Consider the following 57,671-nt stretch of genomic DNA (forward strand, 5'->3'; position numbering starts at 1 on the left):
CCGGCCGGGTCCCGGTGGGAGACGAACGAGGAGAGCAGGGCGCAAAGGGCGCATCTTTACGTGCCTTTATAAAAACTTTTATATATATATAAATTTACATCGTACTTACACAGTAAGATGAATATTTTTATATATATATTTTTTTTAGCGGAGGTCTTGTTTTTGCGCCCTTTGCGCCCTGGCTCCCTTTAGGGAGGCGGCGTTGATCCGGGCTTATCCTTTTGATCCTCAGTGTTCTCGGGTTTCTCAGGGTCGCTGTTCCCCTTCTCCTGCCCAGGGCGCAAGAAATTGGCTTTTACCTGTTCCGACGTGATCTCCGTGATCTCGAAAAGGCGTTTTTTCCGGCGATTCCGTGAGCGAAAAACCTGCTTTTTCGGCATCTTGCTCCAACGTAAGTACACGAAAACGCGTCGGCGCGATACGTAAAAACGCTCTTGTTTTCGCCTTAATTCCGATCTGCGCGAGATACAGTGGCGCGTCGAGGCGCTCCGGCTCGCGGGAGCAGGAAACGCACTGTACCCGAAAAGCCCAATGACCTCCTGATGGGTTAAAACCGATGTCCCGGAGGCGGGCCCATCGGACCTATCCTCCGTCCGCCTCTGCCCGGCGCTTTCACGTCGTTGGTACTGGCTCCTCCCTTGAAGAGGCTGAACCGGTAGATGAGGTGCACCATGAAGTAGCTACCTAGCGTGTTGTATTCCGAGTCCTGTATATAGCTGGCGGTAACAGAACGGGAGATATTGCTCCGTTGTTGCAGGATATCGTAGATCTTGAAACGGAGCGTCCCTTGGTTATTCTTCAAGAAAGACTTAGAGGCTGAGGCGTTCCATAGGATCTCGTTCTGCTTGAACCCTTCCCCGTAGCCGGAGTTGGCAGACCAGTTCACGTCACTCTCTATCTTGAAATTGAAGGGCAGATAGATCGTCGTGTAACCGCTGGCTCCGTAATTGAAGGTGTTCTGGTTATTCTCCTTTTGCAGGGAGTTGCTGGTGGCGTTGTAACGAATATTCCCGCTCACGCCCAGATCCAGGTAGGAGGAGCGAAAGTCGATACCACCACGTTCGGACAGTATGAGATTCCGGTTCGTGTTCTTCTCCTCGTCGATATATCCATTGCTGTTAGCGAACGAGACCATTGTCATGGAGTTGATGGAGAATTTCCTGTTTCTCAAAGGGGTGTTCAACATCATACGGACGTTGCCGCTATAGTTGCCATTTACGTTTTTGTAAGTGGTGGTCTTTACACCTGTCTCTCGGTTGTAGGATGTATAACTTACGATATCGTTGATGATATAACTGCCGTTCGCCATGATCATAAGGGCCCGTTGTTTCTCCGGCATGAACTGTTGGAAACGGATGAATAGGTTGTTCGTATAACGGGGGCTCAAATCCGGGTTGCCGATCGTGATGTTTGTCGGGTTCGAGATATCCGCTACCGGTTGTAATTGAGTCATGCTCGGTTGGCTGGTACGGCCATTGTACATGATACGAAGATTCGTGCGCTTATCGAACATATAGTTGAATTGAGCCATCGGGGAGAGGTTGACTACCTTACGGGTTATCTTGGATAGAGTAGTGTCTCCCACGAAATTCTCGCTGCTGGAATAGGATGGATCCAAGTTCAAGCCGATCGTGTAGTTGAACTTTGCCCGTTGAGACTTGAAGCTCAAGCTGGCCCGCTGGCTGATAAAGTTATTGCGGTAGCTTTGGCTGTAGGCGGAATCCAATATGTTGTATATGCCATCGGCGTCTTGGTTGTAGACATTCTTCAAGGCTTCTTGCTTCCGCTGGCTGATACTATAAGTGGCTTGGATGAAATTGCCGTGCCCGATCGGCTCTACCCACGATACGTAGGCCCGGTAATTGAAGCCTTTGTTGTCGTAACGTGAGCGTTGGTCGATATTGTTGTTTTTCAAAGCCTCGGCCTGGTTGAAATAGACGATGTCGGAACGGTTCATGCCGTTGCTGTACGAATCGCTATTGCCTCCGGAGAGGGTGGCGCTGAACACACGTCCTTTGTCATTCAGCTTACGGCTGAAATCGACGCTGGCATTTAGGTTGTACCCGTTACTCTCCGAGTAGTTGCTGGATTTGTTGGTATTGACCGTGTCCCGTTCGTTATCTAAGGTGGTAGCGTCACTGAAATTGTCGTTCATGCTGTGACTGAAGCTGAAACTCGGGCGGAAGATAAGTCGAGTCATCGTATCCGGTTCCCATTCCAGGCGAAAGTCCGCGCCAAAGTTATCGCTCTTCGTACGGCTCATCGCCTCGCTATTATCGTAGGAGGAACTAGCTCCGGGAAGGATATTCTGCCGGTCACTCTTGCTGCGGGCGTCATTGTCGGAATGGGAATAGCGAGTATTCCCCCCGAAAGTGATGGCCGGATTGAATTCCTTGCTGAAGTTTAATCCGGCGTTCCCGGAAGAGGTGATACCGCTACCTGCCCCGAAACCTCCTCGCCGGCCTCCTCCGCCCCCCATACCGGAGAACATCGTTGAGGCTAGATCGGAGAAACCCATATTATTCGTGTTGTTCGCTCCGCCCATGAACGTGATCTGGTCGTTATTCACGAAACGATTGACCATGGCGTTGCCTTCATATCGGTCTTTACTTCCGTATCCGCCATATGCGTTGCCAAACCAACCTTGCTTCATGCCGGGTTTCACGGTCAGGTTGATGACGGTCTCTTCTTCTCCATCGTCGAAGCCGGTCATTTGAGCCATGTCGCTTTTCTTGTCAAGTACCTGTAATTTATCGATCATCTTGGCCGGAAGGTTCTTGGAGGCCACTTTCGGATCATCAGAGAAGAACTCCTTCCCGTCCACCATTACCTTTTTCACCTCTTTCCCATTGACGGTGATCTTACCTTCGCTATCCACCTCCACACCGGGCATCTTTTTCAATAAATCCTCCAAAACGGATCCTTCTGTTACTTTATAAGAATCCGCGTTGTATTCCACGGTGTCGTTGCGAACGGTGACCTCGGGTGCTTTACCTACAACCAAGGCTTCATCCAACTCGATCGCTCCGTCGCTTAATTCAAGCTTACCTACGTTTACCGGATTTTTCTTCCCCGTGATTTGCAAGGGCTGGTACAAAGGATCGTACCCGATGAATGTGACGTATAGTAAATAACTTCCTTTCTTTACGTTTCTCAAGGTAAAACTACCATTACGGGCGCTCACCACACCTCGTACCATGACACTGTCTTTTACGCTCAGCAAACGTATCGTCGCTTGCTCGATAGGGGTATCGCTACTTTGTTCAACGACAGATCCGGTAACATTAACACCGCCTTGCTGCGCGAAAACCAGTGGCGAGAAAAGGATCATCAACAACATCAAAAGGCATCTTTTCAATTTCATGACTATATGGATTACATGGTTTAAATTACGCAAAAGTAGACAAGGGTCATTCAAAATAGTTTAATATAACTTTTATAGATTTAATATTATTAACAATCGTGCAGGTCTTTTGGAGACTGAATGGTTACCGAAGTTTATTCTAAAATCCAGTGATAAAAGGGCGTGTTATCAATGATAAAAATAAGGCGCTCCAAAAAGACTTCTTTTGAAACGCCTTACCTCGATTTATAATCTAGCCTTGTCCTATTACAGTGTCGTAAGTTTTAAGTTACGCCAAAGAACCTTGATGCCTCCACCGTCGTGAATCTGAAGGGCGATGCGGCCTTTGCCGGCTCCGATCTTCTCGTCATTCAAGTTTACCATTTCCTGTCCGTTCAGCCAAGTCTGTACGTTGTCGCCTTGTACCCTGATACGCATCGTGTTCCAATCGCCTTCTTTCAAGATATTCTCTTTCTCGTCCGGAATCTGGACCAACCAGCCGCGTCCGTACGACTCATAGATACCACCTGTATCGTGACCCTTCGGAGCTACTTCTACCTGCCAGCCGTTTACTTTCACGCCTTCCTCTACGAAAGAGCGGATGAATACACCGGAGTTTCCGTCAGCCTCTTGCTTAAACTCCACGGTCAGGTCAAAGTCATCGTAATAATCACGAGTAGCGAGATAACCGTATTGTTTGTCGGGACCGCTTTCGCAAGCCAATAAACCGTCTTTTACGTACCATTTCTCCGTACCGTATGGTTCCCATCCCGTCAAATCCACGCCGTTGAACAGGTTCACTTCCTTACCGGCCTTACGGGGAAGTTCCTTGATCTTCAAGTTGCGGAAAGATGCGGGATAACCATGGTCTTGCAAACAAATCACACCTTTTCTCGCCAATCCGTATTCCGGTGCGTTGGCCCATTTGCCGCTGTTTTTCTTAGCGTGCCAATCGTCTGTCCATGCCTCGAACTCAACGATCTTTTGCCCGTTCAACCAATGTTCCACGTGTCCGTTATCGAATACGATCTTGGAGTTGTTCCATTCGCCTTGTGGATTCACCTTCATCTTGGATTTATCCGGCAAATGCATCGCATAATCCACTCCTAATTTCTGCCATTCTTCCAATGGTTCCGGGAAGTTCGGCTCGTCGATCAATTGGTACTCCGGCCCTGTTACGTAAGGAACAGCGTATTGGGGACGCTCTACCACGTGGTACAACATACCGCTATTGCCACCCTTGGACAATTTCCAGTCCCAAGAAAGCTCGAAGTTCTCATACGCTTTGTCGGTTACGATGTAGCCACTAGCGTCGCTGCCATCTCCTTTGGCTTGAATACAACCATCCACTACATGCCAAGGCTGTGTCAATGTAGTCCCGTTGTAATCTTTCCAACCGTCCAATGTCTTTCCATCAAAAAGCAGCACCCATCCGTCAGAGATTTCCTCGGGAGTAAGTGTGTTTTGTTCTTGACTGGCACAAGAGGAAAACAAGGCCAGCGATACCGCACAAGAGGCTAACAAACTTGCAACAGTCGTTTTTTTCATTACAGATTCCATGTAAATAAAGAATTTAGGTTGATAAATTGTAACTAAGCGGCAAATTTACGTAAATATCTTTGATATATCTCTCTGCTGGAGGAAAAACGCCTCTCGCATCACCACAAGGGTACGCTCGAAGTCCACGTCTGCATCTGCTTCGTTGCCTACAAACGCTACAAGGAGCTTGAGCGCATACTACGCCTGCTCGGCATAAACCTTAGTGTTGACAAGGTGCTCGACATCGCTAAAACCATCTCAACGGTAACTGCACCAAAAAATTACGGTCAAAATATGTTATACGACATATTTGCGAGATAAGTTCAAAGAAAATTTGTGTAATTGAAAAATAAAGTGGATCTCCGGGACATCGAGAATTTGGCTATGGTGAGTAACCTTGACGATTTGAACATTTACGTGAAGATTCTGCAAACCAAAGTCTTTTGACTATGATTAGTGAGATCTTGCAAGAGGGGTGGATCAAAATACGGATCTGCCCTCTTTTTATAATTGACCTTAAATCCGCGGTATAATACGAGTAGGGTTCCTACCCGCCCACAAAGTATTATTAACATTCTAAACGAATTATTTTTACCTTTTTTGTGTAAATATTAAACCAAAACACACGTTATTTGTCGCCATATTAAGCGAAAGATATTGATATGAGGAAGTCGACAATTTGGTTGCTTGCGGTAGTCATGGCTTTTGCCTTCGCCGGGCTATTATACCTACAGGTAAACTATGTGAGCATTATACTTAAGACACGCAGCGAACAATTCAACGAGACTGTCAAAAGGAGCCTGCGCCAAGTATCTAAGAACCTGGAATTGGATGAGACCCGCAAATACCTCGAGGATGATATCAACCGGGATGAGACAAATTTCATGTATCAAAATGCCCCGGATGCCCAAAGCCTGGGACAAGTGATCAACCATGAGAAATACCAATTACAGATCAAGGATTCAGATGGAACCGTTCAGCAAATAGAGATGCAAAGCTTCAGCGCCCATAAGTTCGAGCCGCTCTCTGCCTTGTCAAAACGGCAGTCTGCCAACAGCATCGTAAACACATCCAAAGATTTACAAAAGACACTGAAAAGACGTTACCAGTACCAAGGCGGGCTGATCGAAGAGTTGATTTACAACATCTTATACACCGCGAATCTAAAGCCGATCGAGGAACGTGTAGATTTTAAAAAGCTAAACAATTACTTAAAAACAGAATTTATTAACAACGGCTTGAACTTGCCGTTCGTGTTTTCTGTTATTAACAAAGACGGAAACGTAGTATACCAGAGTGGAGAGATCCAAAAGCAACCGATCGCCTCTGACGTGATCACCCAAGTGCTTTTCCCGAACGATCCTCCATCGAAACTAAACTACCTGAGAGTTTATTTTCCGACGAAAGGCGATTATATCAAAAGCTCTATCACTTTCATCGTTCCATCGGTTATATTCTCATTGATCCTGTTGATAACCTTCGTCTTCACGATTTACATCGTATTCCGTCAAAAGAAGTTATCCGAGATGAAAAACGACTTCATCAACAACATGACGCATGAGCTGAAGACACCGGTATCCACGATCTCGCTCGCCGCCCAGATGTTGAAGGATTCGGATATAACGAAAAGTCCGGACGTATTCAAGCATATATCCGGCGTAATCAACGACGAGACGAAGCGATTGGGCTTCTTGGTCGAGAAAGTGCTGCAGATGTCTTTGTTCGAACGACAGAAAGCGGCGCTTAAATTGAAAGAGATTGACGCGAATGATTTGGTAGCGAACGTGGCTAACACCTTCGTTTTAAAGGTCGAGAAGTACGGTGGTACAATGGATATAGACCTGCAAGCTACGGAATCGGATATATATGTGGATGAAATGCATATCACCAATGTATTGTTCAACTTGATGGATAACGCGGTTAAATACCGCCGTCCGGAAGTTCCGCTTACATTGATGGCACGCACTTGGAACGAGAACGGGAAGCTGCTGATCTCCGTGGAAGATAATGGTATCGGAATCAAGAAAGAATATTTGAAAAAGGTATTCGACCGTTTCTTCCGCGTACCGACAGGCAACGTACATGACGTGAAAGGGTTCGGTCTCGGACTCGCTTACGTACGCAAGATCATTGAGGACCACAAAGGTACGATCCGCGCTGAAAGTGGTACCGGAAACATCGGGACAAAATTTATTATTACTTTACCTCTTATAAAAAGTTAGTTATGGAAGAAAAACTAAAGATCTTCTTTTGTGAAGACGATGAGAATTTAGGAATGCTTTTAAGAGAATACTTACAAGCTAAAGGGTATGTAACGGACCTATTCTCTGACGGAGAAGCCGGGTACAAGGGTTTTACCAAGGGTAAATACGATCTTTGTGTGTTGGATGTCATGATGCCCAAGAAAGATGGTTTCACCTTGGCACAAGAAATTCGCTCTATCAATCCTGATATCCCTATTATCTTCCTTACAGCCAAGACTATGAAGGAAGACATCTTGGAAGGATTCAAGATCGGCGCGGATGACTACTTGGCAAAACCGTTTAGCATGGAAGAGCTATTGCTTCGTATCGAGGCTATCCTTCGCCGTGTGAAAGGTAAGAAGATGAAAGATATTCCTTTCTACAAGCTAGGGAACTTCTTGTTCGACACCCAGAAACAAACGTTGGCGATCGGCGACAAGGTCACGAAACTTACCACGAAGGAATGCGAATTATTAAGTTTGTTGTGCTCCCACGCAAATGAGATCCTCGAGCGTAACTACGCCTTGAAGACAATCTGGGTAGACGATAACTATTTCAACGCACGCAGCATGGACGTTTATATCACGAAACTACGCAAATTATTGAAAGACGATCCTGGTATCGAAATCATCAACATCCACGGCAAGGGCTATAAATTGATCACTCCTTCCGGAGAGGATCAAGCGCGAGAGGAAGGCATACAAGTGCTTTAATTCACCTGGGCACTAGGGGCAGAGAAGGCTGGCTTTACGTTTAGCCAGCCTTTTTTATATCTTCCGCCTTTTCCAGCCTAAGAAGATCCCGCAAACGATCAACGTGACCAGTAACCCCAACAGTCGAGAAATACCAGAGGAAAAACCAAATCCTTCCGGAGCCACGAAAATATAGGTAGAACATACCGCCGTCATGAATAAGGCGGGGATCAAGGTTATCACATATAATTTCTTTGCCTGTACCAAATATACGGTCAATGCCCATAGGGTAAATACGGCCAATGTCTGATTACTCCACGCGAAATAACGCCAGATCATATCGAATCCGTCCTTATCTTTTTGACTATATAATAAGATTCCCATCGCTATGATAAACATAGGAATACAGATCATCAAGCGCTTGGCTACCGTTTTCTGCCCCATATGCAAAAAGTCGGCGACGATCAGACGAGCCGAGCGGAAAGCCGTATCTCCAGAAGTAATTGGAGCCGCTATCACACCCAATATCGCCAACACACCTCCGACAGTACCCAACCATTCTTTCGTGATACTGTCTACCACCACAGCGGCATTGTTCTCCTCCATCCCGTTATTGTGGAAGAAATACGTGGCAGCGGCAGCCCAGATCAAGGCTACGATACCTTCGGTAATCATCGCTCCGTAAAATACAGGACGGGCGTATTTCTCACTTTTCATGCAACGGGCCATCAATGGGCTTTGGGTAGCATGAAAGCCGGAGATGGCGCCACAAGCGATACTGACAAACATGATCGGGAAAACAGGCAAGCCTTCCGGATGCATATTACCAAGTCCATCCGTAATCTCAGGTAATGGTGGCCGGTTAATAAATAACATAACCAAAATACCTACGGCCATAAATAATAAGGCGATGGCGAATAATGGATAGATCTTCCCGATAATCTTATCAACGGGTAATAGGGTAGCCAGTATATAATAAATGAACACGACAACAATCCAAAACGTAGCATCTAGATATTCTGGAGTCAATTTGGCCAGCAACCCTGCAGGCCCCGCGACAAAAACAGCGCCCACCAAGATCATCAAGATAACCGTAAAGCCCCGCATAAATTGCTTGAAGTTGTAACCCAGATACCGCCCGATCAATTCCGGAAGACTTTCTCCATCATACCGCAACGAAAGCATTCCCGATAGGCAATCATGGGTAGCTCCCGCAAATATACTTCCCAATACGATCCACAGGAAAGAAGCTACCCCAAATTTAGCCCCCATGATCGCGCCGAAAATAGGTCCCAGACCCGCTATATTCAAAAACTGGATCATGAAAATCTTCCAAGTAGGTAAGGGCATGTAATCGACACCATCTTGTTTCGTGAAAGCGGGAGTAACCCGGGCGGGATCTACGCCAAACACCCGCTCGACAAATTTGCCATACGTAAAATATCCAACAATAAGGGCTATCAGACAACATGAAAAAGTAATCATGGTTTTCTAAAGAATTAAGTTGTCAACAAAAAAGGTATATACGAGAAAACCGTATCAAGGGCATTCTGACGAGTGATTGTCAGAATGCCTTTAGCACGGTCTTCATTTGAATCAATTAATTAAGTAAACGTTTAACCGTCTCAGAAATCATCCGTCCTTCAGCTCTTCCTGCCAAAGCTTTTGAGGCCACACCCATCACCTTGCCCATATCTTTCGGTCCGGCAGCACCGACTTGAGCCATAATGGCTCTCAATTCTTTCTCCAATTCCTCGGCGGATATTTGTTGAGGTAGATATTTCTCAATCACCTTTACCTGCTCCAACTCGGCATCCGCTAGGTCTTGACGACCCTGTCGCACATAAATCGTAGCGGAATCTTTCCCTTGTTTCACCAACTTCCGCATGATCTTCAAGGCATCCGCATCCGTCAAGGTATCATTGGCTCCCGGAGCGGTTTTTGCTTCCAAGAAAAATTTCTTTACATTTCTCAATGTCTCCAAGGCTACCTTATCTTTCGCCTTCATCGCATTTTTAATGTCTTCGCTGACTTGTTCAAATAAATCCATATCCTTATTATATTATTAACTAACGGAAACTGATCACATGCTTGCCTCCTCGCTGAGAATCTTGGCGAGGTTGGTTAGCCGGTTGCTTCGCCGTTGTCGGAGCCGATACTTGAATGTCCTCCCCCGCCACCTTGGAACGGGCACGGGCTACGATCTTCGGATCCCGGTTATAAGTTGGGTTATCCTCTATCAAAGCGATCAAGGCATCATCGTCCAACTCCTCCGGAGTCAAAACAACCGCTTTCGAACGAGAGGCAAAACAGCCTACCTTTTGCGCGGAAGGACCATAATATTTACCGATCAAATCACGCTCCTTACGCTCTTTCTCGATTCGCTCTTCTTCTAAACGCAATTCTTCTTCCGTCATCTGAGCGGCCTCATTCCTGCGTTTATCAGCGATCAATGGAATATCATCCATTGTAAATCCGGTAGCGAGAATCGTCATTTTTACTTTATTACCCAATGTATTATCCACGGCAGTACCCCAGATAACCTCTATATCACGATTGAACCCGGACATAAAGTTATGCACGTCGTTCATCTCCTCCATTCGCAACTCGGCCTCCTCGCTGAAATATACGTTGAACAGGATCTTCTTAGCGTTCTTTACGTCGTTGTTGCTTAATAACGGAGAATTCAGAGCGTCTTCCACCGCTTGGCGAACACGTCCTTCTCCTTCACCATAGCCATTACTCATCAAAGCGACACCTCCATCTTTCATCGTGGTATTGACATCGGCGAAGTCGAGGTTGATAATACCCGGAAGCGTAATGATCTCCGCAATACTCTTGGCTGCGATCGTCAAGGTATCATCGGCCTTGCCGAAAGCGTTCATCACGGAAAGATCTGAATAAATTTCACGCAAACGCTCATTATTGATCACCAATAAGGCATCCACGTTCTTCGCGATCTCCTCCACACCATTCAAGGCCTGTATAATCTTACGCTCACCCTCGAACAAGAAAGGAATGGTTACGATACCTACCGTCAATATTCCCATATCCTTTGCGATACGAGCGATAACCGGAGCGGCACCCGTACCGGTACCACCTCCCATACCGGCCGTAATGAATACCATCTTCGTACCGTCGTTTAACATACCTCGAAGATCGTCCAGACTCTCCTCGGCTGCCATCATCGCACGCTCCGGCTTATTTCCCGCGCCCAATCCCTGCGTGATCTCACGCCCCAACAATAACTTGATAGGAACATCCGAACGGTTCAGGGCTTGATTATCCGTATTACATAACACGAACGTAACGTCGTGTATGCCCTCCTTATACATGTGAGTAACAGCGTTTCCGCCACCGCCTCCAACACCAATCACCTTAATGATTTTGGGAGTATCCGTAGGATAATTAAAATTTAATATTGTATCGTCCATTGTCTTCCGGTTTTATTACATTCGTAAATCACGTTATTTACTCTCGTTATCATCGTCATCGAAGAGGGTTTTACCAAAAGTATCGATTCCTTTTGTCAAGCGCCCGAGCAAGCCGGAGCCTTTTTTCTTTTCTTTCTTCGGCTTCTCCTTGACGGATTCCGGATCCAGAGCTGATTCCACTGTCGGTTCAAGCTCAACCAACGGCTCAATCTTAGGCTCCGGTTTAGGAGGTATATATAACGCGCAATTCTTGGTTCCTTTCGCCAAGAGGCCGATGGCCACCGCATATTCAGGATTGCTGGCGATCACTAAATCACCACTAGCGACAACTCCCTTGCGAACCGATGAATAGCGAACCTCCATCTTCAAACGCTCGCTCATCACCATCGGTAAATTCTTCAAAGCGGCGCCTCCACCCGTAATCACGATACCAGCACCGAGAGCGCTCATCAAGCCTGTAGCCTCCAGACGAGCATATACATTTTCTAAAATCTCATCCATACGAGCCTCTATCACGCCGTTCAACTCGGCTAGCTTGATCTCGCGCAAGCCCATTCCATCCGCCAAACTCACTTGGATGGCCATATCATTATCCCGGTCAGCTTTCGCGCTGCCATAAGTGACCTTCAAGCGTTCCGCCTCAGACTCTACGACCCTGAGATTGGTTATATCTTTTGTTATCAAATTACCTCCAAAGGGAACAACAGAAAGACTGGCCAACTTACCCCCCTTATAGACAGATATCGTCGTCACGCCGGCACCAAAGCCGATCAAGGCGCAGCCCAAGTCCTTCTCATTGTCGCTCAAGACAACATCCCCCAACGCAAGGGGTGACACGAGAATGCCGGCGATCCCGATCTTTGCTTGTTCCGAGATGCTATTAATAATATTTAACTTCAAGGAAGGACGTCCAACAATCAACTTGTAACGAGCCTCGATACGGCTACAAGGCACGCCCACCGGGTTGGACTCTGGTTTATCATCTAAAAAACAGGAAGGAGAAACCACGTCAAGAACGGTCAACATATCCGGACGATAATCCTTACACTCTTGATAGAGAGAGTCTATGACCTCCTCCGTAACCACACCTTCCATTCCCAACACCTTGCAAACCGTATGCTCGATAGAACGGAGTGACTGACCTCCCAGTCCCACATATACCTGCCCGATCTTGGAACCACCCAGTTTATTCTCCAACTTGAGGATCAAGCGTTTTATCTTACTCGCCGTCTCTTTCACGTTATATACACATCCTCTTCGTATGCAGGTACCGGAGTTCTCAACTTCGTAGGCGATGATTGAAAGAGCGCCCGTCGCATTCTTAGTCCCCACCATTCCTACCATATGGGAGGTACCTAGGTCAATAGCTGCTATAAAGTCTGTGTATGCCATATCATCTATTTTTTAGTACAAACAATCTGATTCTTATATTTTAAATTAATCATACTATACTTCTCCCAACCCACTTTAGGAATCGCCTGCTCATAGAAAAGCTTTAAATTCGCAAGCTTTTCCTCGAATTCATCCAAAGTACCCAGCATGATCCGATGGTTGCCCACTCTTGGAATAAGTTCTATATCATTATCCGGATATACATAGATTTGTTCAATCTGGTCATTCCAAAACTCATTCTCTTGCAAAAATAATGCAAATTTGTATAAGTCGGTCACCGCAAGCTCTTTTTCCACATATCCACTCACAATTGGCACATGCGCGGAGTACCGACGACTAATCGGCATGGTGGTTCCCAGATTATCCACGTAATAACTACCTCTTACGCCCATAATCCGAAGGATAGGCATCTTTTGCATGACCTCTAGCTTGATGATTCCCGAAGGAGTCTTATACGCCTCTACTTGCGCAATCATCTCATTCTTAAGCAATTCCGTCTCTATCCGATCCGTATTTACGTCGATCATCGATCGCTTGATCGGATCTAGCCCGCCTTTCTTCAGTATAGACACAAGGTCACTCTCGCTTACGAAATGTTTATCCAGACTGTCTTTCACCACGACTTGCAGGTCTTGGCAAATAAAGTCCTGACGTACTTCCCGAAAGAAAAGCGAGGCGAACACGATGTAACAGAACAACAACGTGGCTACTACTATGGAAATTATTCGGATCACGGTTTCCTTATTTGTTCACATAAAATCTCTTTTACAGGCTCCACCAAACGATCGATATTGCCGGCACCTACCATTAATACTACCTCATATTTTCCGGCGGCAACCACGTCCAAAAGTTCTTCCTTCTTACACAGCGTCTTGGAAGGGATGGTCACTTTATCAAAAATGATTCGAGAGGTCACCCCCGGAATCGGTTCCTCGCGAGCTGGATAGATATCCAGCAAGATCAATTCGTCCAATAAAGAGAGACTCGCTGCGAAATCGTCAGCGAAATCCCGGGTACGGGTATATAGATGCGGCTGGAAAATACCTGTCACCTTACGACCCGCATACAACTCCTTCACCGACAAAATGCTCTGTCGCAATTCGGCCGGATGATGAGCATAATCATCGATCAATACCACTTGATCCGTCTTCAAGTGAAAATCAAAACGGCGGCGAGCTCCGGCAAATGTGGCCATACCTTTTTTCAGATCCTCCGGTTTCACTCCATTCAACCAAGCGATCGCCATAGCCGCTACTCCGTTCTCGATATTTACCTTTACAGGAACACCTAGTTCCACATCAGGAATACGGATTTCCGGACCAACGAAGTCAAAGGTAATATTTCCGTCGCAAATACAAATATTTTCAGCGTAAAAATCCGCTATTCCCGTAACGGAATAGGTATATTTCTTGACACCCTCCTGTAAACGGGGCGTCACGTTGATTCCTTTCTTGATCAATAGACAACCATCGAGACGAATTAGAGAGGTAAATTTCTCGAAACTCTCCCGATAAGCCTCTGCCGTGCCGTAAATATCCAGATGATCTGGATCAGCGGAAGTAATCACCGCCATATAAGGAGTAAGCCAATGGAAAGAACGATCGAACTCATCCGCCTCGATCACGGTAAAGTCGCTCGTATCAGACAACATCAAATTACTCTCGTAGTCCTTTAGGATTCCACCGAGGAAAGCATTGCAATCCACCGACGATTGTTTCAGCAAATGAGCCAGCATAGAAGAGGTCGTTGTCTTGCCGTGCGTTCCCGCCACGCATAAACCCCGGCTATTTTTCGTGATCTCTCCCAATACACGAGCCCGCTTCATCACCTCAAAACCTTGCGTGCGGAAGTAGGTCAACTCCGTATGCGACTCTGGGACTGCCGGCGTATAAATCACCAGCGTATTGTCGGGCGACTTGAACGCCTCCCCGATCAATGCAATATTATCCTCATAGTGAATATCAGCTCCCTCCTTTTTTAACTCCTCGGTTAAATCGGAAGGGGTCTTATCGTACCCGCCCACTCGCTTTTCCTTAGAGAGGAAATAACGGATCAAGGCACTCATCCCAATACCCCCGGCACCTACGAAGTACACCGCTGTCACTTTATTTATATCCATATTCTTTATTTCCTATCTATAATCTTAACAATCTCATCCACGATACGATCCGCACTACAGCGTTGCGCCAAAGTCTCGATATTACGGCTCAGCGTACGCAAACGTTCACCGTCATGAACAATCTTCAAGGCGGTAGGCACCAAATCCTTCTCCGCATCTTTATCGGCGATCATAACGGCGGCATCCTTATTGACCAAGGCCAAGGCATTCTTGGTCTGATGATCTTCCGCCACATTCGGCGAAGGCACCAAGACCACCGGTTTTCCCAATAAACAAAGTTCCGAGATAGAACCAGCTCCCGCACGGGATATCACCAAATCGGCCGCTGAATAAGCATAATCCATACGAGTAATAAAATCTGAGCACCAAACCGGCATTCCCCGGTACGCCTTCAAATGCTTGGAAGCGTCGTTATAATAATACCGACCGGTTTGCCAAATAACCTGTACATCTGAAGCGAAGAACTTATCTAGATCCCCTTGGATGCTCCGGTTAATCGTCCGTGCGCCAAGGCTACCACCTACCACAAGGATCGTCTTTTTCTCCGGAGAAAGCCCGAAGAACGCCAGCGCCTCCTCTTTCTTGTTCAGCGCCTCCTCCAAATCCTGTCGTACCGGATTTCCCGTAATCACGATCTTATCCGCCGGAAAGAACTTCTCCATGCCCTCGTAAGCGACACAAATCTTGCTTGCTTTCTTCGCCAATAACTTATTGGTCACACCGGCATACGAGTTTTGCTCCTGTATCAACGCGGGAACGCCTTGCGAAGCCGCCATCCATAAAGTCGGTCCGCTGGCATAACCGCCCACGCCAACCGCAATATCCGGCTTGAACTCACGGATCGTCTTCCTCGCCAAGCGCAAGCTTTTCGCTAAACGAGCCATGACCTTCACGTTATTCATCAGGTGGGCACGGTCAAACCCACTCACCGGTAAACCTACGATTTTATAACCGGCTGCCGGAACCTTATCCATTTCCATGCGATCTTCCGCTCCCACAAATAAGATTTCCACATCCGGAAAACGTTTTTTGAAAGTATTAGCGATAGATATGGCCGGGAAGATATGGCCTCCCGTACCACCACCACTTATTATGATCCGGTACTTCCTCATACTTTTGACTCTACAGTTATCGTTTCGACAGCCGATAACGGATCATCTTCTTTCTCTCCATCGACTGCCTGATTTATTGTCTCTCCGGATAATCCATCGGAAAGATTCTCCGTATCCTCCTCTTTCTCATCCTCATTCCCGATATTGGCGCCAAAACGACTTACGCTCAATATGATCCCAAAATAGATACAAGAAATAAGCGTAGACGTACCACCCCGGCTCACCAACGGCATCGGTTGCCCGGTAACGGGCACTAAATTCACGGCCACCGCCATATTCGCCAAGGCTTGGACTACCACCAGCAACCCGCATCCCAACACTAGAAATTTCGGGAATGATTTATCACATTTCCGGGCGATCATCCCGACCCGGACTAGCAGCATTATATAAAGTAACAATACAAAAATTCCTCCAACGAAACCCAGTTCCTCTATGATAATCGCATAGATAAAATCAGAATACGCCTGTGGCAGGAAGTCGCGCTGTTGTCCATGTCCGGGCATCTGTCCAAATACGCCTCCCCGGGCAATAGCTATCTTCGCATGGGTTACCTGATAATTATCATCGGTTATCTTATACGTACCGCTCTCATCCAAGTTATCCTTATGTCCGTCGAAGAAACGCTCCAAACGTCCTTGCCAAGTAACGAATCGATCTGGCAAATACCGGGTAATAGCAGCCGGCGTAAACTTAAGCAACGCCAAGAACAATACCAACAACAGTATCAAGATACCTGCCAACTTCGCCAACTTACCAAACGGCAACTGACCGATAAACATCATCAGGAAACAAACCCCGAACAGCATAAACGCCGTAGAAAAGTTCTCCGGCAGAATCAAGACACAGGTCAGTCCTACTCCAATCAGTATATACTTAAAAATCTGGTTCTCCGTTAACTTTCCACGCTTGCTGAGCAAGAAAGCGACAAACACGACACAAGCCAGCTTCCCGAACTCCGAAGGTTGGAACTGTATCCCCATGATTTCCAGCCATCGATGTGCGTCATTAGCGTCCACGCCGATAAAGGGTGTCACGATCAACATCAACACTGAGATCGGCAATAATATAATAAACGCGGAGAAGAAGCGACACGGTATGTTATGCAACAGCAATACCATGACGAAACCTCCCAATAAAAATGTGGCGTGCCGTACGATAGGCGCCCAGTGATTCGCGTTCTTATAAGCGATCGTACTGGTCGCACTGAACACCTCTACCACCGATATAAGGCACAGGAACATAAAGATGATCCATATCACCCGGTCGCCCCTAAACAGTTTACTCGCCAGATCCATTTTACCTCTTATTACAGATTACGTACGCAAGCCTTGAACTGATCGCCCCGATCTTCATAGTTCTTGAACAGGTCGAAGCTGGCACAACAAGGAGAGAGCAATACCGTATCTCCCTTATGAGCCATCTTATAGGCCTTCGCCACAGCCTCCTCCATCGATCGGGCATCTTCAATATTCGCCACTTTCCCATCAAAGAAGGCATGTAATTTAGTATTATCCACACCCAAGAAAATCAATGAATGCACCTTTTTACTCACTAATTCCTCGATCTCCGAGTAATCATTTCCTTTATCCGTACCCCCTAAGATCAAAACGACCGGGGTCGTCATGCTCTGCAAGGCATACCAACAAGAGTTTACGTTCGTAGCTTTCGAGTCATTGATATAATCAACGCCACGCACGCGAAGCACCTTCTCCAAACGGTGCTCGACACCCGTGAAATCACTGAGTGAGGCACGTATTTTCTCATCATGAATGTCCACGATCTTGGACGCTATCCCCGAAGCCAAAGAGTTATACAGGTTATGCGTACCCGTCAATGCCAATAAGTCTTGTTCCATCGTAAATGTACCGTTTGCTGTTTCAATAACTACTTGATTATTTTCCGTATATCCCTTCACACCGTTCTCATGCGTCCCGGCGAATGGGTAAAGAGTAGCCTCAGGATGCCGTTTGGCGATCTCACGGGCTATAATCGGGTCATCGTTCCAGAAAATGAAAGCGTCGTCCTTCGTCTGATTTTGCAAGACGCGGAACTTAGCATCTACATAATTCTGCATCTCATAGTCATAACGATCCAGATGATCCGGTGTTATATTCAGTAGGATAGCAATATCTGCTTTAAAATCGTACATGTTATCCAATTGGAAACTACTCAACTCGATCACGTAAACCGCATGTGGATCTTCCGCGACCTGAAGCGCCAAGCTGTTTCCGACATTTCCGGCCAAGCCTACGTCCACTCCCGCTTCTTTCAAGATATGATACGTAAGCATCGTCGTTGTCGTTTTGCCGTTGCTTCCCGTGATGCAAATCATCTTCGAGTCCGTATACCTTCCGGCAAACTCGATCTCGGAGATGATCGGCGTACCTCGCTTCTTCAATAACTGTATGATAGGAGCCTTGTCGGGAATACCTGGGCTTTTGACAATTTCATCGGCATTCAAGATGTCGGCTTCGGTATGCTGTCCCTCTTCCCAACGAATCCCGCGGTTGTCCAGCATCTCCTTATACTTAGGTTTGATAGACGATTTATCGGATACGAACACGTCGAATCCTTTCGCCTTCGCCAAGACAGCGGCTCCCGCGCCACTCTCCCCAGCCCCTAATATAACCATTCTCTTACTCATCTTTTATCTCATCTTTAACGTAACTATCGTCATAACAGCCAAAATAATACCGATTAACCAGAAGCGAACCACGATCTTCGATTCGGGCACGACATTGAATGGCTTTTGGATCAACGCCTGTATACCATCATTTCCCGGCTTCTGGAAATGATGGTGTAAAGGGGCCATCTTGAAGATACGGCGACCTTCCCCATACTTCTTCTTCGTATATTTAAAGTAGGCCACTTGCAACATGACCGATATATTCTCCACCAAGAAAATACCGCAAAGGATCGGAATCAACAGCTCCTTTCGGATGATGATCGCAAAAACAGCGATAATACCTCCCAAGGTCAAGCTGCCCGTATCTCCCATAAATACTTGGGCCGGATACGAGTTATACCATAGGAAACCAACCGTGGCACCGATAAAGGCAGCGGCATAAACCACCAACTCCTCCGCACCGGGTATAAACATGATATTCAAGAACGAGGCGAACTCAAAGTGAGATGACATATAGGCCAAAATACCGAGCGCCACTCCGATGATAGCCGACGTCCCGGCAGCCAAGCCGTCCAGTCCATCCGTCATATTGGCGCCGTTCGACACGGCGGTCACCACAAAGATCACCATCAGTACGAACACCAGCCATGCGGCAGCCTCCTTATAATCGCCCACCCAATTTACCAAGTTCGCATAATCGAAATTATTGTTTTTCAAGAACGGGATGGTAGTCTTTGTTGACTTGGTCTCCATCGTATGATAACGAACCTCCTCGATCACGTTATCATGGCGCACCTCCATATTCTCCTTGATCACCACGTCCGGACTCATGAACAATACCAAGCCAACGATCAGGCCCAGTCCCACCTGCCCAACGATCTTGAAACGTCCGTGCATACCCTCCTTATTCTTCTTGAACACCTTGATATAATCATCCGCGAATCCCAAGGCACCCAGCCAAACCGTAGTCACCAACATCAATATCACATAGATATTATTCAGCTTGGCACACAGCAAAGTAGGGATCAATATAGCGATAATAATGATGATACCTCCCATCGTCGGCGTCCCTTTCTTGCTCATCTGACCCTCCAGTCCGAGATTTCTTACCGTCTCGCCGATCTGCAACATTTGCAACTTATCGATGATACGCCGGCCGATCGCCGTAGAAATGAACAAAGACAAGATCAAGGCCAAACCCGAGCGGAAAGATACGTACTTAAACATACCCGCTCCCGGGAAATCCAATTGATCCAAATAATTAAAAAGATAATAAAGCATGTCGTCTTAAATATTATGATTGTTGTGTCGAAAAAATCTCGCGTAACTTCTCGCGGTCGTCAAAGTGATGTTTCACCCCCTTGATCTCCTGATAGTCTTCGTGGCCTTTTCCAGCAACAAGGATCACATCCCCTTTCTTCGCCAACATCGTAGCGGCCTTGATCGCTTGCGTACGGTCCGTGATGCATAAGGTACGTTCCATATCCATTTTCGTCAATCCGGCTACCATGTCTTTAATAATATCATCCGGTTCCTCAAAGCGTGGGTTATCGGAGGTAAGGATTACCTGATCGCTCAGCTTAGCAGCCTCTTTCGCCATCAACGGACGCTTCCCCTTGTCCCGGTTTCCTCCGGCACCCACGACGGTAATGATACGCCCTTTCCCATCCAATACCTCATGAATCCCATTCAGTACGTTCGTCAAGGCATCTGGCGTGTGCGCATAATCCACGATCGCCGTATAACCGAACGGAGACTGAATCGTCTCGAAGCGACCGGATACGGAGCGAAGCGTGCTCAGCACGATCAACACCTCCTCGGGATCTTTCCCCAAAGAAACCGCGGCACCATACACAGCCAACAAGTTATAAGCGTTGAAACGCCCCACGAAACGCACCATGACCTCCCGATCGTTAATCATCAAGTCGGTACCCTCGAAATGGGATTCCAATATCTTTCCTTTGAAATCGGCCAAGGTACGCAAGGAATAGGTTAGCTTCTTCGCCTTCGTATTTTGCAACATCACCAAGCCGGATTTATCATCGGCATTCGTCAAGGCGAAAGTCCCGGCAGGCAGATCATCGAAAAATTTCTTCTTCGCTTTCAAGTAATTCTCCACGGTCTTATGGTAATCCAAATGATCGCGAGTCAGGTTCGTGAAAATCCCCCCGTCGAAAGACAAGCCACTGATGCGTCGCTGATCGATTGAATGAGAGCTAACCTCCATAAAAGCATACTCGCATCCGGCTTCTACCATCCGGGTCATCAAGGAATGAAGCGTAAGCGGATCCGGTGTCGTATGATCCGTCGGTACCGCCTCGCCGTCTATATAATTACATACCGTGGAAAGCAATCCCACCTTATGCCCCATCTTCCGGAACATCTCATACAATAAGGTGGCGATCGTGGTCTTCCCGTTCGTACCCGTCACGCCTACCAGCACCAGTTTCCGGGAAGGATCACCATACCAGCGGGAAACCAAAAGACCCAGCGCCTCCGCCGAATCCTTCACCACGATAAACGAGCACCGCCCCTCTAAATAGGACGGGATCTCCTCGCATACGATAGCGACAGCCCCCTTCTCTACAGCGCTGTCCATATAGGCATGGCCATCCACGACCGTACCTCTCACAGCGACAAACAAAGACCCCTTCGTCACCCGACGAGAGTCTGATTGAATATTCGTGATATCCACATTATCCGCACCCATCAACATAGGAGCTTCTAACGCACCGATTAAATCCCTTAGTTCCATACCTATTTCAATGTTAATAATACGGTCTGCCCCTTAGACACTCGCCATCCAGGCTGAATACTCTGCGAGACGACCCGTCCGACACCCGACAAGGAGACACGCAGACCGGCTTGCTCCAACAAGAAAACCGCGTCTTTAGCCCCCATACCAACTACCCGGGGAACCAGTCCTTCCCGAATCGTCAGATCGCTCAATTTCACTTTATTCTCTTCTTGCTCGGTGGAAGCTACGACCCACTTTGTCTCCAAACTGTCCGTATCCACCTTAATATCCAATTCATCCAATACTCCCTCTACCGCCCTCAGGTCGCCTCCTTTCACACGAGGCACCATCACGGCTGTCGAATCCCGTTCCATATCCCGGACATCGAATGACATATGACCGGCGTATATCTTCTCGGCAATCGCACGTACCACACCTCCCGACATCGTACCACCCGAAGGATAACCGATACGCGGACGGCGGATCACCACGATACAAGAATACTTCGGATGATCAGCCGGGAAATAGCCACAGAAAGAAACTTGGTGCCCGCTCGTACGGTAAACACCGCCCGTAGCGATCTGCGCCGTACCGGTCTTTCCAGCAATCCGGACAATATCCGAATGAACCGCCTTACCGGTTCCTTTTTCCACAACCCCCAGCAACATATTTTTTATCAACTCCAACGTATGATCCGAGCAGATCGAAGAGTTGATCACCTCCGGGGAAAAACGCCGCACAGTCTTGCCGTTATGTAAGATTTCTTTCGTAAACATCGGACGAACCATCTTCCCGCCGTTTGCGATCGCATTAAAGAACGTCAACGTATTGATCGGCGGTATCTGCGTCTCGTAACCGAACGACATCCAAGGCAAGGTGGTCTTGGACCAATAACGGGTCGTATCATCCGGACGGCGTATCTTGGCACGTCCCGCTCCCGGTATCTCCAGACGAAGATCCGCATTCATACCGATACGGTACAGTCCCTCCACGAACTTCGTCGGGTTATCCGAATAACCTTTCAGGATCGTCTTGGCTACACCGATATTGGAGGAATACCAAATCGCCTGCTCCACCGAGATCCGTCCGTATCCACCTTTGTTCATATTATGGTCTGTCATACGGGCTCCCTTGTACATGTATATACCATTGCCCACATCGACCGTATCTCCCGGATTGCATACACCATCCTCCAAAGCCACCATGATAGAGGCCACCTTGAAAGTAGAACCCGGCTCGATCTCATCCGCCACGGCATGGTTCTTCGTCTCACCATATCCGCCCTCGCGGATACGCCCCATATTCGTGATCGCCTTGATCTCCCCGGTCTCGACCTCCATCACGACAGCCGTACCGGACTCGGCATCGATCGCCTTCAATTTATCGACCAACGATTTCTCGGTTATATCCTGTATATTAATATCGATCGTGGTACGGATATCCATGCCATCCACCGGTTCCACCTCGACCACGTTCGTCCAGCCTCCGCCGACACGACGGACGGAACTCAACCCGGCCTGCCCCCGCAGGAGCGAATCGTATTGCAGTTCCAATCCATTCTTTCCCTTTGTGGTTCCGCCCTCCTCGATCTCTCCGTAGATATCACCGATCGTACGAGACGCCAAGGTCCTGAAAGGTTTCTGGCGCTGCACCATCTCCTTCGTATAAAAACCACTCTTATAACGTCCCAGACGAAGGAACGGGAACTGGCGGATCTCCTTCAAGTCCGAATACGAGACCTTCCCTGCGAAAATCGGGAACTGGCGGCTCTTCCCGCTCAGTCCTTTCAGCAGATAAGCCTTATAGCCCGCCGGCGTACGATCCTTCAATTTACGGGAAAGATAAAACGCCAACGAGTCCACACCATCCTTCTTGGACGTCTTGAACGTATCCAGCCAATTATACTTGGCACCCTTAGCCGGAGTATACGCATCCGCCTTAAAGTCGATATACATATAGTAGCGAGGCACGCTGGTAGCCATCAACTTACCGTCCGACGAATAGATATTGCCCCGTCCGGGCAGCACCAAACGGTTCGGTCGTTTCTGGCTCTCGGCCACTTTCATCCATTTATCCCTCTCCACAAAGGCCGTATCAAAGGCGCGGAACAAGATTCCTACGGCCACAAGCCCCAACAACAGCACGACCACGAAGTAACAGAATAAAATCCGGCTACCTTTAGGCTCTATTTCTTTCGGTTCGTTTTCTTCAGACATACCCATTTACACCTTATCTTACTTATGTAACTCATAAGGAGGCGTTTTCGCACCCTCCAAATCAATACCTTGCTCTTCGATCAGCGACTCGATTTGAGATTGGCGACTATTGCCCGTCAACTCGGATGAGATCGACAACGCCTCGAAACGCACATCCCTCAATTGCTGTTGCAACCGATCGATCTCACGCAGCTTCTGCAAACAAGTATACCGGTTACCGATAAAGAAAAACGCCAGCACGACGAGTAACACGATCATGCGCGTATGCCTCAAAATAAAATCCTCTTTCAGCACACCGCCGCCGAGTATATACCAGGGCGAAAGACGTTTCTCCTTCTTCCTTGTTTTCTTATGTTGTCCGTTTTCTTCCATACCTATTTCTCCTTATACCTTCTCCGCGATTCTCAACTTGGCGCTCCTGGAACGAGGATTCCGCTCCACCTCCTCGTCTGTCGGGACGATTACCTTATTATTGATCAAACGAAAAGGCGATCGCACGTTCCCGAAGAAATCCTGCTCGCATTTCCCCTCGAAGTTTCCGGTCTTCAGAAAGTTCTTTACCAGACGGTCTTCCAAGGAGTGATATGTGATAACCACCAATCGTCCTCCCGGCCTCAACACTCGCAAGGCACTCCGCAACATTTCTTTCAGCGCCCTCATCTCATCGTTCACCTCGATACGAAGCGCCTGAAAAACTTGCGCCAAGAATTTCTTCTCCTTGTCTTTTCCCATAAAAGGCTCGATCTCCTCCAAGAAGTCCCCGATCGTCTCTATCCTCTTTGTCTCACGGGCTTTCACCAGCACAGAGGCTAATTTCCGTGACACCTTCAACTCGCCATATAGATAAAACACATCGGCCAACGCCTCCGCCGTATAATTATTCACGATATCGGCGGCGGTCTGCCCGGCACGCATATTCATCCGCATATCCAACGCCCCGTCGAAACGAAAAGAGAAACCGCGATCCTTATCGTCGAAATGATGGGAAGAGACACCTAAATCCGCCAACAGACCATCCACCTCTCCGTTTTTTCCGTGGTAACGCATAAAATTATACAAATAACGAAAATTACTGCGCACGAAAGTGAATCGTGAATCCGCCGGAACATTAGACTCGGCGTCTGCGTCTTGGTCAAACCCGTAAAGTTCGCCCTCGCGACCCAACCGTTTCAAGATCTCGCGGGAATGTCCTCCACCGCCAAACGTAACATCCACGTAAACCCCGTCGGGACGAATATCCAGTCCCTCCAGACTTTCCCGCAACATTACCGGTACATGATAGCAACTATCTTCTTCCATTCGTTGTTCTTACGTTAAACTTCCCCTTAAAATCAAGCGCCGTACTCCTTTGATACGCACACACATGCCTTATCGGAGGGTAAAAGTACACATTTCCCAAATTACCCGCCAATATTTTATAAGAAAAGTAGGAAAAAGTTATCAACAGGTCGTTAACCCTTCGTCTTCTCGTCTTTCTATCTTACGCTTTTCATCGGTATTCGTTAGTCTATTCTTCCTTTCTCTCTCATCTTCCAACGACTGTTGGACAATCATGCGACAGCCGTTAGAGAACCGATCGCTAAGTTCCCGGGGATTACCCTCCCCTAATGATAGCGGCAAAAAGATCAAGATGGAATGGCCAAGATAGCTGGCGAGAAAGCAAAAACTTCGCTCAAACCTCTCTCATTTTAATTATTAACTTTATCTTTGTCCCCCGACAAGCTTATATAGATGGCAAAACAAGGTGTGACAAAGATAGATATTAAGCAAATATTGGCACAAAAGGCACCCAAGGCGTCGCGCAAGATCCCGGGATTTATCGTGGACTACTTGATTCGCACGGTTCACCAAGAGGAGCTGAATGATATACTAACCCGTTACCACGATAAGGAAGGGGTGGATTTCATGCGTGAGCTTATCGGTTATTTTGACCTTACCCTTGATCTAGTACATGAGGAAAACATCCCGACCGAAGGACGCTATATCTTCGCCTCCAACCATCCGCTTGGAGGATTGGACGGTATCTGTCTCTCCGCCGTTATCGGTTCCCGGTTCGAAGGCCGCATTAAGTGTCCGGTCAATGATTTATTGCTTTATCTCTCCAATCTAAAATCCATCTTTGTACCGATCAACAAACACGGTGCCCAAGGAAAGGACAACGCGCGGATGCTGGAGGAGGCTTTTGCCTCGGGCGACCAGATCATCACCTTCCCCGCAGGTCTGTGTTCCCGCAAGATCGAGGGAAAGATACAAGACCCGGAGTGGAAGAAGTCCTTTATACAGAAAGCGGTGGAATATAAACGGAATATCGTGCCTGTCTATTTTGATGGGCGGAACTCCAATTTCTTCTATAACCTCGCCCGGATACGCAAGGTGTTAGGTATACAGATGAATTATGAGATGATTTATTTACCGGACGAGATGTTCCGGAGCAAACATAAGACCTTCCGGATTTACTTCGGGAAGCCTATCCCTTGGCAGACATTCGACAACAGCAAGAAACCTGTCGAATGGGCCGAATGGATGAAAAATAAGGTTTACAAACTCAAGGATTAACAGACGAAACATATGCAAGACATTATCAATCCCATAGACAGGGCTCTACTAAAGGTTGAATTGACCCAAGAAAAGAGGTTGAGAAGAACCAATAAATCGAAGAATGAGATTTATATCGTCACGGCGCACGACTCACCCAATGTCATGCAAGAGATAGGGCGTCTGCGGGAGATCGCTTTCCGTTATTATGGGGGTGGCACGGGATTCCCGGTGGATATCGATGAGTATGACACGATGGAAGACGCTTACCGCCAGCTGATTGTCTGGAGTCCGGAAGATGAGCAGATCTTGGGTGGATACCGTTTCCTTTGCGGATCGGACGTTAAGTTCGACGAGAAAGGCAAACCGATCTTGGCGACCTCGCACTTGTTTAATTTCTCGGAGAAGTTTGTCAAGGAGATCCTTCCTTATACGGTAGAATTGGGGCGATCGTTCGTGGCTCTGGAGTATCAGTCCACCCGTTCCGGGACGAAAGGTTTGTTCGTGCTGGATAATCTGTGGGACGGATTGGGAGCCTTATCCGTCGTTGATCCGAGCTTGCGGTATTATTTTGGGAAGGTGACCATGTACAATACGTACAACCAAGAGGCCCGTAATATGATCTTGTACTTCCTCGGCTTGCATTTCCCGGACGCGGATCAACTGATCACTCCGATATATCCCCTGGAAACTAATATGGATGTAGAGAAGATGAAATCTCTTTTCCCGCATGATAATTTCAAGGATAACTACAGGGTATTGAATCAAGAGGTCCGTAAATTCGGTATCAACGTGCCTCCTTTGGTAAACGCTTACATGAGTCTATCGCCTAAGATGCGTGTATTCGGCACCGCTATCAACCATGAGTTCGGAGAGGTGGAGGAGACGGGCATCCTAATCGCTATCAACGAGATCTTAAAGGACAAGAAGAAACGGCATATCGAGACGTATCTGGAAGAGGAATACAAATCTGCCGAGCTTATACGTAAGAACTTCATCGGGGAATGAATCAGAAAGAAAGGAAGAGGACGATTTTAATGCCTTATCGATAAAGGGATTTATCGGTTGTAAGAACCGGCAAGAAAGAGGTTCCGGAGGTTGCGCGGGTTGGATCCTGAATGAAAGGGCCGTGGGCCAACGTAAACGTAAAAAGGATACGGAAATTTGCTATTCTCGGAAAGCATTCTTACCTTAGCGAGTCACAAAGCAAGAGGAGCGTTCCATGTTAACAGCCATTCATATACAGTTAATCGTTGGTACAATATTTATCATATTGTATAGCGTCACCATATTAGGGCTGGTATTGGTTATCATTACAGAGAACAGGAACCCGCTAAAGACAATCCCTTGGGTGATCGTCTTATTATTAGCTCCCGGCATCGGACTGCTTTTCTACTTCTTCTTTGGACAAGATAACCGGAAACAACGAATCATATCGAGGCGCACCTATAAACGAATCATGAAAAGGCCGCAAGAGGGGAAATTACCTCAAGATGCCTGCGTAGTCCCGGATCCCTATAAACCTTTATCGACCTTGTTGACTAACACCAACCAATCCTCCCTCCTGTACGGAACACAAATCACGATTTATACGAATGGTAACGATAAGTTCAAAGACTTGCTGGAGGAGATCCGGAAAGCGACCCACCATATCCATATACAATATTACATATTCTGTGATGACGAGATCGGAAAACAGGTGCAACAGCTCCTTATCAAAAAAGTAAAAGAAGGCGTGGAGGTACGTGTACTCTATGATGATGTGGGTTGTTGGAATGTAAAAGACAGCTTCTTTAAGGAAATGAAGGAAGCAGGTATCGAGGTATATGCGTTTTTGAGGGTGGCGTTCCCCGTTTTCACCAGTAAGGTGAATTACCGGAACCACCGCAAGATTATCGTGATAGACGGTAAAGTCGGATTTATGGGAGGCATGAATATAGCCGACCGATACGATAAGGGGACCTCTTGGGGCACATGGAGGGATACGCATTTTAAATTCGAAGGGAAAGGAGTGCACGGACTGCAATCCGTATTCCTCATCGATTGGTACGTGGTTAGCAAAAAACTCCTGAACGATCGGATTTACTATCCGGCAGCCCAAATCTATAGCGATAATGTTATGCAAATCGCCACAAGCGGTCCGGTAGGTCAATGGAGAACCTTGTTGCAAGCGACTATTTTCTTGATCGCCAACGCCAAGAAATATATCTTTATACAAACCCCTTATTTCCTGCCTACCGAGGGATTGAACCAGGCGTTGCAAACCGCCGCCTTGGGGGGAGTGGATGTTCGCTTGATGCTGCCCGAACGTTCCGATACACGCTCGGCAAACATGGCCAGTCATTCCTTTATAGACGAGATGGTAAAAGCCGGTGTAAAAGTATACTTCTATAAACCGGGCTTCCTGCATTCCAAGTTAGTCGTGTCCGATGACGCATTGACAAGCATCGGGTCCGCCAATATGGACTTCCGCAGCTTTGAGCATAACTTCGAGATTAACGCCTTCGTATATCAAAGGGAATTCGCCCTCCAAATGAAACGCACCTTTATACACGACATGCATCACTGCGAGCGCTTGGTCCCTTCCCGCTGGTTAAAGCGCCCACTCAAGCAACGCATGGCGGAATCATTTATGCGTCTGTTTTCTCCCCTGCTTTAAGGAAGATGCTAAAGTTCACGGAACCATACACCCGATGTTGGTAGAAATAAGGCAAAGAAGAGAAGTCATTGGCCTTAGAATGCTCCATGATGAATATTCCTCCATCCCTTAGTAAATCGCGCTCGAGAACCAAAGCAGGTATTTCCGGCAACTCCGGCAAGACATACGGAGGATCGGCAAAGATAAAATCGAAACTTTGCTTCGGGGCTGAATTCAAATAACGGAAAACATCCCCGCGAATCAGGGTCAACGCATCCGTCTTCAGATCTTTCGCCACCTTGGCGATAAAAGAGGCATGCGCGTTATTTTTCTCTAGGGCGGTTACATTCCGGCATCCTCGTGAGATCAACTCAAAAGAAATACTTCCGGTTCCGGCAAAAAGATCCAACGCATCCATACCTTCCAGATCCACCAAATTATTTACCACGTTAAAAATATTCTCTTTCGCAAAATCCGTCGTAGGACGTGCGCTAAACGAAGAGGGCACGTCAAAACGCCGACGACCGTATATACCGCTTATTATTCGCATATTAATAAAGATATTAAATCCATGGGGGCTTTCGCTACATCCGTTCCCAACAAATAGGCTTCCGAAGGGATTTCCATCGGCTTAACATGGCGTAGATAGGCTCGCGATCGCTCCAGGACCCGCATTCGCGAGAAAGATTCCCCCGCAAAATGCAACTGATCCTTTTCTTGGTCCAATCCCGCCTGTTTCCATACATATAATATATAGTATACTATATCGTCCGATTGGACGATCGGGTAAGAGTTCACAAATAAGAGTTTTCCTTGAGCGCAGCACACTACATCCATCCGCTTTCGTTCTACCACGACATACATTTGCCGAGACAAGCTAGCGCTACTCTCTCTTGCCCATAGCATTAGCGGAGCAGTCATGTAGTGGGAGAAGAATGGATGCAAAAGAGAGCGGGAGCAAAACTTATAGACCTCCTCGTCTACCCCAAACACCAACTTAGCCTGTTGTTCCTTCAAAGTATCGGTTAAGCAATACAATTTCGACGTAGAAAAGTTGAAATCCAATAAGCGTCTTTCCTCGCCGTGCTCCCAATAATTATCAGGGACCAAGCTATATTCCGGAAATGCACAGATCACGTTAATCCGTTTATAAGCCCATGTAAGGAACTCATGGGTAAAGAAAAACTCCTTAAGGGAAGAGATGAAAGAAACCGTCCGATCAAATTCAGTCTCCCGATAAAAGAAACTTCCTCCAAGCGAGGGATCATATCCGGAAAAAGAAAGTCCACCCGGCCGAAGCCGGATGGACACTGCATACTTTTCCGAATTACCAGTAGTTAACGTATCAGGAATGCTGATAGTCATACGAGTCACTGATTATTCCCAGTTACCTGCGTTGTTATTGATTTCTTCCAAAGAACCTACGCGCAATCCCGGGAACTTACTTTGTTTCTCTGCCTTTTCGACCAAGTTATAAGTCAACTGAGCATCCATGTCACGCAAATATTCTTTGTAAGGGACCTCACAAGCGAACACTTTGATCTCATAACCCGAACCGGATTTCAACGTAGCCGTATCCATCTTGAAAGTAATCTTCTCACCCGGAACGGCCGGAACATAACGCATAGACGCTACATCATAGTCCTTACCCAGCAAAGTATCTTTCGCCAATACCCACATGGTATCACGTCTGATTAGACCTTTCTTAACAGCCTCGGCTTCTGTCATACCTTTCTCCAACTGCTCATCCGTCAGTACACCTTCCTTGATCAAGAACGGCAACTTATCCGTGTTCAAGAATTTCTCCAAATCGTCAAAACTTCCGGCATGAGTCTTATACATGTTCTTGTATTCGATCTGAGCCTTACGGATCTCAACCAAACGGGCGATGATCGCATTGTCACGAACAGTCTTCTGATCATCATACTCAATCGGACCGGTGACGCTCTTGTAGCACATGTAAACTAGCAGTACAACTGCGACAGCTAATAAAATCTTTAATGTAACTTTCATGGTTTGTATTGTTTTTTGAATTTATTTCGTTCGGCAAATTTAAAAAAGAATATTTAATACGCTACCTTTATCGCAAAAATTATTGCGATCAAAATGATAAATAGTTATATAAGCCGGCAAATCAGACGAAATTTCCCCCATAAACCGACGGACGATCAGCTTTTAGCGCTCCATACGCTCGCCGAATTTCTCATATCCGAGCAACCGGACAGTCTTCTGCTAATGAAAGGTTACGCCGGAACCGGGAAAACCTCTCTGGTCGGAGCTTTGGTGAAAACGCTTAACGAACTAAAGCAAAAAGCATTTTTATTGGCTCCAACCGGACGGGCAGCCAAAGTCCTCTCGGGCTACGCCGGCCAAAAAGCGTATACAATTCATAAAAAAATATATCGTCAACGGGCGTTTTCCAATGAACCGGTGGGCTTCATGCCGGCAGATAATCTACATAAAGATACACTTTTTATTGTCGACGAGGCTTCCATGATCGCCAACAAGGGGTTGGATTCATTTGTTTTTGGTTCCGGACGCCTGTTGGACGATTTAATCCAGTATGTCTATTCCGGGGAAAACTGCCGTCTTATCCTGATGGGAGATGTCGCACAGCTTCCTCCGGTGACACAAACGGAGAGCCCTGCCTTGAATCCTGAGATATTACGGGGTTACAACCTACAGGTTTGGGAGATCGCGTTAACTCAAGTCGTCCGCCAAAGCGAGGACTCGGGGATCCTGTTCAACGCTACCCGGCTGCGAGACGCACTACGAAACCACACAGTCGAGATCTTTCCGAAATTACAATTGAAAAGCTTCTCTGATTTCACGAAAGTCAATGGAGATGAGCTAATTGAGGAAATATCTTCCGCCTATAGCCGCGATGGCATGGAAGAGACAATGATTATCTCCCGCTCGAATAAACGAGCCACGATTTATAATAATGGCATACGCAACCGTATCCTATACAGGGAAGAAGAACTATCGTCCGGCGATCGCTTAATGGTAGCCAAGAACAACTATTATTGGACAGCGAACTGCGAGGAGATGGATTTTATAGCGAATGGAGAGATCATTCAAGTCCTGCGGGTACGCCGTGTCACAGAGCTGTATGGCTTCCGCTTCGCCGACATCACAGCGCGTTTTCAAGATTATGATCTGGAAATCGACTTGAAAATCCTATTGGATACTTTACAGACCGACTCTCCTGCCCTTCCTAAGGAGCTAAACGACAAGCTATTCTACACCATTTTAGAGGATTACGAGGAGATCCCTACCAAGGCGGGGAAAATGAAAAAGATGAAGGTAGATCCTCATTATAACGTCGTCCAAGTAAAATATGCCTATGCGGTAACTTGCCATAAAGCCCAAGGCGGCCAATGGATGAACGTCTTTCTCGATATCGGTTACATCACGGAAGAAATGCTTGGAGAGGATTTCTATCGGTGGCTCTACACGGCTTTTACCCGGGCGACCCATCACCTGTATCTGGTGAATTTACCGGATGAGTTCGTCGAATGATTTACAATATTTTAAGATCAGGACTGGCGACATTGGCAAGAAATACTTACTTTTGTTGCGAGACATACGTATGTCCGGATGATTTATAGCATCCGAAAAACATATAGAAATGGTAAACAAGGAAAAAATAGATTACCTGCTGATCGGTATCAGGGAGCTGGAGAAGTTGGTAGCCGGAATGAGGGACGCGGAAATCTATCCCGCCTCTTTCTTCGACCAGGCCTTCCGGTTGACCCACAAGGTATTGAAGGAGCTTCATACGCTGGAGGAACTTCAGTTGGAGGCTTTGCGTAAACAAATGGAGGAACATCAACGACTTATCGATTCTATTCCCGTGAATAGAACTTCACAGATGCAGGAGATGCAACCGACTCCGGAAGTATCCCCTACGATCGAGCTCGCACAGGTACAGGAACCGATCGACGAGACAATTACGCCGATAATCGAAGATCAGATTTCCCACAAATCCGGTATATCACTGAATGATATATTGGAGAAAAAGAATCTTTCTGATTTTCGTAAGGCATTCAGTTTAAATGATCGTTTCCGCTTCAAGAGGGAATTATTCGGAGGAAATGAGGAGAAAATGAATGGGGCGATCGCAGACCTGAACGATCTTACTTCGTACGAGGAGTCGGTCACTTATCTAAACAATGTATTGAACTGGAATCTAGAAGATGCTTCCGTAGCCGATTTCATCAAGCTATTGGAAAAGCGCTTCTCATAACTATTTGATATGGCAAAATTGACTGTAGTCCCAACTCCTGTCGGCAACTTGGAGGATATGACATTCCGGGCGATCCGTGCACTAAAAGAAGCGGATCTTATTTTAGCGGAAGACACCCGTACGACCGGCATATTGCTGAGACATTTCGAGATACAGAACAAGATGCAGTCTCACCACAAATTCAACGAACATAAGACGGTGGAGCAAATCGCGGCCCGTATCAAGGGAGGCGAGAACATCGCCCTTGTTTCCGATGCCGGTACGCCGGCCATCTCTGATCCGGGATTCATGTTGGTGAGGGAATGTGTTCGCCAAGGGGTAGACGTAGAGTGCCTGCCCGGAGCTACGGCTTTCGTGCCCGCCTTGGTAGCGTCCGGATTGCCCAATGAGAAGTTCTGCTTCGAGGGGTTCCTTCCTCAAAAGAAAGGGAGACAGACCCGACTGAAAGAATTGGCTTTGGAATACCGGACCATTATTTTTTATGAATCACCTTTCCGTCTGCTCAAGACCTTGACGCAATTCGCCGAGTTTTTCGGTACGGATCGTCAAGTATCAGTATCCCGGGAAATCTCCAAATTGCACGAGGAAACCGTACGAGGCTCCCTAGAAGAAGCCATTCGGCATTTTACCGTGAACGAACCAAGGGGTGAGATTGTTATTGTATTAGCAGGCTTAAAAGATAAAAAGGACAAAGAGACAGAAAAAGATGTTTAACTTAACAAGCGAAAAGGACATGAAGAAAGTATTATTAGTATGTATCTGCGCGGCCATATTGGCCTCTTGTGGCCAAAATTCAGCGGATTACAAGAAACTAAAGGCTGAGAACGATTCTCTACGTATCGAGAATACGAAGAACACGGATGAGCTTAATGATCTGCTCTCCACCCTAAATGATATTGAATCTGATTTTCAATCTATACGTGATGCCGAGAATTACTTGACAATCCAACAACAAACCGGCGGTGAGCTAAATCAGTCGCGCAGAGATCAAATCAAGCAGAACATGCGATTGATCAGCGAGACCCTGAAGAAGAACAGGGAGCAAATCAGCCTGTTGGAAGAGAAACTGAAGAAAAGCGGTATTCAATCGGCCGCGTTACGTAAGACGATCGATCGTCTTTCATCCGAGCTGGATCAAAAGGCAACAATGATTGTCGCCTTGCAAGAGGATTTGGCAAAGAAGAACGTACGTATCCAAGAATTGGACGAGATGGTAACTTCCTTGAATGAGGATGTGGAAAGTTTGGCGACTACCGCTGCCGCTCAATCCGAGAAATTGAATGCTCAAGACAAAGCTCTTCATACGGCATACTATTGCTTCGGCACTTCCAAGGAATTGAAGGAACAGAAGATCTTGTCCGGTGGCGGCCTGTTCTCGAAATCTAAAGTATTGCAGAGTGGCTTCAACAAAGATTACTTCATATCTGTCGATATCCGTGAGGTAAAAGAAATTCCTTTGTTCGCAGGTAAAGCTAAACTAAAATCCAATCATCCGGAAGGATCTTATGAGTTCGTAGAGGATGAAGACGGGAACTTGACCTTGACAATAAATGACGAGAAGGCATTCTGGAGCCTAGGCAAGTATTTAGTGATCGAAGTTGGATAATGATTTATAAAAGTATATTTATCGATTTGGACGATACCCTTTGGGATACGTACCATAACAATAAAGAAAGCCTCGAGGAGCTATATACCGATTATCACTTTGATCGGTATTATGCCTCCTTCGAAGTTTTCTTCGATGTTTATATGCCTCATAATCTAGACTTATGGGCCAGGTACCGCTCGGGGGAAATAGACCGGCAAACCTTAATCTTGGATCGATTTCTCTACGTACTTCGTCCGTTAGGGATAGAGGATAAGAAGACCATCTTATCGATAAATACTGATTTCTTGCGACGTACGACCACAAAAAAACGATTAGTGCCCGGAGCCGTTGAGTTACTGGAATATCTTCGCCCTTCCTATCGGTTATTTATTTTATCAAATGGATTCCGTGAGGTACAATTCCAGAAACTTAGCAACGCCGGCTTGGCTCCTTATTTCGAACAGATGATCCTGTCCGAGGACGCTAATATACAAAAACCCCATAAAGGTATTTTCGACTTCGCTTTAAAGAACACGAACTCTCGTCGACCCGAGAGCTTAATGATCGGGGATAGCTGGGAAGCTGATATCATTGGGGCTTATCAATCCAAGATCGACCAGATATGGTTGAATCCGGAAGGATTACCTGCCGTAGGCTTCATCCCAACCTACACAGTCCGCTCTCTGGAGGAGATCAAATCCATCCTATAAACAGACCTTTCTTACAATGCCCATTATAGCAGGCTTACGATGGGCATTCTAAGCTTCTTAGAATGGGCATCGTAAAGACCTTACAATGCCTATTCTAAGAACAATATCTTAACACATTATAAATTAACCGATTATTTATCAGCTATCACCAGATATTGGCGAAACCCCTCCGAATATTCCGTATGATACCCATCTCCTACCGAATCAGAGCAAATAATAAAATAGTCAAGACCGGGCACTTTTGCGCATAGAGATTTAGCCTCCTCCGAGCCTAAGACCATAAACGCCGTAGCATACGCGTCAGCGGTCATGGCATCCGGGGCGACGATTGTAGCGCTAAGGATATCCCGCTGTACAGGGCAACCTTCGCGAGGATCGATCGTATGGGCGTATTTACGCCCATCCTTGATATAGAAATTACGGTAATTACCGGAAGTAGCCATGCCCAGCGGGCGCGGGAAACTAACGATTTGCTCCAATTCTTGATGGATGCCCTCTGCGTCATCCGTAGGCTTGGTTATGCCCAAGCGCCAATCCTTTCCCATGGGATTCACGCCCATTACCCGCATCTCGCCACCAAATTCCACCAAATAATTACGGACCCCTCTCTTCTCCAGCATCTGAGCGATCATATCGCAAACCGTTCCATCCGCCAAGGAAGAGAAATTCATAATCAGGCGAGGATCGTCTTTTACGACGCGATCTCCCTCCAAACACACCTTCCGGTATCCAATAAACTGACGGATACTATCAATATGGGCAGGCGTCACGCTATCCTTCCGGCTGAAGCCAAACCCCCAAAGGTTGATCAACGGGGCGCAAGTCACGTCGTAGGCCCCATTTGTCTCAGCAGACACCTCCAGCGCCTTCTTAAAGACTTTTTGGAAGAGCGTGTCTACCCGTATATCACAGTTCCGATTTACCTGACTGATTACCGAAGTAGAATCAAAAGCATTAAACAGCCGGTAGAAATATTTCAACTGCTCGTCAATCTCCTTATCCAATGGCTTAGTGTGCTCAAACTTAATATGATAAGGAGTATGGAGCCTTCCGGATACCTCATAGTATTGGGGAGCCTGTTCACAACTTATCAACAAGATGTTAACAAGTAAACAAAGAATGGCGAATCGACTTTTCATATTAAAACTCTGATGTAAAGTGGAACTTAATATCCGGAAAATCCTGCTGGGCCATCATCAATACATAGCCGGAATCCGCTAAGTAAACATCACGACCTTCCCTATCCAACGCCATGTATTGCGCCTTACGTTTCTTAAAGTTCTCCAATGCCTGTTGGTTATCACTCTCGATCCAGCAAGCCTTGTACAGGCTGATCGGCTCCCATTTACAATGGGCGGCATACTCATGCAACAGGCGGTATTGAATGACTTCAAACTGCAATTGTCCCACCGTACCGATGATCTTCCGGCCATTGTATTGATTGGTAAACAACTGAGCGACACCCTCGTCCATCAATTGCTCGATACCCTTGTTCAATTGCTTTGCCTTCATCGGATCGGCGTTCTCTATATATTTGAACATCTCGGGCGAAAAGCTCGGCAATCCCTTGAAGTGCAGATCCTCTCCGGAAGTCAACGTATCCCCGATCTTAAAGTTCCCGGTATCCGGCAAACCGACAATATCACCTGCGAACGCCTCATCCACCACTTCTTTCTTCTGGGCCATGAAAGCCGTCGGGCTACTGAAGCGCATCACCTTACCGAAGCGTACATGCTTATAGTTCGCGTTACGCTCGAAACGACCGGAACAAATCTTCACAAAAGCGATACAACTGCGATGGTTCGGATCCATATTCGCGTGGATCTTGAAAATGAAGCCGGTGAAATTATCCTCATTCGGGTCTACCACACGCTCTACCGCTTGGATCGGGCGTGGAGAGGGAGCGATACGGATAAAGCAATCCAATAGTTCTTTCACACCGAAGTTATTCAGAGCGGAGCCGAAGAACACCGGGGCGATATCCCCATCCAAATACGTATTTACATCAAATTCGGGATAAACCCCCTCTATCAACTCTATATCCTCGCGAAGCTTTGCGGCTTGTGTAGGATCAATATAAGCCTCGAGATCCGGACTAGTGATATCCTTGAATTCCACATTCTCCGTCACATATTGCTTACTCGGGGTATATAGGTTCAGTTTCTGCTCGAAAATATTGTATACACCCCGGAAACGTTGTCCCATATCGATCGGCCAGCTCAATGGGCGTACCTTTATCTGTAGTTCTTCTTCTATCTCATCCAGCAAATCGAAAGGATCTTTACCATCACGGTCCATCTTATTGACAAAAACGATCACCGGAGTCTTACGCATACGGCAAACCTCCATCAATTTACGAGTCTGCGCCTCTACCCCCTTCGCGATATCGATTACGATAATAACGCTATCCACCGCTGTCAAGGTGCGGAACGTATCCTCGGCAAAATCTTGGTGACCCGGCGTATCCAAGATATTAATCTTATGATCGGAATAGTCAAAAGCCATTACGGAGGTGGCTACGGAGATACCACGTTGCTTCTCAATCTCCATCCAGTCAGACGTGGCAGTCTTCTTGATTTTATTCGACTTCACCGCTCCCGCTACATGGATCGCACCACCAAACAACAATAATTTCTCGGTAAGCGTAGTCTTACCGGCATCCGGGTGGCTGATTATGGCAAACGTTCTTCTTCTTTCGATCTCTTCTGAATACTGGCTCATTCTATTTAATTATGTATATATTGTTATCCGTTACACTTTGTTATTCATACAGTAGGTCAAGCTAGCCTCCCAATGGGGAATCGTCAGTCCATACGTATGTTTTATCTTACCTTTGTTCAACACGCTATAATGTGGCCGGCTGGCTGGTGTCGGATAATCCTTGGTCTCTATGGGAATCACCCGGTTATTCAGACCTGCTATCTGCAAGATCTTTACCGTAAAATCATACCAGCTACAAACACCCTCGTCCGAGAAATGATAGATACCCGGTATAAATTGACCCGCTTCGGCACATTCCAGCACGGTAAACATGGCCAACGCTAAATCTCCGGCATAAGTAGGCGTACCCACCTGATCGAATATGAAACGCAACTCATCCCGCTCCTTTCCCAAACGCAGTACCGTTTTCATAAAATTGTTCCCATACTCGGAATACAACCAGGCCGTACGAATAATCACGGAGTCCGGGCATACCTCCATCAAGACCTGCTCTCCCGCCAGTTTCGTACGTCCATATACGGAAACAGGGCAAGTCGCGTCGCTTTCCAAATAAGGACGACAACTCGTTCCATCGAACACATAATCGGTAGATACATGTATCACCTTCGCACCCACGGCATGAGCGGCCTCACCCAAGTTCCGTACCGCGTCCCGGTTGATGCGCATACACAGATCCTCATGGTCCTCCGCCATATCCACCGCCGTATAAGCGGCGCAATTCATGACATATTGAACATCATTTTCCAAGACATATTTCCGGACGGCCTCCTTGTCGCAAATATCCAACGTATCTATATCCGTAAAAAGAAAATTATAGCCGGGATACCGGCCGATACGAGCATGGATAGAATTTCCCAATTGACCGTTCGCTCCGGTCACCAAAACTGTCTTCATGTTTATATCTATTAGTAATCCTCTAGTTTAAGTGTTCCTTTCATATCTTCCCGATATTTCTCGGCGAGCAACGCCAAAAAGGAACTGATTTGTTTAATACCCTCCAACGTCTCCGCGCTCACCTCTTTCCCTTGCATACGCAAAAGCAGATAGCCATATACGGCGGAGAAACAGGTTTCCAGCTCCGGCAGATCCTCTCCACCCGATTTAGCCCGGAGCTGTATGATGTAAGGGAGCGTCTTGTAATAAGCCGCGCTATAAATCATTTCCGCTGGGGATTTCAGAAGACGGAGATGCAAATCGGTCAACGAGAGAATCACATTCCTGTTCAACTGGATATGGCCTTTCTCCATCACCCCCTCGCCACGCATCATCTCGATCAATTCCTCGTACCATCGGGCGATCTCCCTCTTCACCTCCTCAGGCTGGTCATAATGAGCGATCACGGTGCGGTTGATCGAATCCATATCAAATTGATTCGCCCGGATCAAGTCCTCAACCTGCCACATATAAAGCAGATATTCAGCGATATTCTCTTTCCTTTTTTGTCTAGCTATTATCATATCGGCAAAGATAAACTATATTCCGATAAGGCTTGATAAAAATCCGCGTCTTTAACGCCCAACTGCCGACAAGCCAAACGTGCCGCATTCAGATTGATCAAGAAATAGCGATCGGGTATCCGCACCGGATAATCTCCGTAGCGGGTATGCAGAAACGTCTGTCCGCCTTTCTCCACGACCGGATGTTCCTCAAAGGGAATAGCGGTGATATCGCTCCGGACCTCTCCCGCCAACCGGCTGACCGTATCATCACCACCAAAATAAACCAATTTCCCTTCCCGCTCAATAGAAACAGAGAAGGATTGATAAGTGGATAAATAGGCCTCCGGAGTCGCATGATCCGTCTCGGCAGACCAAGACAGGTTCGTCAGGATGGCGATATGCGGACGGTAGAATTCCAATTGGAAGCGCTTGTCCAAGGCTGAAGTGATATGCTCATCTCCTTCAATCAAAGCGATACGCGCCTCATAGCTCAGACGTATCCGGTTCGGAAGTAAATCCACTTTGCTGGTCAACGCATAGTCGAACGCCAACTTTTGCCGGCGCAGCGCACAGATCATCATGGAAATAATCGTTTTTTTCCCGCGACTGCCCGCCACGACAACCCGTGTCTTCGACCGAGTCCGTTGAAATATAAATTCCGGAATGGATTGGATCAACACCCCCAATTCCTTCGCGCGCGATAATTCCGGGTTATCTTGCTTTACTTTAGCTCCCAAAACCACCGAGTGAATATCTTTTATTAATTTCTCCGGAAACCACCCATCCCCATAACAGGTACAGCCTGCGTTATGAAGTCTTCCTATCATCTCTTCAGTCAGATCACAACCAGAAGCGCTTACCTCATATCCTTTTTCTCGAAGAGCCAAGGCTAGATCTAAAACCAAAGGTTCGGTTACGGAGATCAAATGAACTTTTCGCATCGTTTTGATTTTAGCGCGAAAGTACGACTTTTATAAATACCTTCGGCACAAAGAAGCGAAAAATTAGATCCTTCGCGATTAAAACCGGAGCCTGTATAAATTCCACAAGAAGAAAGGGCCGATGTTCTGGTACCGCATACCGCGACCCGACCGAGGTACGAAAAAAAAACGTATATTCGCGCATGGCAATCATTCAAAGAAATAACCATGGAGACATATACAAGATGAAAACACGACACGACTTCCTCGTATGGATTTTTTGGGCACCAGCGTTCTTCGTACAGTTCACGCAAGCCCGGCCACAAGTACACGCCATCGCCGACACCCACATCCGCGATCCTTACATCTTGCCGGAGGACACAGGGAATACGCTTGTACCGAAAAAAGAACCATCATCGCAAAAACAAGATAAAACAGCGCCCTTTTGGGGAAAGCAAGAAGCCTATCTGATCCATCAGACTGAAAAATCCTTTCATTTGGTTAATACGCTTCTGAAAGAGAATCCACCTTCCTCAAATAAACCGTCATCGGCCCGTAAAGCGGCCCTGCAGCTACTGGATGGCATATTTCACGATACCCGGCTGGACGGAAGCGAGACGGTTTCCCGTTTTATGGAATCCCGCATGAAAGAGGTACTGGAAGATATGCGTAACCTGCCGGAAACAGGCATGAAAATATATAAACTTTACAATGATGGCTTTATCGTAAGGACAAAAAGCGTTACGGTCGCTTTCGACTTATATCGCGGGAGAACCATGGAAAATTCAGCGACCTTGATCTCTGACGAGACCATGCAGGCTCTTGTCGCACGGTGTGACATTATGTTCCTTTCCCACAACCATCCGGACCATATAGACCCGAAGGTCGTGAAAATGTTTACGGACGGAGGTAAGCAGGTAGTCGCTCCCGCGAACAGTCTGAAGGAAAACAAGCAGGTGACTCACATCCGTTCGGAACAGATAACAGACAGAGAATTCGAGGTTAATGGAGGCAAACTAAAGGTGAAACTACTTCCGGGCCATCAAAGCGAGCTGATAAATAACATACATGTTATAACAACCCCTGAAGGTCTCACCTTCTCACACACAGGTGATCAATATAGCGATGAAGACCTGAAATGGCTGCTCAATGTAAAGACAAAAATCCCGGCCCTGGACGTATTGCTGATAAACTGCTGGGCGAACCGTATGTCAGATACCATAGAAGGGTTCGGTCCCAGGCTCGTGATTACGGGACATGAGAACGAGCTAGGTCATACCATCGATCATCGCGAATCGTATGGGGTCTCATTCATGAAGCTGGAAAATATCGCCCGGCCGAATTGCCTGATGACATGGGGGGAAACCTATTGGTATAAACGATGATCCTACAGATCCTAGACACCGGCTACTTCTACGCCGATGGAGGCGCCATGTTCGGGGCCATTCCTAAAAGCGCTTGGAGCCGTCGCTATCCGAGCGACGAGACAAACGCTTGCGTGCTCGCCATGCGTAGCCTTATCATAAGAACGGATGACGGACGCATCATCCTAGTAGATAACGGAGCGGGAAATAAACACTTAAAACAACTAAGTTATTACCGTTTCTTCAACTTGGCGGACCTCGGCACGGAACTACGAAACCGGGGAATCCAACCGGAGGAAATCACGGATGTTGTCCTCACCCATCTCCATTTCGATCATTGCGGCTATACCACGCAAAAGGATGAATCTACCGGACACCTATCACTTTCATTCCCTAACGCGAGCCACTGGGTTAGCCGTAAGCAGTGGGAGAATTTCCTTCATCCGAACGCCTTGGAGAAAGATTCCTATTTCATCGAGAATATGCAAGCCGTCGCGGAGGCTAATTCCTTACGGCTGATAGATGCCGATACATCGATTTGCCCCGCGATAGAGCTACGCTTGTATGATGGGCACACTCCGGGACAAATTGTTCCCTATATCCACACGGAGGACCGGACTTTTGTCTTTGCCGGGGATGTTATCCCCCTTGCAGCCAGCGTATCTCCGGAATGGATCTCGGCTTACGATACGTATCCGGTCACGTCATACAACGAGAAACTGCGCATGCTCGCCGAAGCCGCCGAAAAAGGGCAAGCGCTCATCTACTGCCATGACGCTTACATCTGCTGTACGACCGTAAAACGGGTGAATACCTATTACAAGAAAGACAAGGAAATATCCTCCGGGAATGCCACACCTTAGCCCCCTGCGAAGTGTGGTATTTCTCCCTGCGAAGTGTGGTATTTCCCCCCGCGAAGTGTGGCATTTCACCCCGCGAAGTATGGCGTTTTCACCTCGCATTTACTAGGCATGGCCCATACTGTGCGGGTTATCGGCTATAACCGTTCCCGCCGTAAAATAAGAGTCTTTTTGAGAAAGCAAAGGCATCTTAATGAAAGAGCCGTGAAAGTTATCGTATCAAAAGTGAAAAAACATTCGATAAAACGGCTAATTCTTCGTATCTTTGGGCAGTGATACTGAATCAATTATTGTTTTACATTCTAAACTCTGAACACATGAACAACCTAAGCAAACTAGCGCTCGTCCTGACATTTTGCACGGGAATGATCGCTTGCTCCGGTGGTAAGGCCGTAAAAGGAGATTACGGAGTAGTACCTTTGCCACAGGAAGTAACATTGACGAACGGCCATCCTTTCGTCTTAAGTCCGTCCACGAAGATATTTTATCCGGAGGGTAATGATAAGATGAAGAAGAACGCCGAGTTCCTCGCTTCTTATATCAAGGAGATCACGGGCTATGAACTGGCAACCGCTACCGGCCGGCCCGGTAAGGGGATCAGCCTCGTTATCGACCAAAGTATCCGGCATCCGGAAGGATACCAATTGAGCGTCAGCGATAACGGGATACGGATCGCGGGAAGTACGGATGCCGGTGTATTTTACGGCATCCAGACATTACGTAAATCGATCCCGGCCACAGCCCAAGGGATGAACGTAGAATTGCCGGCAGCTGCCATCAACGATTATCCCCGTTTTGCCTATAGAGGCATGATGCTGGATGTCAGCCGCCATTTCTTCCCGGTGGATTCGATAAAAACATATCTCGATATCCTTGCCTTGCACAACCAAAACACATTCCACTGGCATCTGACCGATGACCAAGGTTGGCGTATCGAGATCAAGAAATATCCGGAATTGACACAGACCGGATCCAAACGCAAGGAGACCGTGATCGGCCATAACTCCGGAAAGTATGACGGGAAAGAATACGGGGGCTTCTATACACAAGACCAGATTCGCGATGTCATCAATTATGCCGCCGAACGCCATATCTCGATCATTCCGGAAATCGATATGCCGGGACATCAGTTGGCGGCGTTGGCCACTTACCCGGAACTGGGATGTACAGGGGGACCGTATGACGTATGGGGGCAATGGGGTGTATCCGACGACGTGATCTGCGCCGGGAACGAGAAATCCATGCAATTCCTGGAAGACGTATTGAGCGAGGTTATCGATCTTTTCCCTTCCGAATACATCCATATAGGTGGTGATGAGTGTCCGAAGGTACGTTGGAAGACCTGCCCGAAATGCCAGGCTCGCATCAAGGCGGAGGGTATCAAGGGAGATGAGAAACATTCCGCCGAGGAATATTTGCAAAGCTACGTGATCTCCCGTATGGAGAAATTCGTGGAGAGCAAAGGACGCCATATCATCGGCTGGGACGAGATCCTGGAAGGAGGCTTGGCTCCGAATGCCACGGTAATGAGCTGGCGCGGCATGGGCGGTGGCATCGAGGCCGCCAAGCAAAAGCATAACGTGGTCATGACCCCCAATACCTATGTGTATCTGGATTACTATCAATCCGCAGATACGGATCTTGAGCCCGATGCGATCGGTGGTTACTTGCCGTTAGAGAAGGTATATTCTTTCGAGCCGACAGCCGGTATCTCCCCTGAAGACCAGAAGTACGTGATCGGGGCACAGGCCAACCTCTGGACGGAATATATCCCGACGTTCTCACAGGTGGAATACATGATCATGCCCCGTATCGACGCCGTAGCCGACATCCAGTGGAGCGATCCGTCCCAGAAAGATTATCAGACGTTCCTGCCCCGTGTGGTCCGCATGACACAACTTTACGATCGCCTGGGATATAACTACGGAAAGCATATCTTCGATATTGACGCCTCCCTGACCCCCCATACGGAGAACGGGACACTCGACATCACCTTGACAAAGCTGGGTGAAGGAGATATCTATTACACGGTAGACGGTAGCGATCCTACGATCGCTAGCATCAAGTATGAAGATCCGGTACAAATCAACCGGAATTGCGAATTCAAGGCGATCGTTGTCCGTCCGAACGGTACGAGCCGCATCTTCTCAGAGGAGATCTTTTTCAATAAAGCGACAGTGAAGCCCATTACCTTGAAGGAGCAACCCAGCAAAGGATACGTTTTCAGTGGGGCACAGGTATTGATAGACGGCTTACGCGGAGGTAGCAATTACAAGACCGGACATTGGTTGGGCTTCCAAGGCAAGGATCTTGACGCCACGATCGACCTGAAAGAGCCGACAGAGATCCAAAAGATAGCTTTCAATACGAATGTAGTAAAAGGCGATTGGATCATGGGCGCCTCTTCCGTAACCGTAAAGGTATCCGACGATGGCAAGAATTTCAAGGAAGTAGCTTCCAAGAAAATCCCGGAGCTGACCCAAAACGACAAGGACGGTTTATATCCCCAAGAGATATCCTTCGCTCCGGTAGAGACCCGCTATATCGAGGTTATTATCAACAGCAGCAAACTGCCCAAATGGCACGGTGGCGCCGGAAGTCCCGCGTTCCTGTTCGTAGATGAGATAGAAATCTTATAAGATAATGATACAGCGAGATGGCTGAGAGATACCCGCCATCTCGCTTTCTTACCTTATATTAAATGACAACTGTCATAACCGGCTAAAAACATCTCCATTCTTTCAGTCCTACGCTCCTGTCGCTCACTATGGGCGGATGAGGTTGTCGTGCGACCGGGTTCGGTTGCAAAAAACTCAATATTTTTTTTAAGATCCATCTCCGCAAATACATTCATCAGAAAGCAGGAGCCCCTTTACAGCTTCCTAGCGTTAGAAGGGATTTTCGTTTCTACTGTTTTTTCGCCAACACCTCCGGTTAACACTTTTTGTTTTTAATTTAGTTCTCCATGCTAAATATGCGTAATTTTAAGACATAAGTCATAAATTTTTTTTATTACCAAATCACTTGTTTTACACAAAAATACCTCTATATTTGCCGAGTAACCATTAAGGAATGTGGTTATCGCCAAACTGACAATTAAGTATTGCAGATGTTATCCGTGGATTTCGATTGATAAGGTAATTGGATATTCACAATAATTAATACATAATACGCCGTGTATTGATTTAGTTCCTCGGATACTACATGGATTCATTTTTTGACAATAATTTCTTACAATAAACTATTTACTAACAAACTAAACAAAAAGCATGTGTCTATGAAAAAGTTGACTTGTCTTTTACTATGCTTATTCGCTAGTATGGCGTTTGCAACAGCTCAGACCACGAGGGTAACCGGAACGGTTATCTCGGCGGAAGATGATGCTCCTATCATCGGAGCCTCTATCGTAGTAGCGGGTACTACTACAGGTACAGTAACGGATTATAACGGGGCGTTCGCCTTGGATGTCCCTTCCAGTGCCAAAAAACTAATCATCTCTTACATCGGTATGAAATCCGTAGAAGTAACGATCAAACCGATAATCAGTGTCCACATGGAATCCGACTCACAGGATTTGGATGAAGTCGTGGTGGTTGGATATGGAACCCAGAGGAAAAAAGATGTAACAAGTGCTATCTCCAAAGTGGGAGGCGAGGATTTAAGCAATTTGGCGACAGCGTCTTTCGACACCCAACTAGCCGGGCGTGCCGCCGGAGTGCAGGTTACGACTCCCAGTGGTGTACTGGGAAGCGGGCCTCAATTCCAGATCCGCGGCATGAGCACGATCAGCTCCAGCTCGCAACCGCTGTTTATCGTAGATGGTATGCCGATCGCCGTAGGAGATAACTCCAATGGCAGCACCGGTTTGGGTATGTCTTACGCTTCCTACAATGCCATGTCCGATATCAACCCGAACGACATCGAATCCATCGAGATCCTAAAGGATGGTGCAGCCACCGCCATTTATGGATCCCGCGCGGCAAATGGCGTTGTTTTGATCACCACCAAAAAAGGTTCTAAAGGGCGTACTCAAGTGACATACGATGGCTACGTGAGCGCGGCCAGCGCGGCGAAATTACATGATCTTTTGGGAGCGAGAGATTTCGTGACTATCGCTAATGAGAAACATGAGAACTGGGGAGAAAAAGGCCAGGCTGTTTACGACCCGAACGGACCGGACACGAACTGGAATGATTACATCTTCCGCACAGGCTTCCAGCACAACCACAGCGTGTCCGCCAGTGGTGGTACGGATAAGAGTCAATACTACGTATCTTTCGGTTTCACGGAACAAGAAGGTATCGTTCGCGCCAACGATTTGAACCGACTGAGTTTAAAGGCAGACTTGACACAACAGGCCACAAAATGGTTGCGCATCGGGCTGAACGGCCAGATGACCCGAACCAAAATCAATGGAGTCATGAATGGAGAGAATTCCCTGGGAGGTGTAGGTTTCGCCGGTCCCCGTATGTTACCTAACGTATCGGTATTCAACCCGGATGATCCGACAGGATATAATATTGACGCGGAAAACCGCAAGACATTAGGAAGAGGCTGCAACCTCTCCTACATCGATAATGGTATCCAAAACATCGTTTGGGCCTTGGACAACAACGTGAACCGAACGACGAACACCCGTGCGTTAGGGGGAGGCTGGGCCGAGATCACATTTATAGACGGATTGACATTGAAGACCCAGGCCGGTTTAGACATTTCTAACGTTAAAGACTTTATGGTATGGAATCCCGAATCAGGAGACGGATACGGCTATGGTGGCTTATTGGATGAGACAAACACCACCTATACAAACTGGAACTGGCAGAACGTATTGAACTTCAGCCGGACATTCAACGACTTGCACAACGTATCAGCGACAGCGGTACAAGAATACACCTATTCGGAACGCGAGTACACCGATGCTACCGTACAACAATTGTCCGATATATTCTTTGCCGATCACATCATTTCCAATACATTCGGCGAAAAATTCGTATATGGAGGCAAAACCTACATGGGACTGGCATCTTATATGTTCCGTGCGAATTACAATTATGACAGCAAATACTATATAGGCGCATCCATCCGTACGGATGGTTTGTCCAGTCTTCCGAAAGACACCCGTTGGGGTACATTCTGGGGAGCATCAGCCGCATGGCGTATTTCCCGCGAGAAATTCTGGAGCGAATCACCCATAAACGAATGGTTCAACGACTTACGTTTGCGTGCCAGCTACGCGGCGATCGGTAATTCCGACTTAGGCAACCACTTCCCGTATCTAGGGACTTATGGAGCGAAACTTACAGGCCCGAATGCCGGTATCGCATGGAACCGTATGGGTAACAGCCAACTTAAATGGGAAACGACCGAGACTTTCGATATCGGCTTGGATGGCTCTTTCTTCAACAACCGGTTGACCTTTGAGCTGGCATATTGGCAGAAAAACTCCAAAGACCTCGTATTGGAGGTTCCTACCGCACCAACCGCGGGTATTCCATACAACTCCTATTACGACAACATCGGCAAGATCAAAAATTCCGGTATGGAATTGAGCGTCAACGCGACGATCATCGCCACGAAAGACTGGAACTGGCAGACCAATTTCAATTTCTCGACAGCGAAAAACACGGTCAAGAGCCTGTACCAAGGAACTGATATCATCGATGCGTACACGATCATCAAAGAGGGTGAATCCTATCGATCCTTGTACGGATATGACTATTACGGCGTAAACGCGGAGAACGGCAACCCGATTTGGTCAAAAGCCGATGGCTCATTGGTGCAATTCGATACGTTTGGATCCTACGACTATGCGGAATACGATCCGTCTAACCCATCCGATGTATCCAAGGCATCCTCCCTAGAGGCCAGCGACCGTAAGATCCTGGGCTCATCCATGCCTACTTGGTACGGAGGATGGAATAACACGGTCACATACAAAAACTTCGATCTTAACATATTCTTCCGCTTCTCCGGAGGTAACAAAATCATGAACGCATCTCGTCAAAGCACATTGCTCAATATGCAATTCAGCAACAATGGCACAGAAATACTTGGGCGTTGGGTATCGAAGGAGCAACCGGGAGATGGCATAACTCCTAAAATCGGCTATGGAGACGAGAACCGGCTATTCAATGACGGATATACGGATTCGCATTTCGTTGAAAGCGGAAATTACCTAAAACTTGCCACGCTGGCTTTGGGTTATACCATCCCAAGATCCATCGTATCCAAATTGAATATGACAAAAATCCGTTTTTATGTTCAAGGGCAGAACTTGTTCACGATCACAGGTTATTCCGGATTGGATCCTGAGACAAACTCTCGTTTAGGTGTAGATTGGAACGGTATGCCACAGCAACGTTCTTTCACTTTTGGAGCGAACATTACATTCTAATTTTACAAACCAAGAAAAGTTACAATCATGTTATACAATAAATTATACAAAAGCATCTCAGTAGCCGCACTAGGGATAGCCCTATTCTCGCTACCACTGTTCACCGCCTGCGAAAGCGATGTCGTAGACCTTGAACCTGTAGACAAATTCTCAGAGTTAACCGCATTCGGGACACCGGAACGCTGTGAGCTATCCGTAATCGGGGCCTATGACGCGGCGCAATGTGGCATGTATGTCAATACGGGTAACGGTTGGCAACGCGGGTATCCATTCGGGGCAGCCAGTATTCTCCAAGGAGAAATGCGTGGAGAGGACATGAATCTGACCGCCGTATTCTATGATATCACCTATTCGGCGACCTACAACCCGACTACCGCCAATAACGTGGCGATGTGGGAGACTTCTTTCGAGGCTATCAATCGCTATAACACGGTATATGCGGGAATCGAGGGTGCGGTAGCCGAAGGAGTCATCTCCGAAGAAAAAGGCAATCAGTACAAAGGGGAATGCTTGTTCTTACGGGCGTTAACCTATCACAACCTAATGATCCATTTTGCGTTGCCTTACAATGTAGAAGGCAACAACAATTATGGCCTGCCTCTTTACACAAAAGCGGTAAACGATCCCAGCCAGCTAGAGGAGCAGCAAAGTATAGGCCGTTCTACCGTAAAGGAGACTTACGAGCAAATAGTAAGCGACTTGAACAACGCGGAGAGCATGCTTCCCGACGTTATCGACGCGGATAAAATAGGACGTGCCAGCAAAGGTGCCGCTATAGCGTTGAAAACACGCGTGTACTTGCACATGCGTGATTGGAATCAAGTGATTACGGAAGCTAAGAAACTGGAAGGAGGACGTTTCAAGCTGGAAGCAGACCCGGTTACGCCTTTCGTCTCTTACAGTAACAACGCAGAGTCTGTTTTCTCCATCCCTAACGACTCCCAAGATAACGGATCCGTGAATGGAGCCATGTCTTCCATGATGTCCGCCCGCGATGGTGGTCGAGCGATGTGCCCGACATCCCCAACCCTTTACAATTCCAAGTTCTGGAAAGGAGATGACAAACGTCGTAATCTCTTGCTCTATCGTCCGTCAGACGATTATTACTTCTGTGATAAGTACCGGAATCCGCAAACACGCGAGGAATACGCTCCGATTCTCCGCTACGCGGAGGTATTGCTGAACGAGGCCGAGGCCGCCGCTCGTACCGGCAACAACACCCTGGCATTGGAGAAATTGAACCAAGTCAGAGATCGTTCATTAGCCGATCCCGCCACGCAAGCTTATAAGGCGAGCGACTTCGCAAACACAAAAACACTGGTAGAGGCAATCCTTTGGGAACGGCGCATTGAGTTCCAAGGAGAGGGACGTCGCTGGGAAGATATCCATCGTTTAGCGGCAGACGATCTATGTCCGTCGGGCGGTATTCCCGCAAAGATCGAGTACAACAACACGAAAGGACAGGGAGCCTTTGTCGTAGGTGGAGAAGTGAAAGCTGAATGGTTCAGTAACAGCAAGAAGTTCATCCCATACACGGATAAACGCTTTATTTGGCCGATTCCATTGAATGATATATTAAGAAACCCCACGCTGGCCGCACAACAGAACGCAGGCTGGTAAGTATATAGACACACTCTTATTTTTCACTATGTAGGGGGACTTGAGAGGACGAGACCGGGAGGTTTCGTCCTCTTTTCTTTTAAAACGTATTGGCATAATAATTCACGGGAAATCATTATCTTTGCACCCTCTAAAAGAGGCTTTTTCGTTATTTCGTGACAAATACTAATAAATCAACGATATGATTCTATTCTTTCAATCTTCAACAAAGACGGTGCTGGCTGTAGAGGCCGCGCACACTTTCTCTCCTGAAGACACTCAAAAACTGGTTTGGTTGTTTAGCGAGGCGGCTCCTGTTCAAGCAGAGACATTGGAAGGCTGGTACGTAGGGCCACGCCGGGAAATGATTACCCCGTGGAGTACGAACGCCGTTGAAATTACCCAAAACATGGGCCTGACCGGTATTTCCCGTATTGAGGAATATTTTCCTGTTTCTTCCGGCGACGCGGATCACGATCCGATGTTGCAACGCATCTACAATGGCCTGGATCAAGAGATCTTCACAATCAGTAAAAAACCGGATCCTATTGTCTATATTGAGGATTTGGAAGTGTACAACCAACAAGAGGGTTTGGCACTAAGCCAAGAGGAGATCGCTTACCTGAACGAAGTAAGCCGGAAGTTGGGACGTAAGTTGACAGATAGCGAGGTGTTCGGTTTCTCTCAAGTAAACTCGGAACACTGCCGCCATAAGATATTCGGAGGTGTATTCATCATCGACGGCGAGGAAAAAGAAAGTTCCTTGTTCAACTTGATCAAGAAGACTTCCGCTGAGAACCCCAACAAATTGGTTTCCGCTTATAAAGATAACGTAGCGTTCAACGAAGGACCGACGGTAGAGCAATTCGCCCCCCTTTCCGGTGACAAACCTGATTTCTTCGCGGTAAAAGACATCAAGACGGTTATCTCCTTGAAGGCCGAGACGCATAACTTCCCGACAACCGTCGAACCGTTCAACGGTGCCGCTACCGGGACAGGAGGTGAGATCCGTGACCGTCTGGGCGGTGGCAAGGCATCCCTGCCGATAGCGGGAACAGCTGTCTATATGACTGCTTACCCTCGTACGGAAGGTACTCGCGAATGGGAGAAAATCCTGGACCCCCGTCCTTGGTTATACCAGACTCCGGAGCAGATCTTGATCAAGGCCTCCAACGGCGCTTCCGACTTCGGCAATAAATTTGGCCAACCGCTTATCTGTGGTTCTTTATTGACTTTCGAGCACACGGAGAACGATAAGAAATACGCTTATGACAAAGTGATCATGCTTGCCGGCGGTGTAGGCTTCGCGAATATGCGCGACGGATTAAAAGGGGATCCGCGACCGGGGGAGAAAGTGGTTGTAATCGGTGGCGATAACTACCGTATCGGTATGGGCGGCGGGGCCGTCTCATCCGTAAACACGGGACAATACACGAGCGGTATCGAGCTGAACGCCGTACAGCGAGCAAACCCGGAGATGCAGAAACGTGCGGCCAACGTGATCCGTGCGATCGCCGAGTCTGACGAGAACCCGATCGTCTCTATCCACGACCATGGCGCGGGTGGACACCTCAACTGCTTATCCGAGTTGGTGGAGGCTACCGGCGGACACATCGATATGAGCAAATTGCCAATCGGCGACCCGACTCTTTCAGCGAAGGAGATCGTAGGGAACGAGAGCCAAGAGCGCATGGGCTTATTGATGAAAGAAGAAGATGTAGCCCGTGTAAAACGTATCGCGGATCGTGAACGTGCCCCGATGTATGTGGTAGGCGAGACTACTGACGACATGAAGTTTGTCTTCGAACAGGCAGACGGCGTGAAACCCATCGATATCAAGCTGGAATATATGTTCGGTAAACCGCCCAGAACGGTTATGACCGACCATACGGTCACTGAATCTTATCAACCGGTTGTTTATAAAGAATCCGAGCTTCACCATTATTTGGAGAACGTGCTTCAATTGGAGGCCGTAGCCTGCAAGGATTGGTTAACAAACAAAGTAGACCGTTCCGTAACCGGTAAGATCGCCCGCCAGCAATGTCAAGGTGAATTACAATTACCGTTGAGCGACTTAGGTGCCGTAGCGTTGGATTACCGCGGGAAAGCAGGTATCGCTACCTCAATCGGCCATGCTCCTCAAGTAGCCTTGGTTGATCCGGCCGCCGGTTCCGTTATGGCAATCGCCGAGTCATTGACCAACATCGTATTCGCTCCGCTGACAGAGAAGTTGGAGAGCGTATCCTTAAGCGCCAACTGGATGTGGCCGTGCCGCAACGAAGGCGAGGACGCCCGTCTGTACACAGCCGTACAAGCCGCATCCGACTTCGCTTGCAGCTTAGGTATCAATATCCCGACCGGCAAGGACTCTTTATCCATGACGCAGAAATACGGTGACGATAAGGTGATCGCCCCGGGTACGGTGATTATCTCTGCCGGCGCGGAGGTTAGCGATATCAAGAAAATCGTCTCTCCGGTAGTAGCTCAAGACAAGAACACATCCATTTATTACATAGACTTCTCTTTCGATACCCTGAAGTTAGGAGGTTCCGCTTTCGCTCAAGCGCTGAACAAGCTGGGCAACGAGGTTCCAACCGTGAAAGATCCGGAATATTTCCGTGACGCTTTCAACGCCGTACAAGACGCGATCGAGAAGAGGCTCATCCTTGCCGGACACGATATCTCGGCGGGAGGTATGATCACGACCCTGTTGGAGATGTGCTTCGCCAACGTAGAGGGTGGTTTGGATGTCAACTTGGATAAGATTCCCGAGAGCGATATCGTAAAGATCCTGTTCGCCGAGAATCCGGGTATCTTGGTTCAGGTAAAAGACAAGAAGGCATTCGAGAAGTTGATGGAAGAGGCAGGCGTAGGTTTCGCCATCATCGCCAAACCGACCGACGAGCGCCATGTATTGGTATCGAAAGACGGCATTCAATATCACTTCGGCATCGACTATATGCGTGACGTATGGTACGAGTCTTCTTATAAGCTAGATGTAAAGCAGAGCGGTAGCGTTTGTGCCGGGAACCGTTTCGAGAACTATAAGATGCAGCCCGTACAGTACAGGCTCCATAAGGACTTTACCGGAAAACTTTCCTCTTACGGACTCTCGGCGGAACGCCGCACCCCGAGCGGCATCAAGGCCGCGGTAATCCGGGAGAAGGGTACGCAATGCGAACGTGAGACAGCTTATGCCCTGTATCTGGCAGGTTTCGATGTGAAGGATGTCCACATGACGGACTTGGCTAGCGGCCGCGAAACGCTGGAGGATGTAAACTTCATCGTATTCTGCGGCGGTTTCTCCAACTCCGATGTATTAGGCTCCGCCAAGGGCTGGGCCGGTGGTTTCTTGTATAACGAGAAAGCCAAGAAAGCGATCGACAACTATTACGCGCGTAAAGATACGTTGAGCATGGGTATCTGTAACGGTTGCCAGTTGATGGCCGAGTTAGGCTTGGTTTATCCGGAGCACGAGAAAAAGCATAAGATGGTCCACAATGATTCCCATAAATTCGAGTCTAACTTCGTTAGCTTGGAGATCCCGAAAAACAACTCCGTAATGTTCGGCTCCTTGAGCGGCACGAAGTTGGGTGTATGGGTAGCGCATGGTGAAGGTAAGTTCGAGTTCCCATACGAGGAGAAGGAGTACAACATCATCGCCAGATACAATTACGACGGCTATCCCGCCAACCCGAACGGCTCTCCCTGGTCTGTTGCCGGTGTTTGCTCGAAGGACGGCCGCCATTTAGCCATGATGCCTCACCCCGAACGTGCGATCTTCCCTTGGCAGTGTGGTTATTACCCCGCCGACCGTAAGGAGAACGACGAGGTCACTCCATGGATCGAGGCGTTCGTGAACGCTCGCAAGTGGATCGAGAATAATAAGTAAAATAACAGGGGTTGTTTTTAGCGTTCTTTGAGCCTTAAAGACAACCCCTGTTTCTATCTCTTCTTAAAAAATATCCAAGCCGGCGCGGAGAGATCACCAGTAACTATTACTTTATACCACCGTAATATCCCTGCAATACCCGGCCAATACCTTTGCCTCCGAAATCAATAGACAAAGAATTTAATCGCAGAATCATGGAAAAGTTATTTAAGATCAGAATCTTTACGGTGGTATTCTTTTTAGCCGTAGCTTCTATGGCGGCGAACGCTAAAGAGAGTAAGAAGGGAAGTGACAACTATCACGCAAAGCAAATTCTCATCGTAGGTTTGCACGATAACGTAAAATCGAACTACTTCTACAACGGGATGATCGCTGAAGAGACCGGCATGAAAGCGGATAGCATCGACCAAACGTATAATACGATCATCGCCGAGAATATCGCCGCGTCCGTTAAAAACGGAGATTGTAAGTTTATCCCGGCAAACGCTGCACAAGTGACCGGACAAGTACTGAATGAGATCAAGGTAAACGGGGAGAACGAGGATTGCTATTCCGATCTTTCAGCCGTGCCGACCGAAGAGCTGCAAAAGGTATTGGATAATGCCGACGCTGATTATCTGCTCGTATTAAACCAGCATTACCTGAAATGGCAAGACCAACCGTTGCGCACACTGTTCCATATCGTCAGCTATACCTTATTCGATAAAGATAAAAACGAGGTATATCGGGGGAATAACTTTTTTACCTGCATGAATCTTGAGAATCCGGATAAGCTCAGAAAGAGCAGCCGCAAGAGTTCATCCAAGATAGCATCCAGCATTATCAAGACTTTGGACGAGGACTAACCTTTTCTTCTTTATAGACACATTCATAATTTTCTCGTTAAGCCTAATGAATATCCTTCATTAGGCTTTTTTTCTTTATTTAAACCTACATACGGATGTAATCTCTTTGCAAAACCAGACACTTACTTTTGCGCCGAAAAAGGTATTTAGGTTTAATTTTAAAAAGATTATTATGATGATGATTAACAAACGCATTACATGCAGATTACTTGCCTGTTTGTTATTTTTTAGTTGCTTACCGGCTCTCCTATTCGCACAAGGGACGCAAGCCATTATCACGGGAACGGTCGTGGATAATACAGGGGAATCGGTGATTGGAGCCACGATCCAAGTCAAGAATGAATCTACCGGATTCTTCACAGGCTCCATGACGAACGAGAAAGGAGAATATACCATCAAACAGCTTCCGTTAGGTTCTCCTTATACCGTTACCGTCTCTTATATCGGTTATGGAGAACAGAAAAAGACCGGATACGCATTGAACCAAGGAGATATGCTTCGAGTGGATTTCAAGCTGGCGGAGGAATCGGTGGAGATCCAAGCTGTCGAGGTGGTCGCTAATTCTTTGAAGAACACGGTCCCGAAGATCGGTGCGGCAACATCCATCTCCGCTCAAAATATCACGAAGCTTCCGGTAAACGGTCGTAACTTCACATCCCTGATGGATCTCTCGCCATTGAGTAGCGGGAAAAATATCGCCGGACAATTATCCTCCTCGACGAATTACACCATCGACGGTATGACGGCGAAAGGAACCGTAGCGAGCGGAACGACTGCCGGCGCTTATACGATATCCATGGAAGCCGTCCGCGAGTTTGAGGTGGTAACCAACCAATATGACGTGACCAACGGACGTTCCGGAGGCGGTACCGTGAGCGCTGTCACGAAATCAGGAACCAATACTTTCACCGGAAGTGTATTCGGGTTCGGTCGTGCCGACTGGTTATCCAGCTCCTACGATATACGCGGAAATAAAACGACTTCCGATTTCTCTACCTATCAATATGGTTTCTCTTTGGGAGGCCCGATCGTGAAAGACCGTGCGCACTTCTATGTCGTGTGGGATCATCAACAGGATTCCCGTCCGATTTATATCGCGGATATCAAGACGGCGGAGGACGAGTCTCGCTATAATGTCACTCAATCTACGCTAGACCGTTATCTGGATATCGCCCGCACCAAATACGGAGTCTCGAATGATCCTCAATTCGGGGAGTTCGGCAAGAAGAAGCAGACGAACGCAGTCTTCGCCCGTATCGACTGGCAGTTGAACGCGACCAACTTGCTGACCATCCGCAATAATTTCATCAACGAGGATAATAAACAAAGCGAGAGCGATAACTCCAGCATCAATCTTTACGAAGTTTGGATCGATCGCAAATCGCATAACAACAGCTTACTCGCTACCTTACGCTCGGTATTAAGCCCAAAGCTAACCAACGAGTTGAAACTTCAACATTTTTTGGTTTACGAGGCCACGACCCCAAACAAGCAATTGCCAAGCTCCAATATCCCAAGAGCAATCGTAGAAAACGTAGAATCCATATCCGGCGACAAGAGCATGTACACCTCCATCCAACTTGGAGGTCAACGCTACGCACCCGAGCATTTCAAGGATAATGTGCTTCAATTGGTAGACAATATGTATTACAATACGGGTCGTATCAACTATACATTCGGGGCGGACTTCATGTACACGAATATGAAGTCACTCTATGGCAGTGAGATGAACGGACGGTTTTATTTTACGGGACTGGATAATTTCGAGAATATGACTCCTTACCGTTATGCCCGGGAAATCGCCTTGGTAGATGATCCTACGGTAAAGATGAACACCTTGAACTCCGCTATTTACGGACAACTACAAACGAAGCTTTTCACCGGGTTCGAGGTCATGGCAGGTATCCGTGCGGACTATACCCGCTATTTCAACCACGCGAACTTCAACCAGACCGTTTATGACGAACTTGGCTTGCGTACGGACAACATAATCTCCACCTTCCAGTTGCAACCCCGCGTTCAATTCACATGGGACGTGAATGATAAACATCAAGATATTATCCGCCTTGGCGCCGGTATCTTCGGTTCGGATCTGAACAACTATTCCATGATCAACAATATGCTGTTCGACGGCACGAAGGTAGCGTCCGTGGACATACAAGGTAATTTGGTTCCGACACCGAATTTCCCGGCATACCGCGAAGATCCTTCTACCGCCCCGGGCGTTGATTTATTCAACAACCCGAACATCCAAAAGATCAGCACGATCAATATGAATAGCGAGGACGCCCGTGTACCGGTAGTCTATAAGTTGAACGCCAGCTACACGCATTTCTTCTCCGATCGTTTGCGGGTAGGTATCAGCGCTTACGCCAACTGGGCGCGCCATAATTACATGTACGTAGACCGTAATATGGTGGATGAGCCCTACTTCCGTATCGCCGCCGAAGGGAATCGCGGCGTG

The 57,671-nt window shown here is 47.4% G+C and carries 42 protein-coding genes (1 of these 42 running past the window's edge); 18 read left to right on the forward strand and 24 right to left on the reverse strand.

The features are described from left to right. Window positions 1-547 precede the first annotated feature (547 nt). The gene (locus G7Y39_RS05575; RefSeq protein ID WP_165155879.1) at window positions 548-3,364 is read right to left on the reverse strand and encodes an outer membrane beta-barrel protein; all 2,817 of its coding nucleotides are present in this window, start codon (window positions 3,362-3,364) and stop codon (window positions 548-550) included. 246 nt (window positions 3,365-3,610) lie between these two features. Further along, window positions 3,611-4,903, reverse strand: coding sequence for a DUF1080 domain-containing protein (locus G7Y39_RS05580; RefSeq protein WP_165155880.1), 1,293 nt, complete (start codon window positions 4,901-4,903; stop codon window positions 3,611-3,613). 641 nt (window positions 4,904-5,544) lie between these two features. Here G7Y39_RS05580 and G7Y39_RS05585 point away from each other — a divergent pair. Both G7Y39_RS05585 and G7Y39_RS05590 read left to right on the forward strand, forming a co-directional pair. Then, on the forward strand, window positions 5,545-7,104 hold the full coding sequence (locus G7Y39_RS05585; RefSeq protein ID WP_165155881.1) for a sensor histidine kinase KdpD: 1,560 nt from the start codon (window positions 5,545-5,547) through the stop codon (window positions 7,102-7,104). 2 nt (window positions 7,105-7,106) lie between these two features. Further along, entirely contained in the window at window positions 7,107-7,838 is a 732-nt protein-coding gene (locus tag G7Y39_RS05590) for a response regulator transcription factor (RefSeq protein WP_165155883.1), read from the forward strand. A 54-nt stretch (window positions 7,839-7,892) separates the two neighbouring features. On the opposite strand, the gene G7Y39_RS05595 is transcribed toward G7Y39_RS05590, so the two are convergent. The 14 genes from G7Y39_RS05595 to rsmH form a co-directional block, all read right to left on the reverse strand. Next, window positions 7,893-9,302, reverse strand: a complete 1,410-nt coding sequence (locus G7Y39_RS05595; RefSeq protein ID WP_165155885.1) for a carbon starvation protein A — start codon at window positions 9,300-9,302, stop codon at window positions 7,893-7,895. Window positions 9,303-9,417: 115 nt separating this feature from the next. Further along, window positions 9,418-9,867: a GatB/YqeY domain-containing protein gene (locus G7Y39_RS05600; RefSeq protein ID WP_165155887.1), complete on the reverse strand. Its 450-nt coding sequence runs from the start codon at window positions 9,865-9,867 to the stop codon at window positions 9,418-9,420. Window positions 9,868-9,886: 19 nt separating this feature from the next. Next, entirely contained in the window at window positions 9,887-11,251 is a 1,365-nt protein-coding gene (gene ftsZ / locus G7Y39_RS05605) for a cell division protein FtsZ (protein WP_165155889.1), read from the reverse strand. Between the two features lie 33 nt (window positions 11,252-11,284). Further along, window positions 11,285-12,643, reverse strand: a complete 1,359-nt coding sequence (ftsA, locus tag G7Y39_RS05610) for a cell division protein FtsA (protein WP_165155891.1) — start codon at window positions 12,641-12,643, stop codon at window positions 11,285-11,287. 5 nt (window positions 12,644-12,648) lie between these two features. Beyond that, entirely contained in the window at window positions 12,649-13,377 is a 729-nt protein-coding gene (locus tag G7Y39_RS05615; RefSeq protein ID WP_165155893.1) for a cell division protein FtsQ/DivIB, read from the reverse strand. Beyond that, window positions 13,374-14,762 carry a UDP-N-acetylmuramate--L-alanine ligase gene (murC, locus tag G7Y39_RS05620; RefSeq protein WP_165155895.1) on the reverse strand — a complete coding sequence of 463 codons (1,389 nt, stop codon included), beginning with the start codon at window positions 14,760-14,762 and terminating at the stop codon, window positions 13,374-13,376. Before murC ends, G7Y39_RS05615 begins: the two co-directional genes overlap by 4 nt. A 5-nt stretch (window positions 14,763-14,767) precedes the next feature. Next, the gene (gene murG, locus G7Y39_RS05625; RefSeq protein WP_165155897.1) at window positions 14,768-15,874 is read right to left on the reverse strand and encodes an undecaprenyldiphospho-muramoylpentapeptide beta-N-acetylglucosaminyltransferase; all 1,107 of its coding nucleotides are present in this window, start codon (window positions 15,872-15,874) and stop codon (window positions 14,768-14,770) included. Next, entirely contained in the window at window positions 15,871-17,169 is a 1,299-nt protein-coding gene (locus G7Y39_RS05630; protein WP_165155899.1) for an FtsW/RodA/SpoVE family cell cycle protein, read from the reverse strand. The genes murG and G7Y39_RS05630 overlap by 4 nt, the downstream gene beginning before the upstream one ends. A gap of 11 nt (window positions 17,170-17,180) precedes the next feature. Beyond that, window positions 17,181-18,518, reverse strand: a complete 1,338-nt coding sequence (murD, locus tag G7Y39_RS05635; RefSeq protein WP_165155901.1) for a UDP-N-acetylmuramoyl-L-alanine--D-glutamate ligase — start codon at window positions 18,516-18,518, stop codon at window positions 17,181-17,183. Between the two features lie 3 nt (window positions 18,519-18,521). Then, window positions 18,522-19,781 carry a phospho-N-acetylmuramoyl-pentapeptide-transferase gene (gene mraY, locus G7Y39_RS05640; protein ID WP_165155903.1) on the reverse strand — a complete coding sequence of 420 codons (1,260 nt, stop codon included), beginning with the start codon at window positions 19,779-19,781 and terminating at the stop codon, window positions 18,522-18,524. A gap of 13 nt (window positions 19,782-19,794) precedes the next feature. Then, entirely contained in the window at window positions 19,795-21,255 is a 1,461-nt protein-coding gene (locus G7Y39_RS05645; RefSeq protein ID WP_165155905.1) for a UDP-N-acetylmuramoyl-L-alanyl-D-glutamate--2,6-diaminopimelate ligase, read from the reverse strand. A 2-nt stretch (window positions 21,256-21,257) separates the two neighbouring features. Further along, window positions 21,258-23,453 carry a penicillin-binding protein gene (locus G7Y39_RS05650; RefSeq protein WP_165155907.1) on the reverse strand — a complete coding sequence of 732 codons (2,196 nt, stop codon included), beginning with the start codon at window positions 23,451-23,453 and terminating at the stop codon, window positions 21,258-21,260. Window positions 23,454-23,471: 18 nt separating this feature from the next. After that, entirely contained in the window at window positions 23,472-23,825 is a 354-nt protein-coding gene (locus G7Y39_RS05655) for an FtsL-like putative cell division protein (RefSeq protein ID WP_165155909.1), read from the reverse strand. Window positions 23,826-23,837: 12 nt separating this feature from the next. Continuing rightward, window positions 23,838-24,752, reverse strand: coding sequence for a 16S rRNA (cytosine(1402)-N(4))-methyltransferase RsmH (gene rsmH, locus G7Y39_RS05660; RefSeq protein ID WP_165155911.1), 915 nt, complete (start codon window positions 24,750-24,752; stop codon window positions 23,838-23,840). A gap of 432 nt (window positions 24,753-25,184) precedes the next feature. Between rsmH and G7Y39_RS05665 the strand changes: the two genes are divergently transcribed. From G7Y39_RS05665 to cls, 3 genes are all read left to right on the forward strand, one after another. Continuing rightward, the gene (locus tag G7Y39_RS05665; protein ID WP_165155913.1) at window positions 25,185-26,009 is read left to right on the forward strand and encodes a 1-acyl-sn-glycerol-3-phosphate acyltransferase; all 825 of its coding nucleotides are present in this window, start codon (window positions 25,185-25,187) and stop codon (window positions 26,007-26,009) included. A 12-nt stretch (window positions 26,010-26,021) separates the two neighbouring features. Continuing rightward, window positions 26,022-26,996, forward strand: coding sequence for a GNAT family N-acetyltransferase (locus tag G7Y39_RS05670; protein WP_165155915.1), 975 nt, complete (start codon window positions 26,022-26,024; stop codon window positions 26,994-26,996). Between the two features lie 214 nt (window positions 26,997-27,210). Further along, a complete protein-coding gene (gene cls / locus G7Y39_RS05675) occupies window positions 27,211-28,647 on the forward strand; it encodes a cardiolipin synthase (RefSeq protein WP_165155917.1) in 1,437 nt (478 codons plus the stop codon). On the opposite strand, the gene G7Y39_RS05680 is transcribed toward cls, so the two are convergent. From G7Y39_RS05680 to G7Y39_RS05690, 3 genes are read right to left on the reverse strand one after another with little or no spacing between them, the layout of a single operon-like run. Next, window positions 28,619-29,176 carry an RsmD family RNA methyltransferase gene (locus G7Y39_RS05680; RefSeq protein ID WP_165155919.1) on the reverse strand — a complete coding sequence of 186 codons (558 nt, stop codon included), beginning with the start codon at window positions 29,174-29,176 and terminating at the stop codon, window positions 28,619-28,621. The genes cls and G7Y39_RS05680 overlap by 29 nt on opposite strands. Continuing rightward, window positions 29,167-29,991, reverse strand: a complete 825-nt coding sequence (locus G7Y39_RS05685; RefSeq protein ID WP_165155921.1) for a DUF3822 family protein — start codon at window positions 29,989-29,991, stop codon at window positions 29,167-29,169. The genes G7Y39_RS05680 and G7Y39_RS05685 overlap by 10 nt, the downstream gene beginning before the upstream one ends. 12 nt (window positions 29,992-30,003) lie before the next feature. After that, complete coding sequence (locus G7Y39_RS05690; RefSeq protein WP_165155923.1) at window positions 30,004-30,639, reverse strand: hypothetical protein; 636 nt, start codon at window positions 30,637-30,639, stop codon at window positions 30,004-30,006. Window positions 30,640-30,732: 93 nt separating this feature from the next. On the opposite strand from G7Y39_RS05690, the gene G7Y39_RS05695 reads away from it, so the two are divergent. From G7Y39_RS05695 to G7Y39_RS05715, 5 genes are all read left to right on the forward strand, one after another. Further along, window positions 30,733-32,148: an ATP-dependent RecD-like DNA helicase gene (locus G7Y39_RS05695; RefSeq protein ID WP_165155925.1), complete on the forward strand. Its 1,416-nt coding sequence runs from the start codon at window positions 30,733-30,735 to the stop codon at window positions 32,146-32,148. Window positions 32,149-32,257: 109 nt separating this feature from the next. After that, window positions 32,258-32,875 (forward strand): hypothetical protein, encoded by a 618-nt coding sequence (locus tag G7Y39_RS05700; protein WP_165155927.1) that lies wholly within the window; start codon window positions 32,258-32,260, stop codon window positions 32,873-32,875. A gap of 9 nt (window positions 32,876-32,884) precedes the next feature. Continuing rightward, window positions 32,885-33,589 (forward strand): 16S rRNA (cytidine(1402)-2'-O)-methyltransferase, encoded by a 705-nt coding sequence (gene rsmI, locus G7Y39_RS05705; protein ID WP_165155929.1) that lies wholly within the window; start codon window positions 32,885-32,887, stop codon window positions 33,587-33,589. Window positions 33,590-33,608: 19 nt separating this feature from the next. Beyond that, a complete protein-coding gene (locus tag G7Y39_RS05710; RefSeq protein ID WP_165155931.1) occupies window positions 33,609-34,481 on the forward strand; it encodes a hypothetical protein in 873 nt (290 codons plus the stop codon). Further along, window positions 34,481-35,173, forward strand: coding sequence for a YjjG family noncanonical pyrimidine nucleotidase (locus G7Y39_RS05715; RefSeq protein ID WP_165155933.1), 693 nt, complete (start codon window positions 34,481-34,483; stop codon window positions 35,171-35,173). The genes G7Y39_RS05710 and G7Y39_RS05715 overlap by 1 nt, the downstream gene beginning before the upstream one ends. Window positions 35,174-35,304: 131 nt before the next feature. On the opposite strand, the gene G7Y39_RS05720 is transcribed toward G7Y39_RS05715, so the two are convergent. From G7Y39_RS05720 to G7Y39_RS05740, 5 genes are read right to left on the reverse strand one after another with little or no spacing between them, the layout of a single operon-like run. After that, window positions 35,305-36,312, reverse strand: coding sequence for an FAD:protein FMN transferase (locus G7Y39_RS05720; protein WP_165155935.1), 1,008 nt, complete (start codon window positions 36,310-36,312; stop codon window positions 35,305-35,307). Between the two features lies 1 nt (window position 36,313). Further along, window positions 36,314-37,894: a peptide chain release factor 3 gene (locus G7Y39_RS05725; protein WP_165155937.1), complete on the reverse strand. Its 1,581-nt coding sequence runs from the start codon at window positions 37,892-37,894 to the stop codon at window positions 36,314-36,316. 30 nt (window positions 37,895-37,924) lie between these two features. After that, the gene (gene rfbD, locus G7Y39_RS05730; protein WP_165155939.1) at window positions 37,925-38,788 is read right to left on the reverse strand and encodes a dTDP-4-dehydrorhamnose reductase; all 864 of its coding nucleotides are present in this window, start codon (window positions 38,786-38,788) and stop codon (window positions 37,925-37,927) included. Between the two features lie 11 nt (window positions 38,789-38,799). Beyond that, on the reverse strand, window positions 38,800-39,351 hold the full coding sequence (locus G7Y39_RS05735; protein ID WP_165155941.1) for a DUF4924 family protein: 552 nt from the start codon (window positions 39,349-39,351) through the stop codon (window positions 38,800-38,802). After that, window positions 39,348-40,274, reverse strand: coding sequence for a Mur ligase domain-containing protein (locus G7Y39_RS05740; RefSeq protein WP_165155943.1), 927 nt, complete (start codon window positions 40,272-40,274; stop codon window positions 39,348-39,350). Before G7Y39_RS05740 ends, G7Y39_RS05735 begins: the two co-directional genes overlap by 4 nt. A gap of 224 nt (window positions 40,275-40,498) precedes the next feature. Here G7Y39_RS05740 and G7Y39_RS05745 point away from each other — a divergent pair, with 224 nt between their 5' ends. The 8 genes from G7Y39_RS05745 to G7Y39_RS05780 all read left to right on the forward strand — a co-directional run. After that, window positions 40,499-41,638 (forward strand): MBL fold metallo-hydrolase, encoded by a 1,140-nt coding sequence (locus G7Y39_RS05745; RefSeq protein ID WP_165155945.1) that lies wholly within the window; start codon window positions 40,499-40,501, stop codon window positions 41,636-41,638. Further along, on the forward strand, window positions 41,635-42,480 hold the full coding sequence (locus G7Y39_RS05750; protein ID WP_165155947.1) for an MBL fold metallo-hydrolase: 846 nt from the start codon (window positions 41,635-41,637) through the stop codon (window positions 42,478-42,480). The genes G7Y39_RS05745 and G7Y39_RS05750 overlap by 4 nt, the downstream gene beginning before the upstream one ends. A gap of 314 nt (window positions 42,481-42,794) precedes the next feature. Further along, entirely contained in the window at window positions 42,795-45,116 is a 2,322-nt protein-coding gene (locus G7Y39_RS05755) for a glycoside hydrolase family 20 protein (RefSeq protein WP_165155949.1), read from the forward strand. A 638-nt stretch (window positions 45,117-45,754) separates the two neighbouring features. Then, window positions 45,755-48,871 (forward strand): TonB-dependent receptor, encoded by a 3,117-nt coding sequence (locus tag G7Y39_RS05760; RefSeq protein ID WP_165155951.1) that lies wholly within the window; start codon window positions 45,755-45,757, stop codon window positions 48,869-48,871. Between the two features lie 27 nt (window positions 48,872-48,898). Beyond that, window positions 48,899-50,491: a RagB/SusD family nutrient uptake outer membrane protein gene (locus tag G7Y39_RS05765; RefSeq protein ID WP_165155953.1), complete on the forward strand. Its 1,593-nt coding sequence runs from the start codon at window positions 48,899-48,901 to the stop codon at window positions 50,489-50,491. A 181-nt stretch (window positions 50,492-50,672) separates the two neighbouring features. Beyond that, the gene (gene purL / locus G7Y39_RS05770; RefSeq protein ID WP_165155955.1) at window positions 50,673-54,362 is read left to right on the forward strand and encodes a phosphoribosylformylglycinamidine synthase; all 3,690 of its coding nucleotides are present in this window, start codon (window positions 50,673-50,675) and stop codon (window positions 54,360-54,362) included. A 194-nt stretch (window positions 54,363-54,556) separates the two neighbouring features. Beyond that, the gene (locus tag G7Y39_RS05775) at window positions 54,557-55,207 is read left to right on the forward strand and encodes a hypothetical protein (protein WP_165155957.1); all 651 of its coding nucleotides are present in this window, start codon (window positions 54,557-54,559) and stop codon (window positions 55,205-55,207) included. A 172-nt stretch (window positions 55,208-55,379) separates the two neighbouring features. Beyond that, window positions 55,380-57,671, forward strand: the 5' portion of a protein-coding gene (locus G7Y39_RS05780; protein WP_165155959.1) for a TonB-dependent receptor. The gene runs 879 nt beyond the window's last position; 2,292 of the gene's 3,171 nt are visible here — the first part of the coding sequence; its start codon is at window positions 55,380-55,382; the stop codon falls past the right edge of the window.

This window comes from Parabacteroides sp. ZJ-118, from assembly GCF_011038785.1.
Taxonomy (GTDB): Bacteria; Bacteroidota; Bacteroidia; order Bacteroidales; family Tannerellaceae; genus Parabacteroides.

Bases quoted from the DNA above. Each gene is read 5' to 3' on its own strand.
- G7Y39_RS05575 (WP_165155879.1), bottom strand. From the start codon at position 3,364: ATGAAATTGAAAAGATGCCTTTTGATGTTGTTGATGATCCTTTTCTCG.
- G7Y39_RS05580 (WP_165155880.1), bottom strand. From the start codon at position 4,903: ATGGAATCTGTAATGAAAAAAACGACTGTTGCAAGTTTGTTAGCCTCT.
- G7Y39_RS05585 (WP_165155881.1), top strand. From the start codon at position 5,545: ATGAGGAAGTCGACAATTTGGTTGCTTGCGGTAGTCATGGCTTTTGCC.
- G7Y39_RS05590 (WP_165155883.1), top strand. From the start codon at position 7,107: ATGGAAGAAAAACTAAAGATCTTCTTTTGTGAAGACGATGAGAATTTA.
- G7Y39_RS05595 (WP_165155885.1), bottom strand. From the start codon at position 9,302: ATGATTACTTTTTCATGTTGTCTGATAGCCCTTATTGTTGGATATTTT.
- G7Y39_RS05600 (WP_165155887.1), bottom strand. From the start codon at position 9,867: ATGGATTTATTTGAACAAGTCAGCGAAGACATTAAAAATGCGATGAAG.
- ftsZ (WP_165155889.1), bottom strand. From the start codon at position 11,251: ATGGACGATACAATATTAAATTTTAATTATCCTACGGATACTCCCAAA.
- ftsA (WP_165155891.1), bottom strand. From the start codon at position 12,643: ATGGCATACACAGACTTTATAGCAGCTATTGACCTAGGTACCTCCCAT.
- murC (WP_165155895.1), bottom strand. From the start codon at position 14,762: ATGGATATAAATAAAGTGACAGCGGTGTACTTCGTAGGTGCCGGGGGT.
- murG (WP_165155897.1), bottom strand. From the start codon at position 15,874: ATGAGGAAGTACCGGATCATAATAAGTGGTGGTGGTACGGGAGGCCAT.
- G7Y39_RS05630 (WP_165155899.1), bottom strand. From the start codon at position 17,169: ATGGATCTGGCGAGTAAACTGTTTAGGGGCGACCGGGTGATATGGATC.
- murD (WP_165155901.1), bottom strand. From the start codon at position 18,518: ATGAGTAAGAGAATGGTTATATTAGGGGCTGGGGAGAGTGGCGCGGGA.
- mraY (WP_165155903.1), bottom strand. From the start codon at position 19,781: ATGCTTTATTATCTTTTTAATTATTTGGATCAATTGGATTTCCCGGGA.
- G7Y39_RS05645 (WP_165155905.1), bottom strand. From the start codon at position 21,255: ATGGAACTAAGGGATTTAATCGGTGCGTTAGAAGCTCCTATGTTGATG.
- G7Y39_RS05650 (WP_165155907.1), bottom strand. From the start codon at position 23,453: ATGTCTGAAGAAAACGAACCGAAAGAAATAGAGCCTAAAGGTAGCCGG.
- G7Y39_RS05655 (WP_165155909.1), bottom strand. From the start codon at position 23,825: ATGGAAGAAAACGGACAACATAAGAAAACAAGGAAGAAGGAGAAACGT.
- rsmH (WP_165155911.1), bottom strand. From the start codon at position 24,752: ATGGAAGAAGATAGTTGCTATCATGTACCGGTAATGTTGCGGGAAAGT.
- G7Y39_RS05665 (WP_165155913.1), top strand. From the start codon at position 25,185: ATGGCAAAACAAGGTGTGACAAAGATAGATATTAAGCAAATATTGGCA.
- G7Y39_RS05670 (WP_165155915.1), top strand. From the start codon at position 26,022: ATGCAAGACATTATCAATCCCATAGACAGGGCTCTACTAAAGGTTGAA.
- cls (WP_165155917.1), top strand. From the start codon at position 27,211: ATGTTAACAGCCATTCATATACAGTTAATCGTTGGTACAATATTTATC.
- G7Y39_RS05680 (WP_165155919.1), bottom strand. From the start codon at position 29,176: ATGCGAATAATAAGCGGTATATACGGTCGTCGGCGTTTTGACGTGCCC.
- G7Y39_RS05685 (WP_165155921.1), bottom strand. From the start codon at position 29,991: ATGACTATCAGCATTCCTGATACGTTAACTACTGGTAATTCGGAAAAG.
- G7Y39_RS05690 (WP_165155923.1), bottom strand. From the start codon at position 30,639: ATGAAAGTTACATTAAAGATTTTATTAGCTGTCGCAGTTGTACTGCTA.
- G7Y39_RS05695 (WP_165155925.1), top strand. From the start codon at position 30,733: ATGATAAATAGTTATATAAGCCGGCAAATCAGACGAAATTTCCCCCAT.
- G7Y39_RS05700 (WP_165155927.1), top strand. From the start codon at position 32,258: ATGGTAAACAAGGAAAAAATAGATTACCTGCTGATCGGTATCAGGGAG.
- rsmI (WP_165155929.1), top strand. From the start codon at position 32,885: ATGGCAAAATTGACTGTAGTCCCAACTCCTGTCGGCAACTTGGAGGAT.
- G7Y39_RS05710 (WP_165155931.1), top strand. From the start codon at position 33,609: ATGAAGAAAGTATTATTAGTATGTATCTGCGCGGCCATATTGGCCTCT.
- G7Y39_RS05715 (WP_165155933.1), top strand. From the start codon at position 34,481: ATGATTTATAAAAGTATATTTATCGATTTGGACGATACCCTTTGGGAT.
- G7Y39_RS05720 (WP_165155935.1), bottom strand. From the start codon at position 36,312: ATGAAAAGTCGATTCGCCATTCTTTGTTTACTTGTTAACATCTTGTTG.
- G7Y39_RS05725 (WP_165155937.1), bottom strand. From the start codon at position 37,894: ATGAGCCAGTATTCAGAAGAGATCGAAAGAAGAAGAACGTTTGCCATA.
- rfbD (WP_165155939.1), bottom strand. From the start codon at position 38,788: ATGAAGACAGTTTTGGTGACCGGAGCGAACGGTCAATTGGGAAATTCT.
- G7Y39_RS05735 (WP_165155941.1), bottom strand. From the start codon at position 39,351: ATGATAATAGCTAGACAAAAAAGGAAAGAGAATATCGCTGAATATCTG.
- G7Y39_RS05740 (WP_165155943.1), bottom strand. From the start codon at position 40,274: ATGCGAAAAGTTCATTTGATCTCCGTAACCGAACCTTTGGTTTTAGAT.
- G7Y39_RS05745 (WP_165155945.1), top strand. From the start codon at position 40,499: ATGAAAACACGACACGACTTCCTCGTATGGATTTTTTGGGCACCAGCG.
- G7Y39_RS05750 (WP_165155947.1), top strand. From the start codon at position 41,635: ATGATCCTACAGATCCTAGACACCGGCTACTTCTACGCCGATGGAGGC.
- G7Y39_RS05755 (WP_165155949.1), top strand. From the start codon at position 42,795: ATGAACAACCTAAGCAAACTAGCGCTCGTCCTGACATTTTGCACGGGA.
- G7Y39_RS05760 (WP_165155951.1), top strand. From the start codon at position 45,755: ATGAAAAAGTTGACTTGTCTTTTACTATGCTTATTCGCTAGTATGGCG.
- G7Y39_RS05765 (WP_165155953.1), top strand. From the start codon at position 48,899: ATGTTATACAATAAATTATACAAAAGCATCTCAGTAGCCGCACTAGGG.
- purL (WP_165155955.1), top strand. From the start codon at position 50,673: ATGATTCTATTCTTTCAATCTTCAACAAAGACGGTGCTGGCTGTAGAG.
- G7Y39_RS05775 (WP_165155957.1), top strand. From the start codon at position 54,557: ATGGAAAAGTTATTTAAGATCAGAATCTTTACGGTGGTATTCTTTTTA.